Below are 57,671 nucleotides of genomic sequence, written 5' to 3' on the forward strand. Positions count from 1 at the left end.
ACTATGTACTTTCTTATGTTGATTTGGATAAGAAACAAATTTTATGGTCTAAGCATCAAAAATTCGATGGAAAACTTTATCAGACCGGCCCAGTTAGCGTAACGACACCAAATATGCTAAAACCTTTGGGTCTTTAAAATAGAAATAAATAAAAAACCCTGTTTAATAACAGGGTTTTTTATTTAAAAGAATGTTATCCCTTTGTAAATTTAGTTGAATATTCAACCAATAAAAACTTATTCATCAGCCACTTATATTTGGCAGGCGTATCATAGTCCCACATTTATCTCCTTTATTTATGGGGTTATGCATGAAAATGCTTAAAACACTTCTAGCAACTGCAATCGTTGCAACTTCAGCTTCTGCTATGGCTTCTGCAACTGTTTCTCCTGTTGCTGCAATGAAAGAACAAGCAAAAACTGTTGCTGCTCAAACTGCTCAACAAGCAACCGCGCCTGCACAAGCAAAAGTAGCGACTGCGACTGTTAAAGCACAAGACTCTGCTGCCAAAGCTACTGCTGAGAAACAAGCGGCTGTCGCTAAAGTAGAAGCAACTCAACAACAAGCTGCTCAAACTAAAGAAGCAGCGAACGCTAAAGTGGTAGCAACAAAAACTGTAGCGGATACTAAAGTAGAAGCTGTCAAAACTGATGCAGCTGTAAAAACTGCTGAAGTAAAAGAAGCCACTGTAGCCAAAGCTGAAGAAGTAAAAGCTGCAGCAGCTCAACCAGTAGAAGCAGTAAAAGCAGCACCTGCTGAAGCAGCTGTAAAAGCCGAGAAAAAAGGCTGGTTCTCTTGGTTTAAAAAATCTGCTTAAAATATTTTAAATCCATCAAAAAAAAAGATGTCCGAGTGACATCTTTTTTTATTTTTAGCGCTCTCTGTTTTAAAGTCAAAAATCTAAAGACCGTATAAATCTCTTATTCGACCTTTTGGGCTAACATAGTCGCAAAATGCTGCTTGATCCGGTTGCCCTGTTCATCTACACGGTGTAATTCACCTACATTTTCATTATATTTCACCAGATTCCAACCTTCATAATAGGTACTGAGCTGCCCCGGCTTAAAACTAAACGGAAAGTCTGGCTGTACCGGAATATCATCGGTATCCATCGCACAGACAATCAGGTTATAACCGCCCGGCACTGTCGCCTGCTGCATCTGTGCAATAAGAGGTGGAATGGTATCGGCCTGCAGGAACATCATCACTACCGTACAGCAGATAAAGTCATATTGGCCCTGAATACTGGGGTCAAGATTTAAATCCCGTTGCTGAACCTGAATATTCTCGATTTTTTCGGCCTGAATGATCTGTCTCAAGGTTTGCAGACTATTTTCATTCACATCCCAGGCACCAACTTCAAAACCGTTCTGACTCAAATACAGCGAATTGCGGCCTGAACCACAACCGACATCCAGCGCACGACCACCCTTTAAATACGGCATAGCTGCCAAAATTTCTGAATGGGTCGGGCTTAGCTGATATTTCTTAGTGAAGTAATCCTCAGGTTTGCAGTAAAAACGTAGCTGACATTCTGCATCTTCATTGGCAGAAATAATCTTATGCCATACCTGTGGCTCAATGAACGGTGGTTGCTGCTCTGGCGTAAATACATGTTCAGACTGTATATGACCTGACTGATCCAGCATGGCAAAATGCAGCTCACCTTTAAGAACGGTCAGCTTTGCCCAAGTGCCTGCTTTGGTATTGTGTGGCTGCTTGAACCCTTGTGGGATAGCTTGCTGCGTCCAGACCGGAAATTCTTTATAACATTTCAATTGTTGCATAAAAGATTGTGCTCCCTCTTCTCGCTTTCCGTCTGCAAGCATGCTTCTGGATATTCATTTTTCTCAAGCATAGCGGGTTCTATTACAGATGAGAACTGGTACATCTTTGATGTAAGCAATGCAGCAGGACTAATCGATCTAGCAAGAAAACATCATACAATTTAGGGCATAAGAAGCCATAAGATCTTTATGCTTAGAGTTTGTTCTCTGCTTCTTTAAGTGCCTGCTGATCGACTTGAGTCATTTGCTGGTTGAGCTGCACTATTTCCTGATACAGCTTATTGAATTGCTTTAAGGGTGCATCTTCATAGAACATAAAGGTCTGGTTTTTCTTTTCCCATTTATTGTTTTTCAGCACCAGAAATAGCTGGTCTGCTTTGACCAAACTCTGTTTTTCAATTTCAAAAATTGCATGGGCATTATCCTGCTGCTGATTGGCTTTCAGATTATCTGCCAGTTGCTGACGATAGCGATTTTTAATATCCAGCTGTTTCACCTGCTCTAACTGCTGGGTTGCCCGCTGTTGAATTGTCTGCTCATAGCCATCGACAATTTCATGCACGCGCTTCAGCATGGCTTCGGTTTCTTTATAGCCTTGGGCCTGATCTTTGGCTAAGCGGTCAATGTCCAGAAAACGATCCCAGTTCGCTGCTTTGAGGTCACGTAAATACTGATTACGAGCCTCGGCACGATCACGCATCTGACCCAGAATAAACTGGGCCATTACGGCATAATCCCCGTCCAGACGATCATCTTCCAGATCAATCTGAATCGGTTTAGACCAATCCTGTGCCTGTTGCAAAATAGATCCAGTTTTTTCTTCCAGTACCGTTTCATATTCCTGCAAATCGGCCTGCTGTTTCTGCTCTACAGAATTTTGATAAAATAACCAGATCAAAATTGCCAGTACCACTCCAGCGATAATCATAAAAACACGGGGCATCTACACGCTCCAGGTCTGTCATCCAGATCTTGTTGATTTTTTACACTATGCTTATTTTTCCAGCATAATTCAAGACATAGAGCTTTTCACATTTGTGAACGTGCTTCCTCAATACTGAAAAAATGAATCCAGTAAAAAGCCTGAAGAAAGGAAATAAGTTTTCAGACTTCCTTTCTTCATGACGTGATCTGGCTATACCGAAACTGACTGACCTGATCAGCCTGACCCATCGGATTGTGTGCTAGCGCGAACCAAAAGGCAGACTAAGCTCAAGTCGATTTGGATCAAACTGTTCCAGGACGATCTGTACATTGGTGGCATTCCGGTCAATACCGAAAGGTTGCAGAATTACATAGATTCCATTTCTTGGATCTGAGGACTGCAAGCCTTGTGCTACTGCCAGTACATATTCCCGGAATACAGTAGGCAGACTGTCCAGATCTGGATTAGGCGCTGCCGCTCCCATGTCAATATTTGTAACGACATCACCATCGACACTATAAGCCTGGATATCGCGTTCAATTTTCATCAGGCGCATCTGCAAAGCCTTACGCTGGCTGGCACCTTCCTGATAAGGCGTAATTTCCGTTACAGCACGCATTTCAGGCTCTGCCATGACAGTTAAGGTGGGAAGTATGGTTGCTTCAGAATGAGCAGGAGCTGCATGACTCAATACAGGGAGAGTAAAAGCAGTACAGGTCAGCATCAGGCCCAAGCTTTGAATGGATTTTAGGAGATTCATCTTATTACCCCTCGGTTGGAAAAGGGAAAGCGTCAGATTAAATCTTACAAGTAATACAGCTTCTTATTGTTAAGTTTGATAAACGGTCAATCGAATCCATTACACCCTCATAAAGCCAACCAGCAAATCAGAAACAAAGCTCCTAAAAAATATAAATGAATCAGAAGTTAAATTTAAAAAAGCAAAAATCCCCGATTTGCGGGGATTGATTTGTATTACTGACTCGTCCTTTTAAGGAGATCTTGGAAATTGCGCTACAGGAGATGGATTATTGTAGTTTTCTAATAAGCCCAGATTTACCTTGTCTAGATTGATCTGTAATTGAAGGCCACGCCCTGGCTGCATGCTGCTGCTACGATCGATCCCGACATTCTCCAGCAGTGTATACAGTCCCTGGGTTGGATCACTGGATTGTAAGCCTTGGGCAATGGTCATCACATACTGTTGCAGTGCAGGTGACAGTAAACTCAAATCTGGAGCTTGGGTCGGCTTGATATCGAGGTTTGCCAGCACATTTGGATTGACCATGAAATTTTCTGCATCTTTGGTTCCCCGGATTACCTGATGCTGCAAGGCAAGACGATTGGCTTCATTCTCAATAAATGGGACATAGCCAGTCTCATTACTCATTTCAGGTTCAGCCATAATGGTCATCGTCGGCAAGGTAAGCACCGGTTTCTGTTCTTCCGCATGCACTGCTATGCTCAATGTACCTAACAGAATCCCAAATAAAGATGTTTTTAGACTATTCATGGGCTTTCCCCTACTTCAAATTTCACAACCTGAATGCCTTCACCGGTTGCTAAAGTCTGTATTTAATTTAATTATCTATTAGATTACCTTGATTATTTAGAGAACTCATTCTTGCTCAGATGAATGGCAAAATAAGTTAATTCTTAGGCTGAATCAAAAATCACAGGCGAAAAAAAACCTCAAACAATGTTTGAGGTTTTTTCGAATATGGTGGCGAGACCCAGGATCGAACTGGGGACACACGGATTTTCAATCCGTTGCTCTACCAACTGAGCTATCACGCCGATGCGGTGTATTAAGCCGTATCTAGACACATTAGTCAATCGAAATTATGAAAAAAAAGATTGAGTGTCTGAATTTTGGCCTAAAAAAAATCCCTGATGGGATCAGGGATTGAAAACTTTAAAATCGTTTTGAATATGGTGGCGAGACCCAGGATCGAACTGGGGACACACGGATTTTCAATCCGTTGCTCTACCAACTGAGCTATCACGCCGATGTCGCGTATTAAACAGTTTCAGCTCTTAATCGTCAAGTACATAACGTATAAAAATCATCAAATGTTTACTTTTCCATCGATTTGCATGTTTATACAGCAATATTTTTCAATATTCTCAGCAAATACCTGACTAATAAAACAAATTGAATCCGGTATTTACAAAAAAAGCAGCCCGAAGGCTGCTTGAAATTTATCTGTATTTAAATTTTTTCAAGATTTGCCAGACAGCGGTGAATGGCTCCACATCCCGGTACGAATGCTTTTACTCCTTTTTCCTCTTCCATGCGGCATGCCTCACTCACCAGCCTTTCTGCAACCCCGCGTCCACGGTTGGCCGGATGCACCACAATATTTTCCAGGGTTCGGCTTTCGCCTTGTCCCGTGCACCAGATGGCACCGATGATTTTGGTGTTAAATTCTGCGGTATAAAGTAAGGTATACTGTGCAAGGTTTTGCTCTAGATGTTCAATGGCATCTGCCCCATCACTAAATTCAGGGCTAGTGTCATACAGTCGCTCAAGCTGGCTGCGCACTTCGTCGTTTTCTAGAGAAGTATAAGCATGTACGGTAATAGGCATTGATAAACCCTCCTGAGCAATCTAATATGCGGTGACGTCGTCACGGCGAAAATATTTTCTACATCAATCATTTTGACGTATTTGAGGAACGTGTCTATGACAGATCGTATCAGTGAAGTGGTAAGAAATACCAACGAAACCAAAATTCGAGTTCGTTTGAACCTCGATGGTACTGGTCAAGGCACTTTAAACACTGGTATTCCATTTTTAGATCATATGATTGATCAAATCAAGCGACATGGTCTGTTCGATATTGATATTCATTGTGATGGAGATCTGGAAATTGATGACCATCATACCGTAGAAGACTGTGGTATTACCTTAGGTCAAGCGTTCGCTCAGGCTTTGGGTGATAAAAAGGGCCTACGTCGTTATGGACACTTCTATGCGCCGCTTGATGAATCTTTAAGCCGTGTGGTGGTGGATCTGTCTGGCCGTCCAGGTCTGTTCATGGACATTCCATTTACCCGCGCCATGATTGGCCGTTTTGATGTAGACCTGTTCTCTGAGTTTTTCCAGGGCTTTGTCAACCACTCACTGATAACTGTGCACATTGATAACCTGAAAGGTAAAAACAGTCACCACCAGATCGAAAGTGTATTTAAGGCGTTTGCCCGTGCACTGCGTATGGCATGTGAAGTTGATCCACGTGCTGCGAATACTGTTGCTTCAACCAAAGGTACCTTGTAATGACCCGTATTGCCCTTCTTGACTATGGCATGGGAAACCTACACTCAGCAGCCAAAGCACTTGAACACGTCGGTGCAACGGTAGATGTAACCAATGATCCAAAACTGATCGCCCAAGCCGATAAAATCGTTTTTCCGGGTGTGGGTGCAATGCGTGACTGTATGCAAGGCATGCATGAAGCCGGAATTGATGAAGTCGTGCGTAATGCCGTGTTCAACAAACCGGTATTGGCGATCTGTGTCGGTATGCAGGCCTTGATGCAACGCTCTGAAGAAAATGGCGGTGCTGATGCACTGGGTATTTTTGCAGGTGAAGTCAAACACTTCCCGGAAATGGCGGGTTTAAAAGTGCCGCATATGGGCTGGAACCAGGTACATCAGGCCGATCCAAGCCATCCGATGTGGAAAGACATTGCTCAGGATGCCCGTTTCTATTTCGTGCACAGTTACTATGTGGAACCCCAAGATCCAAGCATCGTGGCAGCAACCTGTAACTATGGTATTGATTTCTGTACTGCCCTGCATCAAGACAACCTGTTTGCGACCCAGTTCCATCCGGAAAAGAGCCATACTGCAGGCCTTCAATTGCTAAAAAACTTTGTGGATTGGAATATCTAATCCAATACATTCAAAAAGCTCGCATCATGCGGGCTTTTTTTATCGGCTACAGCTTAAAATTTTATTTTTGAAAAATAATTCACATCCAAACTTCCTTCTCTAAGGTATGCTCTATTCAACCTGAATATTCATCAATGGAAGATGCTTTAATCATGGATACCCAACTTAATGATATTCTGCCGAGTAAAGAGGCAATAGCGACTTTTCCACCTTTTCAAAATATCGCGCCTGAAAATATTGTGGTGATTAACAGTATTCAGCAATGTGAAGCTCTACGCGAAGAACTTGAGCAGATCGCGGTCTTTGGTCTGGACACTGAGTCCAAACCGACCTTCAAGGTCGGTGAAGTGTCCACTGGTCCGCATCTGATTCAGCTGTCCACTCTGGAAAAGGCCTACCTGTTTCAAATGAATACTGCCATTTGGGATTTTCTGAAACCGATTTTTGCCAATCGTGACCAGATTAAAGTTGGTTTTGGCCTGAAAAATGATGCGCATCTCTTCCGTAAAAGAGGCATTGAGCTGAACAGTGTGATTGAACTGTCAAAGTGCTTTGGTGCATTCGGCATTAAAAATCCTCTTGGACTAAAAAATGCGATGGCTTTGCTATTTCAGGTGAATTTTCCTAAATCGAAACGGGTTACGACATCGAACTGGGCGAAAAAACATCTCAGTCAGGCACAGATTGAATATGCGGCTGCAGATGCCTATGCACCTTTACTGGTCTTTGAAGAATTGCTGCACCGTGGCTTGGGTCCCAAGGAAGTTCCCAATACTTCACTAAAATTGAAAATTCGCCCGCATTCAAAAATTTGAACGAACAAAAGATAAGTTTTCTAGCGAAATATCATTTTGATATCAGACTCCCTCAGGAGTATTGGAATAAATAAAAAAATTGAAGAATAAAATCCTGTCATTCCAGCATATCTTCAGACAGGTTTTCTTTTTTCATACCGTTTAAGAGTTAGAAATTTCGACTTTATTTGCTAAGATGAACTCACTGTAATTCATTCTAAAGATTGAGCAAGGAGCGAAAGCATGCTGATCATCCCTGCAATTGACCTGAAAGATGGCAAATGTGTCCGTTTAAAACAAGGTCGTATGGAAGACGATACCGTATTTTCTGACGATCCGGTGGCAACAGCACAGCATTGGGTAAATGAAGGCGCTCGCCGCTTGCATTTAGTAGATTTAAATGGTGCTTTCGCAGGTACACCTATTCATAAGCCAGTGGTAGAAGCCATTGCCAAATCACAGCCAGAATTGCCTATCCAGATTGGTGGCGGGATCCGCTCACTGGAAACTATCGAGCATTATCTGGAAGCAGGTGTATCTTTTGTGATTATTGGTACAAAAGCAGTGCAAAATCCTGAATTTGTAGAAGAAGCATGCAAAAAATTTGCAGGCCATATTATTGTGGGTATCGATGCCATGAACGGCATGGTGGCAACGGATGGCTGGGCGAATGTGACTGATGTAAAAGCGACTGATCTGGCAAAACGTTTTGCGGATGCAGGCGTGTCTAGTATTGTTTATACCGATATTGCTCGTGATGGCATGATGCAGGGTGTCAACATCGAACAAACCGTACATCTGGCACAATATTCAGGTCTGCCTGTGATTGCTTCAGGTGGCGTAACCAATATGGATGATGTACGTAACCTGAAAGATCAGCCTGGCATTTTAGGTGCGATTACCGGTCGTGCGATCTATGAAGGCACTTTAAATCTGCGTGAAGCACAATTATTGCTGGATGAACAAGAAGCGCTATAATAGCATCTGCTGAAAAAGAGGTCTGTGGACCTCTTTTTTTATTGTTCAATTTTTTGATCCTCTCTCCCATGTCGACATCTGTTTCCCAAACACCCTCTACCTGGAGGACGAAAGTTCCTCAACTTGCTCTGATCCTGATTACCATCATCTGGGGTGGCAGTTTTATTACCGTACAATATGGCCTGAATTTCAGTAGTCCGGTGATCTTTGTCGGGTTACGCTTTGCAGCGGCGGCAATTGCCGTAACTGTGCTGTCCCTGAAGCACTTGAAAGGCATGACACTTAAAGAAGTGGCAGCGGGCGCCATCATTGGGGCTGTGATTGCGATCGGTTATGGAACACAAACGGTGGGTCTGCAAACGATTAGTAGCAGTGAATCGGCCTTTCTGACTGCGCTGTATGTTCCCTTAGTGCCTCTACTGCTGTGGCTGCTATTTCGTAAGAAACCGCATTTCATGACCTGGGTCGGTGCCCTGTTTGCCTTTCTCGGTCTGATCTTTTTAACCGGTAATGGCTTTGGTGCCATCCAGCTGAATTTTGGTCAGGCGCTGACTTTACTTGGTTCAATTGCCATTGCGCTTGAGATTATTTTTATCAGTCATTTTGCTCCGAAGGTGAATACCCGGCGTGTCACCGTGCTACAACTCATTTTTGCCTCGCTATTTTGTTTTCTGATAGCACCGATACTGGGTGAATCTCAGCTACCTGACTTTCACTGGCATCTGGCAGGTATTTTGGTCGGTCTCGGTATTGCCAGTGCCTGTATTCAGTTGGTAATGAACTGGGCACAGGAAATGGTAGATCCTTCTCAAGCTGCGATCATTTATGCGGGTGAACCGATCTGGGCAAGTTTATTTGGACGTATGGCGGGAGAACGTTTGCCTGCGCTGGCACTTCTAGGCGGATTGATGGTGGTACTTGGGGTGATTGCCAGTGAGTGGAAACCAAAGTTTTTCAGAAAAGAAAAAATAGAAGAGTTGAAGGAAGATCTTTCCTAAGCTTATGAACTCCCCCTCTTAGAAAAGGGGGAGTTTTTTATCTAGAGAAATATAGCTAATCTTATTTGGTATACATCGGTCGATTGTCATTCAGACGCATAATGCCGCGAATCGCGCGATAGACAATCCAGATCCAGGAAACAAAAACCACAACCAGACAGAAAGTGGATGCGCCAAAAGCGACGCCCGCAAACAGGTCCGGATCTTCATGGGTAAAGAACAGGAATAGGAATGGCACAAAGGCTACAATATTCCAGAACAGATACCACCAGAAACTGCGGATTTGCCAGGTAAAGTGGCTTTCAAAAATCGAACCTCGTACATCCGAGCGCTTCACATAGTTAATAATCAGTGCAATCACTGCCAGCAAGCCACCACTAAAAATGGCCACGATATATAAGATATAAAGAATCAGGGTTAGCGTGCGATTTGAGTCTTTATCAATTGAATAGTTCATCTACGCTCCTGTGGTTATTTCTAGATATTCAGGCTGTTGAAGGGAGAAATCAGCCATATAATCAAAATGATGTTAAAAGCTATAGTACAAAAATAAATTTGCCGGAAGGGTTGTTTTTGTGTTTTATGCCGTAATTTTTGCTGTGCCAGCCAGGCTGCCGGCCATCCTCCCAGAAAAGCCACCAGATGCAGGGTGTTTTCCGGAATACGGCGATTGCCCAGTTGTGCCGCTTCCTTATCCTGGGCATACAGCCAGTAACTAAGGACATTCATCAGGCTCACCAGCAACAGGATCATTCCACTCAACAAGCCGGCTAAACTTAGTCCCGCTAATACCAGAATATAGGCCACAGAAGCAACCTGCATCGGCTGTAGTCTTTCTGGCTGACTTCGGCCTGATGTTTTAGTTTTTGTTTTTGCAGTTTTGGTTTGCGATGCTTTCAGGTACATAACCTGCTGGGCACGATAGCGTCCCTGCTCATCCAGAATCACCAGATAATCCAGCGCACAACCAACAATTGGCCGTGGACCGGGACGGGCAAAATCCTTGATATGCAAAAACACGCGATCTTTGGCCGGATCATTAGGCTGAATAAAGCCATAGCCTTTGTCATCAAACCATTCCACTAAACGTCCCTGATCGCGCATTTTGCCTGTTCCTGTTTATTCTAAATTTAAGCTGTCACGAATTTTAAACGTTCAATCAGCATGTTACGCATCTCTTCCGGATTTTTTTGCAGAATATCTTCACCGGTGCGGCCTTCAGCAGCATTTTTCTGTGCCACCTGTAAACGCATCATCCAGAAACGGCCCGCAGCCATCGCCAGGTAAAGCTCCAGACATGATTTTTCATCTGCAGTTAAAGGACGAACAGTTTCATAGGCTTTTAAAAAGGCATTGGCCTTTTCTTCATTTAAGGTGACTTCCGGATAATTGGTACAGAAGTCATTTAAAGTAATCGCAATATCAAACAGGAATTCATCTTTATTCAGCTCATAAAAGTCCAGAATTCCTTTCAGCTGATCACCCTCAAACAGGGTATTGTCACGAAACAGATCCGAATGGATAAAGCCACGTGGACGATCCGGATATACTGCGGTTAAAGCTTCATACAAGCCCAGAAGTTTACCCAGTAAGACTTTATCTGCTGCGTTCAGACTCGGTTTAATTTCCTGTGCTACGTTATACCAGTAGGCATGGTCACGGACAAAGGCACGCTCAAGTTTAAAATCTTTCAGTGCGACATGCATTTTGGCCTGAGCAATGGCAATCGCTTCCGCCTGCGCAACGGTAGATGGCATCGGATGCTCGCCCATCATGCGTGGTGCAATTTGTGCCGGCTTATTTTTTAGCGTATGAATGGCTTTGCCTGAGTGGGATAAAGGCACCGGTACGGCCAGACCTGCCTGACCCAGATGCTGCAAGACCGGCACCAGTTCTCCAGCGGCCTGTTCATCCATATCTTCAAAAACAGTCAGCACATATTGCTGGTTTTCGCAGACCAGAAAATAGTTCGTATTCTGGATACCTCCTTGAATGGGAATCAGATCAATCACCTCAAGTCCATAAGGTGCTGCAAAATCCTGAACTTCCTTTAAAGTCAAAGTGGTATAAACCGACATAGAAAACCTGCGAAAAAACTTACATATTTTTGCTAGAATACCGTTTCCATCTACCAAGGTGTAGCGCTTGCGTGGGTGAGTTTCATAATCGGCTGTAATAATTGGAAAAATTTATGCTAGCTAAACGTATTATTCCTTGTCTGGACGTCGACAACGGTCGCGTAGTCAAGGGTGTTCAGTTCCTTGATATTCGTGATGCGGGTGACCCGGTAGAAGTGGCACGCCGTTATAATGAACAAGGTGCCGATGAAATTACTTTCCTTGATATTACCGCTACACATCATGGACGCGACACCACTTACCGTACCGTTGAGCGTATGGCTGAATCTGTATTCGTACCGCTTACTGTAGGCGGTGGCGTGCGTAAAGTGGAAGATATTCGTCTACTGTTAAATGCAGGTGCAGATAAAGTCAGTATTAACTCGGCAGCAGTCTTCAATCCTGAGTTTGTACAGGAAGCCTCACAGCGTTTTGGCGCGCAATGTATCGTGGTAGCGATTGATGCCAAAAAAACTGGCGAGAATAAATGGGAAATCTTTACCCACGGCGGACGCAAACCGACCGGCATTGATGCCCTGGAATGGGCAGAGAAAATGGCCAGCTATGGCGCAGGCGAACTGTTAATTACCTCTATGGATGCCGATGGCACCAAAGCAGGTTATGACATTCCACTCATGCGTGCCATTAATGACCGTGTGACTGTACCGACGATTGCTTCAGGTGGCGTAGGCAACTTGCAGCATCTGGCTGACGGGATTATCCATGGTGGTGCCGATGCAGTACTTGCCGCCTCTATTTTCCACTTTGGCCAACATACCATTCCTGAAGCCAAGGCTTATCTAGCTGCTCAAGGCATTGAAATGCGTCTTTAAACGACAGCCTTCAAATGAAAAAGAGCGTGAATATCACGCTCTTTTTTTATGCATTATTCTTAGAAATCATTTAAATTCTGGACAAAAAAAAGGAGTCTTGCGACTCCCTATAAAAACCAAGAAGAACTACAGCACTTGGTATCTTTGACATTTACAATATAACTCAATCTGTATGCAGGTTGATAAGACTTTCAATCATCAACAGACGCAAATATAGGTGAAATCCTGAGCACAATATTGACAATATATGCAGAATTTATTGACAAATCACGACAGGGCTAACCAAAGTGAGAAATAGTTAACATTTTATGTGGCAGATTACTCGAAATTTAAGTTATTTAATCACGATCTTTAGCCCATTTAGCCGGGAAATAACGCTGGGTTAAGTGGGTTAAGCGCGTAGAGATCTGTTCCGGCAACGCAATACCAAGAGGATTTTTTTCCTGTAAATCTGCTGAAGAAATCACCCGAGTTCCCATCAAATAATCAAACCAGGGCTTGGTCACGCACCAGTTGGCATCCTGGTTACTGTTCATATGGTGATCATAATGCCAGGGAATTTTTTTTCTGGCCCATTCTGGTTGCAGATGTGCCCGCCGATGCATATAAAAATAATTGCCTGCACTATATAGCGTGGCCAGAAACATGCCCTTGGACAAGGGATAAAAAGCCAGCCCGAATACGCTTGCTGCGACGGCCAGTGAACCGATTTCATTGCGGATTCGCCAGTTTTTCAAACCTTCCACATAGGCATAATCAGAAAATCTGGTCTTGCGAACTTCACGATGATGTTCCCAATGTGAACGCATGCTGTCCGGCACTGGGCTATAACGTGTCTGCCCTGCCCGATGCGTACCATGCAGTACATATTTATGCGCAAACCATTCAAAGCCATTGGCTACGACGAGTCCTGCCAGAAAACCTTTCCACATGATCTTTTACCTCTTGGTCTATTTTTCAATATAGGCTAAGTAAAAGACTAGATATTGACCAAAATATTCAATATGATTGACAAAATACGACAAAATAAAAGAATTAAAAAATGCTGGTTCTAAAAAACTACGTAGGCTCGATATACGGTGGTTTAGGACATTTACTTTTGGACTATTATCAGCTGAAACAGCTCGAAGTCCCTGAGAAATTATTGGCCATTCAAAATCTGGAACGCTTTGATTTTACTCTGTGGCGTGATCTGCTGACGACACTTGATCAACAGCTGCAGCGCCCGGCTTTGGGCCTGGAAATTGCGCAACTGGTCGAGACTAAACATCTCGGGATTATCGGTTATCTGGCACTTTCCAGTGACACGCTGGGTGAAGCCTTCATGCGCTATCATGACTACCATCGCCTGATCTATGATGGTAGCCCGCTACAAATCCAGGGGCAAGGAGATCATCTTTCGATTGCCTGGGGTGAGGTTCCTTTTAAGATGAGTACGCAACTGACCGATGAAATCGCGATTGCACTCATGATCGAATTTATTAAATCGAATATTCTGGATAATAATCATCTGCATCTGCATGAAGTGCATTTTCAGCATCCAACACCCAAAAATATAGCATTGTATGAACAGTATTTCCGCTGCAAGGTTCGTTTCGGTCAAGCCAAGACTCAAGTCCTGATGCCGGTCAGCGAGCTGTCTACGCCTTTAAAACAGGGTGATCAGACCCTACAAAAGCTTCTGAAACAACAAGCTGAAGCTTTACTGGAAAAATTCCCCAATTCCACCCAGGTTGACCAGCAGTTACAGCAGGCGATTCTGGTGGGCCTGCAAAAAAACCAGTTCCAGATCGAGCATATAGCCAAACAGATGAATTTTTCCGTGCGTCAGTTACAACGCCATTTGCAGAAACAGGGCAAAACCTATCAGCAACGTATGCAGGAAATCCGCTGCATGATGGCCATGCAATACCTGAAAGATCCTCATCTGAGTCTGCAGGAAATCAGCATGCTGCTTGGCTATTCTGAGCAGAGCGCATTTCAGCGTGCCTTCAAGCAATGGACAGCTCAGACCCCACAACAATGGCGCTCAGAATATCTGGAAACTCAAGTGCAGGAAAAATTTCTGGACTATCCTGCTACCGCAGAGATTAATGTCCCATATCAGATTTAAAAATTTGAATAAAATAAAAAAGCTCCTCATCCAAGGAGCTTTTTTCTAGCCGGAATAGTGTTTTTAAGAAATTTCTATAAAAATGGATTTTCAATTTCATCCGCATCATTGCGTTCAATTTTTTCTGGCAGATCCGGTGTTTCTTCGAGCTGCTGCACAATATCATTTAACAGTGCCTGCAAGACTTTGGCTGCCTTGAGACCAGCCTGGTCTTTGGTAATTTGCAGATTGCCATACAGACTGACACAGTCCAGATCATTCTCAACTGTCAGATCATGAATCGCATGGGATTCGGTTCCATTTTCAAATGCTTTAAACATTAATTCCTACTCTGTTTTATTATTTTTACTCACCTGTCTTCAGCATGCTACCTGAAGCCTGCTTTTTACAGCAAGCTCCTTTTCACTATTTCAGCAGCTGCAGGATGTATTGCAACAAGGCCTCAATCAGCTGTTTAACAATCGTGTCCTGGGTATCATGATCGATCCCGTTCTTATTAACTGATGAGCTGGTATTGCTTGTACTGGCTGAACTTGAGGCTAACGGCTTGAACTCACGCTGCAGTTTTTCCAGATCTTCTTTCGGCACGTCTTCAGCACACTGGCTTTCTGCATCCCAATTCGAATAAGCAATTTTCTGGTTGGCCTTCACAGCATTTGCAGTCAGTGGCAGATGATAGGTATTGCGTTTCTGTTCTTCAGTTAACTGAGGAAACAGGTTAATGCCAAGCTGCTCTTCCAAATAGCAGACACTGACAATGCGAACCTTGAGCGAGTTATCATTAGGAGCATAGTAGGCACCAATGGCACCAGTTTTCGGCATGTAGATCGCTTTATACACGGCAGTTGGTACAATTACACCCTTGCCAATAGTTTTCAGCTTTTTGGCAGCAAAGACTGGCCCGGTCACTACATACACGTCCTGCTTCTGCTTGGTCACAATGGCACGGGTCGCTTCTTCCAGCTCACGCCAAACCTGCTGATTGTTCTTTGGTGCCTGCGGGACCATATTGGCCAGCGAGAAACTGTCAGACTGTGAAGCTTTATTTGGCATATCTGCATTTGGCGCCATATGGCCACGGTCATAGCCTGAACCACGATAGTCAGCCAAAGTCGCACGATGAGCAGCATTTAGTCGTGTTTCTTCATGGAAGTTGTCTTCACGTGGAATTTTCTGGCTCAGACGCTTCGGTGTTAATGCCTCCGCCACCCACAGTGGCGTTTTGGATACACCGGAATATCCCACATTAAAGCCATTAAAACACAGTGAATAACTGTCTTTTTTCAGGCTGTCTTTCATCAGGTAAGGCGGGATGTCCCGGTAAAACTGTTCCAGACAGCTCGAATTCGATGTAGAAGGCAGAGAAATCCACTGACTGATTTTTTCCTGGCCAAACGCAATCGCAAAACTCCCGGAAGCAACCATTGCCAGGATCACTTTCACGCTATTTTCATTAAAAAACTGAAAAACTGAATTCTTTGACTTACGCTGCTTCTTTGCCATGCTACACGTGCTTTTAAGATCAAAATCGGGGGTTTTGCGAGCTTAACAAGCCGTGTATATGAAGTATATCTTACCCTCTTTATTTGCCTAATAATTACACAATCTACCCCTATATTCTTAAATCTTGTAACAAAGTGTCGTTTTTTTAGTGAGCTTTCAGCGCGGTTTTTTAACCTTTAAGTAGCTTTGATTGTGACCTCTTCTTGAGTGTGCAAAGCTATTTGACTACTCAAATTACGTACAATTATTAGCAATGGAGTTAATTTATGAATTCCAAACTATCTAAGTTATTAGGTCTCGGAATATTTACAAGTGTGATCAGTGCCGGCGCATTCGCTGAGCCTCCTGTACAAGCGGGTGAAACACTTGAAAGCTTGTCTAAAGCTAAAATTAGTACCACTGTAAATGGTCAGCAAGCCTCACTGGAAAGCCTGGTGAACTCTGGACAGATTCGTCTGGTAAACCAGCCAATGTCTGCACCTGCTCAGCCAGGCCAGCAGCCACAACAATCAATGCCAAATCAGCCAATGCCAACACCAGGCATGCCTGATGCACCTGTTGCACAACCAGAAATGCCGGATACCAATCCAGCTCCAGCCAATCTTGAGTCTGAGCCAGCAGCCCCTGCTACAGAACAGGAAATGACTATGGGTGAAGCTGTAGAGCAACCAGCTCTTGAAGAACAGCAAGCTGCTGCACCTGAAGCGGCTGCGATGACTGAACAAACTGAAATTGCAGTAGAAGCTGAAGCCGATCCTGCAGTAGATGCACCTTTAAATGCCGCCCCTGAAATGCCCGCTGAGACAGCTGAGACAGAAGCAACAGAACAATAATTTGTTATAAAGCTTTCTAAATTCTCTCCCCTAAAAAACCAGAGCCTAGCTCTGGTTTTTTTATTTTTACATCTCGATCTGACTACCCAGTTCAACCACCCGGTTGGTCGGAATCTGGTAGAAGTCGCTGACTGGACTGGTATTACGTTGCATGGAAACAAACAGTTTTTCCCGCCAAGGTGCCATTCCCTCTCCTACCGTATGCATAATCCGTTCCCGGGAGATAAAGAAACTGATCTGCATCAGGTCATATTCAAAACCCCATTCTGCATACGCATGCTGCAATGCTTCCGGAATATTGGGCTGATCCTTAAATCCGTAATACATCGTGACTCGATAAAAATGCTCACTGAGTTTTTCCAGTTTGATGCGTTCTTCATCACCGACAAAAGGAATATCCCGGGTAATGACTGTTACCAGAATATTGCGCTCATGTAGCACCTTGTTGTGTTTGATATTGTGCAACATCGCATGCGGCACAATGGTCGGAGTTCCGGTCAGGAAAATCGCTTCACCCGGCACAAACTTGGTGCCTCCACCGATTGAAATACTCTTAATAAACAGGTCAATTGGTAGCGCATCTTTTTCCAGACGGTTCAGAACCAGTGCACGACCATCTTTCCAGGTCATCAGAATCGTAAATAATGCCGCCCCGAGCAGAATCGGCACCCAGCCACCTGATGCAATTTTTAAAGACGTTGAGGCTACAAAAACCAGATCCAGCATCAGGAATGGTGTGGCAAATAACACCACTTTCCAGATTGGCCAGCGCCAGAAACCATAAGCCAGAATGCTGATTAAAATGGTTCCACAGAGCATGGTCATGGTGACTGCGACCCCATAAGCACTTGCCAGCCGGGCGCTATTTTCAAAGAGCAAAATCAGAATCACTACGGAAATAAACAGCATCCAGTTAATGAATGGCAGATAGATCTGACCACGTTCTTCGGCTGATGTGTGCTTTACGCTCAGACGCGGTAAATAGCGCAGTTGAATGGCCTGATTCACCATGGAGAACACCCCGGTAATCACCGCCTGTGAGGCGATCACAGCAGCTGCTGTCGCCAGACCAATCATTGGATATAAGCCCCATTCCGGAAGCAGCATATAGAAAGGATTTTCCAGTGCTTCAGGACGGCGCAGCAATAATGCCCCCTGTCCGGCATAATTCAGTAACAAACATGGCAATACGATAATGAACCAGGCTAGACGAATCGGCAGACGACCAAAATGCCCCATATCGGCATAAATGGCTTCACCACCAGTCATGGTCAAAATCACGGCCCCCATGGTTAAAAAGGCCACAAAAGGCTGATCGACCACAAAATGATAGGCCCAGTATGGATTCACCATGGCCAGTACTGTCGGGGTCTGGATGATACTCCACAAACCAAAACCACCAATTGACAGGAACCAGAGTAAAGTCAGTGGACCAAAAAATTTACCCATGGTTCCGGTACCATGACGTTGTACCAGAAAGAGTCCTGCAATAATCCCGATCGATAAAGGTTCTAACCATTGATTAAACACAGGTGTGGCAATACTCAGCCCTTCAATCGCAGATAACACAGAAATTGCCGGGGTAATAATTCCGTCACCAAAAAACAGCGATGCCCCAATAAAGCCAAGCGCAATCAGGTAAATTTTCTTGTCATCAGAAATACGTGTGGTTCGCAAGTTGAGGGCCAGCAAGGACATGATTCCGCCCTCACCGTTGTTATCGGCACGCATGATGATGGTGACGTATTTAAAGCTCACTGTCAGCATGATGCACCAGAAGATCAAGGACAAAATACCTAACACCGAAGCTTCACTAATGGCAAGGTGCGACGTCAGAAAACATTGGCGTAGTGCATACAATGGACTGGTTCCAATATCTCCAAAAACAACCCCAAGCGCAGCCAGCGTAATTACCGGGAGAGCTGCTTTCTGTGCAGTGCTTTGCATATATCGTCTTCGTTTTTAACAAGCATTTTTGCGAATCATAGCACTGCGCTCAAAGTTTTTCCGCAAATCAATTGTTTCAAGCTTGGCAGACTGGCTTTTTTTCTATATCATCCACGGCCATGGTGAGGTGTCCGAGTGGCTGAAGGAGCACGCCTGGAAAGTGTGTATACGTTTATAGCGTATCGAGGGTTCGAATCCCTCTCTCACCGCCAAATTCGACTTTTACGGTAGTTCACCGTAGTGCAAAAGGCTTGATCCTAAAGGGGTTGAGCCTTTTTTGTTGCCTAAATTATGAGGTGATGTATTAAAAATAAAAGAATAACCATACAAGTTACATAAATGATGCCGGATGGCTGTTGAATGACACTGAGGAATATTCGAGCATGATCTTATCTTGGTAAAAAATGATGGATCGCTATGAAAGATGATGAAAAGCCCCTAAATTTTGATGATGATAACGAGCCTCTGGATTTCGAAGATGAAGAGTTCACTGACGATAAAAAAGAGGACGAAATGTACAACCCGATTACTAAGGATGGATCAAGTGTAGATCCTGCAGATGATGGCACACGTCATCTTCGTCCTGAAGATGGTGATCCGCTAGAAGTCGAGCCTTAAGCCCTAGCCCAATTTTATATTGGGCTTTTTTTATAGTCTAAAACCCTAAAAGTGAGCATCTTGGATAGATGAATTGAAAAAGGATAATTCATTTTACTGGTTATTTTTGAGATGAGTATTGCTTGCCTTTTCTTTTGATAGATTTAAAGATGTGAAGATATAGGCTGGGATATATTGAAATAAATTCTCTGGATAAAACCATGATATATCCATTTTTATTACTTTCTTAACTTTATGTTCTTCTTTTAGTTTATTTATATGATGGAGACTAAAACTGGCATAAAAATAGCTTAATTTAATTGTCATCATCGCTATGTTATGGTGGAATCAAAACAGGATAAAAGGAGAATAAAAACCAAAAGATAGAAAACGTTATTGCTTGAGTCTTCCTTATTTGGGTTAGAAAAAAGTGGAAACACTGCTATTCGGAGAGTGGACATGAATAACAGCGCAAACTACATGAAACAGATCAAAAATGCCAAACGCGGCGGTTATACCCCAACCATTGCCAAAGACGTCAACAAACATAAGATTCAAAAAGCCCTAAAACTAATTGAACAGTGGAGAAGTCTCGCTCAAGAACTCAAACCTCAAATGCAGTTTGATATGGCCTTTACTTTAGAGGAATGCGCACAAGACCTGGATCGGATACTCAAAAGCAGATAATTCCCTTTTAACTCACTCATAATAGATTTTAAATATCAACCCCTTATCCTTGCCCATATCACTGATATGGGCAATTTCATGATTTAAATGTAGATGCCTGAGTGAAGATGCTTCAATGATCAGCAATAAAAAATTGGTTATAAGATTGAACGGTTATTTTTTGGCTTGCGCCCTTAAGAAAAATCTGTAAAATGCACTCCACAACGCCGGCATAGCTCAGTTGGTAGAGCAACTGACTTGTAATCAGTAGGTCCACAGTTCGAATCCGTGTGCCGGCACCATTTTCTTAGCCTCGCTTTTTAGTGAGGCTTTGATGTTTCTGGGCTTGGTATTTTTATATAGCTGTGCTTTTGCCTTGAATACTCAGATCGCCTGCGCTGTCACCTGTACATATCGCACGATCCCATCCTGATATAACTTCTGGCAAAGCTTTGCCGTCATCCGGATTTTAAACTGATCCAGTCTTTTGCCTTTTTGTTTCAATTTCTTTGAATTTAAATTCTGATTTACATAATCAGCAAAACCTGAAAATACCGCTTCGGACAGATCTTCAATCTGAATATTCTTAAATTCAAAATTTTCCAGACAATGATAAAGCTCATTTTCCGACATCAGGTTTTTTAAATCGACATCGGCGGATTTCAGCAGAAACTGATATTTACGCTTTTGCAGCGCATTCAAGCTGTCCCATTTTTCCGACAAGATCAGATGATGAAAGCCAATCCGTGCATTGGCGTTCAATACACTGCGTACCTGGTCTAGAAGTTCGGGAACGGCACTATGATAGGCAGCATCCAGACACAGCACCACATCAAAGCGCTGGGAAAAATGCATGTCTTTTAAACGCAGGAAAGAAGCCGGATAGATGGCATTGAGATCAGGTAAATGCTGTTGAATATTCGCCACACAAGCTGGCTGAAGTTCCACACCGGCCAGATATTGCACCTGATAGTATTGCTGCCAGTGCAACAGACTGGCACCTTGGCCACAGCCCAGATCCAGCAATTTATCCTTTGAATTTAAACCGACCGTTTCTGCCAAATGGTCGGCCAAAGTTTGACAGGCAGCTACATAATCCTGCTGCCCTGCCCACCAATAACCCAGATTGCTCCAGGGCAACTGTGACTGATCTCCCAGCAACGATGCATCAATTGCATATTTATGTTGAGGAAGACGCTGACGAAGTGCCTGAAACCATTGCATCAATCAATAACCGAGTTGGGGTGCTACCTCGATCTTAGGTTTAAGTCCTTCAAATGGCAACGGTGCCCCCATAATTGCGGCAATTTTCATAGCAGAAGTCACAGCAGATTCTAGAATTGGCAAACCATCCGATGACCATGAACCGCAATAGAACACTTTACGGTTCATTTCCAGATGGCGATGCTGTAATTCTTTATTGAGAGCGATAGTATTGGCATCCACTACCGCACGGGTCAAGGTCACTGAGGAAATCACTTTTTTCGGATCGATCTCAGTCACAGGACGCCAGGTCTGGAATACCGGTGATTTACCCACCAGACTCGGTTCAACCGCATTCAGCCAAACCGTAAATTGCTGACGGGTAAACTTGCGATCCATCATATAGCTGAGTACAGCCCAGTCCTTACGCTTTGGAGGCATCACGCTGCTATCACGGTGAATGACCAATTCGCCCTGTTCGAATTTGAATTTCTTTAACAGCTCGATATCGCGTCCAAACTGCTCATGATCCAGGAATTCATCAATATGATTGGTTGGTGTCGCCACCACGACGCGATCAAAGGTTTTCGACAGACCAGCTGCATTTTCTACCAGTACTTTGTCGCTCTGCTCTTTTACCGAAACGATCGGCGCACCACTTTCAATGTGAATGCCTTCAATCAGCTTGTCTACCAAAGCCGGAGTACCGCCCTGCATACGTAATAAGGCATCACCATCCGTTAGCTGACGCAGGAAAATCAATAAAGGTTTGGCTGGCCATTCACCAATGGTTTTTGGATTACAGGTACAGATGGTATACAGCACCGGCATCACCGCACCATGCCAGAACACTTCTTCAATCTCATTGCGATTGATAAATTCTGCCAGGCTGATGTCCTGATTTTTGGATTTAAAGAATTTTGCCAAGGCTGTTTTGAGTTGCAGCAAACCTTTAACCAGACGCCAGCCATATTGCTGGATGCCTTTGCGGTTATTGATAATCGGAATATTGCCAATCTTGCTACGTGATGTGGTTAGCCAGGTTTCTACCCGGTCTTCAAACAGCCAGCTACAGGCCATATAAGTACGTACCGGGTAAGTTTTAATGCCCAGATGAGTCGCCAGACTTAAGGTATTTTTCCACAGATAAGGATTCATCACACGTAAAGGTGCGTCAATGAGGCCTCCTTCAAATTCGAGACTATGACTGTCCATGCCGCGACCCTGAAGCGCTTCAAAAATAGTAATGCGATGTCCTGCGTCCTGAAGAATTCTGGCAGTAGCCAGTCCAGCCATGCCACTACCAATTACTGCGATATCCAATCTGATCATCCGTCATTGAAAAACTAAAAGAAATTATGAACCATGCTTTCGGCAAATAGGTTATTAAAATCTTCCAGAATACTTTTTTTTCGTAAGTCTGAGTTAACGTAACTTTACAAATAAATTACATTTTTTGAATAGCAAAAAACGTCTTTATATAGAGCGAATTAAACCGCCATTATATTTAAATATTTAAAAATAAATCTTTAAAAAACAAATGATTTAATTAACCGATTTTTTAATCATCGGTTTACAAAGGCTGCGAAATACCCTATAATATGCAGCACAAGAAAGAGATAAATTCATAGAGATAAACAAAATGAATTTATCCCAGAAACTCGTAAAAACGACAAGAAATTCCAGCGCATTAGAAAAAAAAGCCTCTGCTTGTGCAGAGGCTTCTTTGTTTTAAGACCGATTGTATTATTCGGCCTGTACCGCGATTTCACCAAATTTACCCTGATTAAAATATTGAAATGCCTGAATAATTTCTTCCTTAGTATTCATCACAAATGGGCCATAACCTTGAATCGGTTCATTCAGCGGTTCACCGGTCAAAAGCAGAAATTTAGTATCCTGATCGGCTTGTAGCTGAATTTCAGGATCATCATCACGCGCAAACATGACAATAGAGCTATCCAGTACTTTTTGACTGCCATTTACCACCAGCTCACCCGCCAGTACAACCAGCAAAGCATTATGTCCGAGAGGTACATCTAAGGTTGTTTCATACTCTGTTTTTAGCTCGCCGTCCCAGACATTTACCGGACTAAAGGTATGCGCAGGGCCATAATGACCTCCGAATTCTCCGGCAATCACCCGAATATGTCCTGCACCTTCATCCATTTCAATCCGTGGAATCTCAGCTGCAGTAATGGCCTGATAACGTGGCGCGGTCATTTTGTCTTTGGCTGGCAAGTTGACCCAGAGTTGAACCATTTCAAACAGACCGCCCTTTTGGGCAAAGTCTGGAGAATGAAATTCTTCATGCACCACTCCGGCACCTGCTGTCATCCACTGTACATCACCAGTCTGAATCGTACCGCCACCGCCACTGGAGTCCTGGTGGGTCACTGCCCCCTGATAAGCCAAGGTTACAGTTTCAAAACCACGATGCGGATGTGAACCTACACCATGCTGCTCAGTGGTTGGCGCAAAGTGATACGGCGCTGCATAATCCAGCAATAAAAATGGGCTAATGGCCTGCCCCAAACGGTCATAGGAAAACAGGTTTTTGACCGGGAAGCCATCACCGACCCAATGCATGTTTTGATTATGGTAAACACCAATGACTTTTTTCATCTTTTACTCCTATATGCAATAGGATGAACATGCAGCTATTTTAAGCTTTATCAGCAGTCATCAGTACCGTACTTCTAGAATGCAGTATTTCAAATATAAGACGATTCGACTCTTAGATTTCTGTGTAGCTACTTATAACTTTAGCGTTGCTCATAAGACGTTAATTTAAGTAGTCATGAGCAGTAGACAATAAAAAACCCAGCGCTGAGGGCTGGGTTTTTTTAAACTCGATAAAGTGTTACCGAATTAGATTTTACCGACCAGGTCAATTGAAGGAGCAAGAGTCGCTTCACCTTCTTTCCATTTTGCAGGACATACTTCACCTGGATGAGCATGTACATATTGAGCCGCTTTTACTTTACGAAGCAGTTCTTGCGCGTCACGACCGATACCACCCGCGTTGATTTCAACGATCTGGATTTTACCGTCTGGATCGATCACGAAAGTACCACGATCCGCCAGACCATCAGCTTCAATCAGTACTTCAAAGTTTTTCGCCAAAGTCCAGGTTGGATCGCCAATCATTGGATACTGGATTTTACCAATCACGTCAGACGTGTCATGCCAAGCTTTGTGCGTGAAGTGTGTGTCGGTAGATACTGAGTAGATTTCTACGCCCAGTTTCTGGAATTCAGCATACTGATCAGCAAGATCGCCTAATTCTGTTGGACAAACAAATGTGAAGTCAGCAGGATAGAAGAATACTACAGACCATTTGCCTTTCATGTCCTGCTCAGACACTTCAATAAATTGGCCATTATGGTAAGCAGTTGCGTTGAATGGCTTAACTTCAGTATTGATTAAACTCATAAGTCTATTCCTATCTATTCGTGAAAGTGTGTGTTCATTTGATGTAGTTAAGAATACGCAAAAACTACCAATAGGTAAAACCGTAACTTTTCATAAAAACTATCGGTTTTTTAGATTTATAATTCCTTTTATTTTTATCTTTCTGATTTGTTTAATCGATTTTGGTGGATTCACTTTCTTGAAAATGCTGTATAGATTGCCAAGCCGATTTTGCTAAGGCTGCTGCATAGTGTTTGGGAGAGGCGTGGACTCGACTAGATAACCAGCTCCGGCAATAACTTTCAGTGGGTCCAATAATCAGTGACATCAGCAGTTCCAAGGGAACAGCTTGTAATTGACTGATATCTGCCTGCTGAGCCAGCCATTGCTTTAATTCCTGATTGCGCTGCTGATTCGACTGCTGTAACTCCTTTTTGAAGTCACTGCTTTGAACTGTATGATGCGCAGCATAAAGAAAGCGGGCAAAATCAGGATACGCTACGACCCAATCGATATAACTCTGAATCACCGCCTGTATGCCTTGTTCAATACCCTGAACTTGTGACAAAGCCTGCAAACGCTGCTCCGACTGATCTGTGAGCGCTGCAATATACAGTGCTGCAATGATCCCCTCCTTGTTTTTAAAATGATGGTAGATCGCCCCGATACTGGTATCGGCCTGATCACGGATCATTTCAATCGTAGTCGCAGCAATGCCTGTACGCAGAAACTCTGTCAATGCGCATTCTAGAATCTGACGTTTGAGTAAAGCCCTTCTTCCCTTAAAAATCCTTTCCAGCAATTCTATGTTTTGCATCTTTAATATTTAAATCCTCTCTATTTTTAAAAGCAGGCTGGCAGCCTGATGTCTGGTTTTTGTCAGATGCGCCAATACAGAATAATATTCTGTATGAGAATATTATTCTGATTAAAAATAATATACAGGAAGTTATAGATGAGCCAAGCCCTAAAAATCTGGAACAGCTTAGAAAATAAGCCAGTCGGTAAATATCTTTTTTCTAAATTACTTTGTCTAAAAGCACCTTATTTCGGCAGTATTTCTCCACTGTTTGAAGATTTAAAGCCTGGATATTGCGCAGTGAGCATCAAGAAACATCGTGCCGTGCTGAATCATTTAGGCACTGTACACGCGATTGCCATGTGCAATATGGCTGAACTGGCAGGCGGCACCATGACCGATGCAACCGTTCCAAAGACCCATCGCTGGATTCCCAAGGGTATGCAGGTCGAATATGTCAAAAAAGCCACCACTGACCTAGTTGCAATTGCGACACCTGCTGAGCCTAACTTTATATGGAATGAAGGCAGCGATTATCTGGTCAATGTAGAAATTAAAGATACTACAGAAGAAGTTGTGTTTCGGGCGGTGATCACCATGTGGGTGTCCGTGAAAAAATAGAAGAACCCAGATATGAAAAACCCGCCAAATGGCGGGTTTTGATGATGGTTTACCTTTCTAATGTCGGGATTAAAACGGAAGATCATCATCCAGATCGGCTGCAGGTGCTGCTACTGGAGCAGGTGCAGACTTCGGCGCATAACCACCCTGGTTATTTTGGTTATTGTTGCCATAACCACTGCCCTGATTATTGTTAAAACCGCCTTGCTGAGGCGCTGAGCCATAACCACCTTGAGGATTATTGCCATAACCGCCACCCTGGTTATTGTTATTAAAACGTGGCTGGTTAAAACCATTATCGCCCTGCTCGCCTTGTGGACGACCAGAATCCAGCATTTGCATTTGCTCACCACGGATTTCCGTTGTGTAGCGTTCTTGACCGCTTTGATCTGTCCATTGACGGGTACGTAATGAACCTTCGATATAAACTTTAGAACCTTTGCGCAGATATTGCTGTGCAATTTCACCTAAACGGTTATGCAGCACAATACGATGCCATTCGGTTTGCTCTTTACGTTCGCCCGTATTTTTATCAGTCCATGAATCGCTGGTTGCGATAGAGAATTGAGTGAGAGAACCACCATTTGGGAAAGTTTTGGTCTCAGGATCTCGACCTAAAGTACCAACTAAAATGACCTTATTAACACCACGCATCAGACGTACACTTCCTATTTATTTCTATATTTTACTTTATAAGAGTTATGTTTAAATGGCTACCTCTTTACCTAACAAGTGCGTTAATTGTTGTCGCGAAACATCATCAACCTGCTGTTTATCGACCTTGACAAAGGCGACTTGCTGTTCAGACATGACCACAACCTCTTCAATACCACGAATCGCCAAAAGTTGAGAAGTCCATTCATCTGTTTGTTTACTCTCTGGCAGACGAAGCACGAGCGATGAAAGATAGCGTGGTTGAGCCAACCCAAAACTCATGAGCAGCCAAATTATAGCAATTGCCGATAAAATACTCCAACCGAGCGAAGTGTTGTTGAGTAACAACAATTGTCCACCGATAATCCCGCCAAAAAACGCGCCCAGAAACTGACTACTGGCATTCACGCCCATCGCAGTGGCTTTAGATTGAATCGGGGCTGCTTTGGACAACCATGAGGGCAATAAGGCTTCCATGACGTTAAAGGCAATAAAGAATAAACCTAATCCACCGATCAGCACATATTTGGATTCAAAGCCAAAAATCATGATCAACAGACCCAGAATAATCCCGCCAATCGCTGTCAGGAAAATACTGCGCATCTTGCGATATTTCTCTGCCAGTACAATGCTCGGGAAGGCAAAAAACAGACTGACGACCAGCAGCGGCAGATAGACCCAACCATGGCTCGATAATGGCAGTTCAGCAACTTCAATCAGTTGCGATGGCACATAAATAAACATGGCTGTGAGCAGCAAATGCAGGGTAAATACTGAAATATGCAGACGGTTCAGATCCCCCATTTTCAGGACCTGTTTTAGCTGCTCCAGATAGCCCTGCTGAAAATTTTTATGATGACGGGTAACTTTAGGGACCATCAACAACATCGCAATCGCAGCCAAGCCCATTACGGTGGTCACCCAGAACAGACCGGAAATGCCGACCAGTCCTGTCACCCATGGCCCCATGGTAAAGGCCACCACAAAGGACAGGCCGATACTCATGCCCATCACCGCCATGGCTTTCATGCGGTTTTCTTCGCGGGTCACATCGGCCAGTAAGGCCATTACCACTGCTGAAACTGCTCCACCACCCGCAATCGCACGACCGATGATCACGCCATAAATGGTGTCAGACATTGCAGCAATCGCACCACCTAGAGCGAATAGCAACAAGCCCAAAACCACCAGTGGCTTACGGCTATAGCGGTCTGCAATCAGGCTAAACGGAATCTGTAAAATGGCCTGTGTCAGGCCATAAATACCCACCGCCAGACCAATCAGTGCCGGCGTAGCATATTCATATGACTGCCCTGCTACCGAGAATACAGGGATGATCATAAACAACCCCAGCATGCGCAGTGCGAAAATACTGCTCAGGGCAAAGGTCGAGCGACGTTCTAAGGCATTCATCATAAAGTCTGGCGATCGAGTTAGTTAATCTTGATGCGTAGATTATAGGCCATTCCGCTCAAAGGAATGCATGAATTTTATTTGAAATAAAGATGAGGACTATCTGAAAATTGACATCCTCCCCCAGCTAAAGCAAGGGGATTCCTACTGCTAGACGCTCATGCCCGAGCGCAAGAATATTCAGTGCGGAATTTACATCCCGATCCCATGAGCTACCACACTCACCACACTGCCACTCTCTTATTCCTAAACCTGCTCTACCTTTCGGACTACTGGAGCGTGAGCCACAGCACGAACAAGTTTGGGTGGTATAGGCTTCATTGACTTCTTCATACCATACCCCTGCGTTCTCGCATTTATACTTGAGCATGGTTCTTAGTGTTGTCCAACTGGCATCTAACACAGACTTGGCTAGTTTGGTTTGCGCTAATGCTTTGGCATTCACATTGCCAACGAAGATTGCTGCATGTTCTTTTACTAGTTTATGGCTGAATTGATGCAGCATGTTTTGTCTTACATTTTTAATCTTGGCGTGAATTGCTTTCACTCGTTTTTTATTTTTTGCACGTTGAGCAATACCAAGTTTTTGTTCATATTTCCGATAGATTTGAGGGGCTTTAAGTTTTACACCATCTGAACAAGTGACTAAATCTTTTAAACCTAAATCTATGCCAATTGAGGTTTTAGCGGTGGTTTTCTCTGTTTTAGCATTGTCAACTACAAGACATACATACCAACGGCCTCGGCTATCTTCAACGAATGAGCCTGTTTTAACCCTGTATTGACTTAAACCGTAACTATCCCATAACTTGAATTGGTGTTTACCATATTGAACACAGCCATCAGCATATTTGATTGCAACCTTTTTAAACGGTATCCAACCTAGTGAACGTCTAGCTGATTTTTTATTACTGACACGCCATTTTAGTTTTGCTTTTTTGAACTGCTTGCGTCTTGTGACCAATTCTTCTGTCACTGCCTGAATAGTTTGACTGTGCAAGTTGCATTCTTTCGATGTGCCTTTCGTGTATTTTGCAATATCGTATGCTGAAAAGAATTGTTGTTTTTTTTGAAGATGTTTAAAACACAAATCATTGACATAATTCCAAACAAAATTTACTTCGGATGCTAACTGATTTAGCACCTTGCAATGTTTGTCTTTTATGCGTAATTTGAGTGTCTTCATCCAATTATTTTAACAGTATTTTTCTTAATAGTGACTATAGTACAAGTATTTAAAACGACATTTCGTGTCGTTCATGTGGTTTACTCCAGTCGCTTATATCCTCGTGCTGAACCACGAGGTTTTACGCTCCAATGGATAAAAAAGCGTAGCCGGAGCTACGCTTCTGTTCAGCGATCACAGGACTATTTGCCTGCTTTTAATAACTGACGCTTGGTATATTGGATTGAAGCAATGACTGCCCAGATAATGAAAGCCACACCGATTAGACCAGTTACCACTTCAGGGATATGTACACCGGTACTGCTTGCCAGCATGATAAATGCCAGAGCACCAATCGCATAGTGTGCGCCATGTTCCAGATAGATATAAGCATCCAGCGTGCCTTTATCGACCAGATAAATGGTCATCGAACGCACAAACATCGCACCGATAGCCAGGCCTAACATGATGATTACCACGTCAGATGTAATCGCAAAGGCCCCAATTACCCCGTCGAAACTGAAAGATGCATCGAGTACTTCTAGGTAAAGGAAACCACCAAAGCCGGCTTTTACCACGCCAGTTGGCACACCTTCAGCATCATGACGAACGGCGTTACCCTCTTCGTCTACTTCCGGTTCCCCGCCCAGCATATGGCTTAGGACCTGTACCCCGATATAAATCACGATCCCCCAGATCCCAGCCAGAATAACATCCAGACGTTTCGCTTCTTCAACCTGGAAATCCATGATTAATAAGGCAATCAGGGTAATAAAGACTGACATCGCCGGAACGTTCGCCAGATGCGCCAGACGGCGTTCCAGCATGCGTAACCAGTGGGTGTCTTTTTCTTCATCCAGGAAGAAGTTTAGGAATACCAGCATCAGGAAGGCACCACCAAAGGCAGAAATTTCGGCATGATGTGCCATCAGTTTGGCCGAATATTCTTTTGGTGCATTTAAGGCGAGCTGCACCACTTCCATAAAGCCCATATCCGCAGTCACGGCCACAATGACCACAGGGAAAATCAGGCGCATCCCGAAAACTGCAACCAGAATCCCGACTGTCAGGAAAATCATTTTCCAGAAATGATCCCAACCGCGCAGGACGGATGCATTGACAACCGCGTTATCAAACGACAACGACACTTCCATAATCGCCAGAATAGCGGTAATGGTCAGTGCTGTGAACATGGTTTGCAGGCCCGCTTCCGGACCATGGGTAAATCCCCAATAAGCAGACAAACCAAGGCACACGATCGAAAATACGATTGAGAAACCAAAATGTTTCAACATATATATCGACCTTAGATAAATTTCATTAAATGCATTTCTTTAAACGTAGAGAAATACTAAGACTAAAAGTTGTCCCAATTATGAAACTTTTGCCGCATAAACCAAAGCACTTCCTGAACCATTTTTAGGTATTTTCTGCTTTTCAGATTTGCTGATCTTTTAAACAGATTCATCTTTGCTATAGTGCTGGAGGTTTTGACTTCAACTGCTAAGGATTTCAGTATGAGTTTCTCTCAAGATGTATGGCAACGTAATCTCGGACTTTATCAAAAGACATTAGCGCTGCCTTTTAACCAGCAACTGGCGCAGGGAACATTAAGCCGTGAAGCCTTTAGTCATTATGTGATTCAGGATGCGCATTATCTGCTGGCCTATGGCCGTGCACTAGCAGTCTGTGCAGCCAAAGCTTTTGAAGCAGATGACGTGATCCAGTTTAGTGAAGCAGCTAAAACTGCCATTGTGGTCGAACGTAGTTTGCATGATGGCTTTATGCAGGATTTTGGCATCAGCAAAACCCAATTTGAAAATACACCTTTGACTCTAGCCTGCCATCATTACACCTCTTATTTACAGGCAACGGCCTGGGCAGAAAGTTATCCGGTGGTTCTGGCTGCCCTCTTGCCATGTTTCTGGATCTATGCAGAAGTGGGTAAGGATATTGTCGATAAGGCTGCACCAAATAATCCGTATCAGGCCTGGATTGATACCTATGCCGGGGAAGATTTTCATACAGCGGTACGCAATGTAATTGCTACTGTAGATCGGGTGGCAGCGCGGGTCGATGCCGATACTCTAGAAAAAATGCATCAGGCCTATACCCATGCAGCACGTCTGGAATGGCTGTTCTGGGACAGTGCTTATGAACAACGCCAATGGCCGGGTCTGGATAATTAATTTTAGTTTCTATTGACTGAGTCCTGTTTAATACAGGGCTTTTTTATTTTTAATCCGAACCATAAATGATGGAAAGTGAAGCTAATTTTATTGCAGTTATAAATCATGAAATTTCATCCATTAGATGTTTGGAAAAGAGCAAATCTAATCTACGTTTTCCCCCAGTTGCTTTAGTACTGATCTTTTGACCAATATCCGACACAACTTGACGTTTAAAATACTTTTATTTGCACTTGAACATTTTTCATTCGGTATCATATAAAGGTTTTTGATGAATTTTCTAGGATCATTGCATGAGCCAAAGTCACATCCGTATTCGAGGTGCACGTACCCATAACCTGAAAAATGTGAACCTTGATATTCCACGCGACAAGTTTGTGGTGATTACGGGACTGTCTGGTTCAGGTAAGTCCTCATTGGCATTCGATACGTTATATGCGGAAGGTCAACGCCGTTATGTAGAATCTTTGTCTGCCTATGCGCGTCAATTCCTTTCGCAAATGGAAAAGCCGGAAGTTGATTCGATTGAGGGCTTAAGCCCGGCCATTGCTATCGAACAGAAGTCGACCAGTCATAACCCGCGTTCGACTGTAGGTACCATTACCGAAATCTATGACTATTTACGTCTGCTCTATGCACGTGTAGGCACACCTTACTGTCCGGAACACGATCTGCCTATGGTGGCACAGACCGTAACTGAAATGGTCGATGCAGTTAAAGAACTGGAAGAAGGCACTGCGCTGTTATTGTTAGCGCCTGTCGTGCGTGAACGTAAGGGTGAGTACACAGCGTTATTTGAGCAACTGCAAAGCCAAGGCTTTGTACGTGCGCGTGTTGATGGCGAGATCATGGAAATTGATCCACCACCCGAGCTGGACAAAAAGAAAAAACATACCATTGAAGTGGTAGTTGACCGCTTTAAGGTACGTAATGATCTCGGTAACCGGATTGCAGAAAGTTTTGAAACTGCGCTGCGTCTCGGTGGAGATATTGCGATCCTGTCCTGGATGAAAGGCGAAAATGATGATCGCGTATTTTCTGCCAAACACTCCTGTCCGGAATGTGACCGCGCTGTGGCAGAACTGGAGCCACGCCTGTTTTCATTTAACAATCCCTTTGGCGCCTGCCCGGTCTGTGATGGTTTGGGTACCCGTAGCCATTTCAGTGCGGACAAACTGATTCCCAATCAGGAAGTCAGCATCAGCCAAGGTGCGATTCGTGGCTGGGATCGTCAGCGTCCGTATTATTATGGCATGCTGCAAAAAGTAGCCGAGCATTTTGGTTTTTCTCTAGAAACGCCTTGGAATGAACTGGATGCCAATACCAAGAAGAAATTCCTTTATGGTACCGGTAAAGAAAAAATTGACCTGAGCTATATTGATGAACGTGGTCGCCGTCATAACCGGGTGATGCCATTTGAAGGTATCTTGCCGCATCTGGAACGCCGTTACCGCGAAACCGAAAGTAATTATGTCCGTGATGATCTGGCGCAGTATCTCTCTAATGCTGCCTGTGATGCTTGTGATGGTTCACGTCTGAATGAAATCTCGCGTAATGTGAAAATTCTGGACAAGACCATTGCCGACGTTACCCGCATGTCGATTGGCGAGGCCGAGAGCTATTATCAGGACATTAATCTGGAAGGTGCTCGCGGTGAAATTGCGGACAAGATTTTCAAGGAAATCCGTGAGCGTCTGCACTTCCTGGTATCTGTCGGTCTGAACTATTTGAGCTTATCCCGCTCTGCTGAAACCCTGTCTGGTGGTGAAGCACAGCGTATCCGTCTGGCCTCACAAATTGGTGCCGGCCTCATGGGTGTAATGTATGTGCTGGATGAACCTTCGATTGGTCTGCATCAGCGTGATAATGATCGCCTGTTACAAACCCTGATTCGTCTGCGTGACCTCGGCAATACCGTTTTAGTGGTCGAGCATGATGAAGATGCGATTCGTGCAGCAGACCATATTATTGATATTGGTCCGGGTGCCGGTGTGCATGGTGGCCATGTGATTGCAGAAGGAACTTATCAGGAACTCGCTGAAAATAAAGATTCCCTGACCGGTAAATATCTGTCTGGCAAACTGAAAATTGAAGTGCCGAAAAAACGGGTTCAGCCACCAAAACCGGAAGAACAGATCAAATTGATGGGTGCTGCCGGGCATAACCTGAAGAAAGTCGATCTGACCATTCCATTGGGAATCATGACTTGTGTCACCGGTGTTTCAGGTTCTGGTAAATCTACGTTGATTAACCGGACTCTGTTGCCACTAGCAGCGACTCAGCTGAATGGTGCAACCACGCTGACTGCCGAGAAGTTTGATTCGATTGATGGTCTGCAATTTCTGGATAAAGTCGTTGATATTGACCAAAGCCCGATTGGTCGTACACCACGTTCGAACCCAGCAACTTATACTGGTTTGTTTACTCCAATTCGTGAACTGTTTTCACAGACTCCGGAAGCCAAAGCGCGGGGTTATACCGCTGGCCGTTTCTCATTTAACGTGAAAGGTGGACGCTGTGAGGCCTGTGAAGGTGATGGCATGATCAAGGTGGCGATGCACTTCCTGCCGGATATGTATGTGCCGTGTGATGCCTGTCATGGCAAGCGTTATAACCGTGAAACGCTGGAAGTGAACTACAAAGGCAAGAATATTTCTGATGTATTGCAGATGACCGTTGAAGATGCCATGTATTTCTTTGATGCGATTCCAGTGATTCATCGTCGTCTGGAAACCTTGCATCAGGTTGGTCTGGGCTATATCCGTCTGGGCCAGTCAGCGACCACCCTTTCTGGTGGTGAAGCGCAGCGTGTGAAACTGGCACGTGAGCTAGCCAAACGGGATACCGGCAAAACCCTATATGTACTGGATGAACCAACCACTGGTCTGCATTTCCATGATATTGCCAAGTTGCTGGACATTCTGCATGAGCTACGCAATAAAGGGAATACCATTGTGGTGATTGAACATAACCTGGATGTGATCAAGACTGCAGACTGGGTAGTAGACCTTGGCCCTGAAGGTGGTGCGGGTGGCGGTATGATTATCGCGGAAGGTACTCCGGAAGATGTTGTGAAAGTTAAGGCTTCACATACAGGGAAATTCTTAAAGCCGTTATTGAAGTAATTTATCCCCCCAACCCTCCTTTGAAAAAGGAGGGAGTGCCCCATTGCTGTCCCACAATTTTTCACAAGAGGAAGCTCAAATGAGCTTCCTCTTGTTTTATGGGTATTTTATCGGGTGAAAATAAAGCTTTTAAAGTTCTTCTTTCAAACAAATTCACTTGAATTATTCTGAGTAAACGTTGAACTGTCCAACCTGTTTTTCCTAAATGTTGAGCGAAACTCACCAATAAATAGGCGATCATCGCAATCCAGATTTGTGTCTGAATTGCGTTCCTGCTGCGGCCTAGAAACGCTTTTAATTTGAGATTCTGCTTAATCGCCTTAAAGAACAGCTCAACTTTCCAACGATCTTTATAAATCGCCGCAATGGTGGAGGCGGCTAAATGAAAGTTATTGCTGAGAAAGCTAAAGTGCTTGCCACTTTGCTGATCTCTATATTCAATTCTTCTTAACACTGGGGCTTTTCTTTTTAGGGCATGTGCGCTATTCAGCTGAATGGTTTCATCTTTTAGAATACCTTTGGATTCAAGCACTGGATGTTGCTGGATCACCTGATACACAGATTTAGGCCTAAAACGTGTGACAAATCCAATGTTTTGAGCAGTCAGATTTGCATACCATTGGTAATCGACATAGCCTTTATCAAAAACTACAATGCTGCCAGCAGGAAACTGGAATTTGCGGCCTTGTACCATGTCATTTTCTTTGCCATTTTCAACTGCAACAAACTCAGGAATATCATTGCTGTGATTCAATCCTATACTGAGTTTCATGCTGGCTTTTGAGTCGTGAACTTTGGCCCATTCACATAAGGAAAGCGACAGGTCAATATGACTGGCATCCAAGGAATACAAGGGATTCTTAAAGCGAAATTTATGAGCGACTTTTGAGTGGTCATAGTATTTAAGCAACTTGTAAAATAGCTGTTGATACAAGGCAGCAGGCTGCTGCTCATTGATTCGTGCCAGCGTGCTTCGGGGAATAGACTTTGCTCCGAGATGACTTAGCTTTTCCTGTTGGCACTCCAAATTGGATTGAATATCTCTCAGACTTTGCCTACAAGAGAATTGAGACATCAATATGGCAATAAACTGATCCCACCGGGAAGCTGCTCTAAATTTCTGTCCAACATGGTGTACTTTAGCAAGTTGTTCAAAATCCTGTCGCACAACAGGTTTAATTAGCTCATGAAATACGGTATTCTGATGTGACAAAACCTGAATCCTGGTCGTTAAAGTGTTTGTTTGCACTCATATTTTAACTGTTAGGACTCAGGTTTTTTTATTTAAAGCAAACTATGGGACAGCAGTGGGGAGTGCCCCTCTTTTAAAAAGAGGGGGCTTTTATTTTTGACTATGCGATTGAGCGAATATTTTCAGCCAATTGTGCCAGCGCTTGATCATCCGCCCTTCGAGCATCATGCGATGAAATATAGCCCTCATAAGCATCAAAATACTTATCGACCGAAGAATTAATTGGCTGCCAGTTTTCATGGGTATTTTTAGTCTGATGCATTGGAAATAGCTTGGCATGCACATGATCGACACCAAATCCCTCAAACACCATTCCTGTTCGGCCAACGTCATCAAAATAACGATCCAATTTTAGGGCGACCTGCTTGGTATATAGGATCAGATTTGTCAGCACCTGGTCACTCAGTTCAAAGGCATAGCTGGAATAATGCTGTTTTGGAATCACTACACTCGCGCCCAATGTATTGGGAAATATAGTAAGAAACGCCATAAAATCATCATTTTCATCGATTAAATGACATGGCAATTCCCCTTTTACCATTTGACAGAAAATACAATTTTTACTCATTTTAAGAACCCCTAAATTTTTATATTTTTTAAAAACTTCAATGAAATTTACTTTATTTTTTAACAATATAAACGATAAAAATTATGACTCTTCAGATTGTTTAGTTTAAAAAATTCAGTTAAGTGGTTTAAACCTCAGCCACCACATTACGTCCTTTGGCTTTGGCCTTAAATAACGCCTCATCGGCCTGTTCCAGTAACGCAATCCACGACTCTGCGCCAATCGCCACCCCAATACTCACCGATACATGAATATCTTCATCAGCTGAGGTCAGAATAGAATGCTCAGCGACTTCAGTCCGGATTTTATTCGCTAGCATGAAAGCATGCTGCATCTCGATATTTTCAATCAGGACCAGAAATTCGTCTCCGCCATAGCGAACCAGCAGATCCGAAGCACGGACATTGGCTTTTAAGCGTTCTGCAACCAGCTGAATGACCTGATCACCAATAATATGCCCATATTGATCATTGACCTGTTTAAAATGATCAATATCAATAATCATCAGGCAGGTTCGCTTAAACTGGGTTGGATGCGTTTCCATAAAACGGATATATTCATCGAGCGCAAAACGGTTAGCCAGTCCGGTCAGGGAATCGGAATGGGCAATATTTTTCAGTCGAAATTCTAATGCTTCACGCTCTTGCAGTATATGCTGCAGTTTTTGAATTGCTGTAAATAAGGATTCAGTAGGACGGTCTATTTTTAGTTTTGATTGTGCTTGCTTCCGTTCAGACCCAGTGGACAAATCAAATAAAATTTTACGTGCGCGAATTAAAGGAATAAAGATGCGTTTACGCGCAAAAATCATGGTCAAAATTGCCGTAATCAGGGAAATTCCAGATAAGGCCACCGTCCAGATCAAATGATTCAGACTGTGGCGCATTTCCTTAATAGCCACATCTTTGGTGTATTGCAGTAAATAGTTCTGCAAATCAATCACTGTTGTAAATTTATCTACAATAGCTTCAGTCAGCTGGGTTCCGGTTAAATAGTAAGGACGCTGCTGCCGACTATCTTCAATCAGTCGCTCCACAATCGGTAAACCTTGCTAGATAAATTCAGTTCCGACCCGCTGATGTAAACGAATAAACTCATCAGTTTTGCCCTGAACAGGCTGTAGCGTATCAATGATATCCCAGAGATAACGTACCTGATGCTGGACCTGTAAGGAACGGGTAATGTTTTGCTCCGGAATCTGGGTTCCAAATGTCACATGAGCCATAACATTTGACGCTACCCGACCCGATTGATCCCTAAGATCAGATAAAAACAGGATTTCACTCATGTAATTATCCAAACGTGCAGATGGAGTAGCAGAAGCAATCACTACTCCTTTCAGAATTTCACGGCTGCTCTCCCAGGCACTAAACATGGCGAGAATGGCCTGATCCATTTCCTGTGCAGTACGTTCCGGGCGAGGTATTTGAGTATAGAGATCGACCTGCTTACGCCCATATTGCAGACTAGGCTTTAACTCAGATAAAAGTTGCTGGCTTAGGTGATTAAAACCGACCTGATCGAGTGCCTGAGCCGTGATCTGCATCTGTTGATCGACTTCCTGACAGTAATCACTTAACTCCTGCTGATGTTTGGCAAATTCCTCAACCGAGCTGGACATTACTTTGTTGGCGGGTGCCCGTTCCCGGGAGATTTTATTGGCGAGATCGGTGACCTGTTGTAAGGCATCAAGCTGCTGATAGGTTTGTTTTGATTTTAAATAATGTTGACTACTATCAATAATTAAGGGAATACAAATACACAATAAACATAAAATAATGATCGACATCGACCAGTACAGATGTTTGCTGATTTTCTCAGAGCGCAAAGTATTCATCTTGATTTTTAGTCCTTCACATAGATCAAGGACTCCCCATTTAATAGTAGATAGATTATACAAATAAACGTCTGCTCATCATCAATATTTCTTCCCAATTACGTTGATTTTCAGAAGGTTTTTCTTATGTTCTTAAAGGTTTTAGCTCTTTATATTTTCAGGATTTTCTATCTGTTATCACTAAAACATAAATAGGAATGAAAATTTCATAATTTAAAATATAAGAAAATTAAAAAACTCGCTTTCTGAACTATTTACACGTGCAACAATTAGGTGCATAATGCACCGCATTAGGGCGAGTTAAATTATTCCTCAGCAGATTTTTTGATTTACCCGCAAATTTTGGCGAAAAAACCTCAATTCTTTATAGAAATTGAGGTTTTTTTTTGCAATTTTATAGAACAAGGCTATTTTTAAATTGAATTAATGCACCATTAAGGTGCGTTTAAGAAACATCTATGATTGCTTTCTATACTTGTTTTTTCATCTTCTTTTATGAAGTAATCCGTAAACTGAGATTTCCAGAAAATTTAGGTAAAAAAAAGCCCAACCTTGGGGAAAGCTGGGCCGATAAAAACAAAAATATGTGGAGAATCAGGCTAAATCACTATGAAAGTGTGAACTCTAACTTGATTTTCATATTATGTAAAATTCCCCCAAAAATGTAAAGTCGATTGCTTCAGTCAAGATTATAAAACATGCCCATCTAGCTTAAAAAACAGACATTCATTCTGAAGCTCGAGCTGATTATGCTCTAAAATTAAGCAATCCAGTCAAGACATGTTGCGCCAGACATCTTGCACTTCTTGACACATTTATGAATTAGCTCACCGATTATTAATTGTTTTAATAGATTATTAAATTAAAATTGATCGTACTAAGTGATTTAAATAATCACACAATTTCTCCTTAATTTTTAGTCAAAATCTATATTTAAATTCTAGCTTTTTGTTATACAAGAGTTTTTATCTAAAATGGCTTCCGAGCCTGATACTTAAATTTTACACAAAATTAATACAATGATTTAGCTTAAAAAAATAGCGATTTCGAATTGGATTGACTTAATAAATTGTCACAATACAATACGTTCCTGTTGTACATCTTTTGTAACAAAATGGTAAATATCATGAAAAAACTCGGTTTAGCCACTGCTTTATTATTAGCCATGACCGGTGCTCAAGCATATCAATTTGAAGTTCAAGGTCAGTCAGAGTACATCGACAACACTGCGAATGACAAAGACTTCACTGGCGCTGTTCAAGGTACTTACTACTTCAAAGATGTAGACGCTTCTAAAGGTCCTTTAGCTGAAGCAGCTTTCATCAACCAGGCATCTAATGTTTCTGCTGCTTATACATACGGCGAAAACGGACAAGAATTTGGTGATCGTACTGTACACCATACTTTTGGTGCAAAAGGTGAAGCTTACATCCCAACTAAAGTTGTTCCTGCTTATGCAAGCGCTTCTTATAGCCATACTATCACTGATAGCAAAGCTGGCCAAAATGATGACAATGGCGACCGTTATGCATTAGAAGTAGGTGTACTTCCTATTCCTAACTTCCTGGTAGCTGTAGGTTACACAAGCGTTGCAGACCAAACTTCTTATGACGCTTTCAACATGTTCAACAATGGCGTTGCTAAAGCTGCTATTGAGTCTCAAACAATCGCTGAAGACCAAGATGCAATCACTGCTCGTACTAAATATGTAGGCGCAATTGACGGCACTAACATGTCACTTGGCTTCGAAAGCGGCTTGGTTTATGGTGAAGATACTGCTTACAACCTGGGTACTACTTTGTACATCAACCCTAAATTAAGCGTTGGTGCATCTTATATGGAATCTAGCTACGCTAACTCTCCAGACAAAGCTTGGGGTGCGAACGTAAACTACTTCATCACTCCTGCTGTTGCAGTTGGCGCATCGTATGTAAATGCAAATGCTGAAGGCCAAGCACTTGATACACAAACTATTGGTGTAAATGCCAAATTCCGTTTCTAATTTCTGATTAGATTCTGGATCAAAAAAGGACGCATATTGCGTCCTTTTTTATTGTTTTATGACTTTCGTTTACTCAGGCGTACGTACCAGACTTAAGAAGTGCAAATGACGTTCATATTGGTCAATGATGTCCTGGATCAAATCTTCCTGAGTCCATTCCATCACATCATAATTTTGCCCCCCCTCCCTTAAAAAGACTTCTGCCTGATAAGACTGCGGAGAATCTGCATCTGGCATAAAGCTTGGTGCTAAAGTCTGGGTAGCAATGACCTGATAAATAAAGTTCATTTCATTCTGATGATCGACACGTAACTCGATTCCATCTTCCAGTTTAAAGATTTTCACCTGGATGTGACGACGTTTCAGTTCAGCCTGAAAACTGTTAAAAGCTTTACTGACCATCGTATCAATATAATCACGTACTTCATCATGCGTATGCGGATAATGCATAATTAAACCGAGTCGCTGTTGCCAGCTACGCGGATTCTGAATGGCCCGTGGGGTAATGCGTGCAGCTTGTAGCGCATGCATTTTCGTTACATCCAGATGCAGGGCCTTAATCAGTCCCCAGCAAATCAGCAGCATAATAAATGTAAACGGCAAGGCACTCATAATCGTAGCCGACTGCAGGGCCTCTAGGCCACCCGCCAGTAACAGAATGATGGCCAATAAAGCCATTAACACGGTCCAGAACAGACGCTGCCAGGTCGGTGAATTCTCGGTTTTGGCAGTGAGATAATCCGTGACTAATGATCCAGAATCTGCAGAAGTGACAAAGAACAGGATGACCAATACCGTAGCAATAATACTGGTGACTGAATTAAATGGCAGATTACCTAAAAATTCGAACAGCGCTACAGAAGAATCACGTTGTACTGCCTCAAGCAGGTTGGTATTGGCCTCATGCATGATGCTGAATAATGCTGCATTGCCCATAAAGCCCATCCAGATCAGGGTAAATCCGGTAGGAATCAGTAGAACCCCAACAATGAACTCACGGATACTGCGGCCTTCGGATACTCGGGCAATAAACATCCCGACAAATGGCGACCAGGAAATCCACCAGGCCCAATACATAATGGTCCAGCCACCAATCCAGCCACTAGGCTGATAGGCATACAGATTAAAGGTCATACTGAACAGGTTTGCAACATACTGGCCAGAGTTTTGAATGGTGGTCTGCAGAAGATAGATGCTTGGACCGGTAACAAAAACAAAGATGAGTAGCAGTAAGGCAAGCAGCAGATTCAGTTCAGCCAGGCGTTTGATGCCCTTATCCAAACCAAAAAATACCGACATCGATGCCATTACAGTAACGGCAATAATCAAAATAACCTGAGTACTGGGTGTCTGCTCAACTCCAAACAGATAATTCAGTCCGGAGTTAATCTGGGTCACCCCAAAACCTAAAGTTGTCGCGACCCCAAATACTGTCCCTAAGGTGGCAAAAGTATCTACCCCGTCTCCGATCGGGCCATGAATCCGGTTACCGATTAATGGATATAAGGCGGAGCGAACTTTTAAAGGCAGGTTATGTCGATACGCAAAATAAGCCAATGACAGACCCACAATGGTGTAAATCGCCCAGGCATGCAGACCCCAGTGGAAGAAGGTCACGCGAATAGCTTGCTGTGCGGCCAGTACAGTTTCCGGTTCACCAGCAGGTGGCGTAACATAGTGCATAACCGGTTCGGCAACCCCGAAAAACATCAGACCGATCCCCATGCCTGCGGTAAACAGCATGGCAAACCAGGATGCCTGGCTGTATTTTGGCTGACTATGGTCAGGCCCGAGTTTAATTTTCCCCATATCGGACAGGGCAATATAAATCAGGACAATCAGAAAGATCGCCACGGAGAGGACATAAAACCAGCTAAATGAAGTGGTAATCCACGCATTCATTTGCTTGGTCAACAGGTCGAATGAATCAGGTGCCAGTATCACCAGTCCCAAAAAAATGGCGATAATCACCACTGTACTAATAAAGACATTCGGATTGATATTGGCAAACCAGGATGAAGGTTTGGAAGGCATAGATCCCCCATTTTTTAATAGATTGAATGCCGGGAGGCTTGAATCATTATTGATAAGTAAAAACATTCTGACCGAGAGAATTACGGTCAAAGATACGTTTTGGACCTTAAGATTTTAAAATATACAGGAAAATAAAGCCGTTAAGTTACTGTAACCAAGCTATACAGCTCTGTACGTTCTATTCCTCAGGCTTTCTATGCTTATGTTGTATATAAGTCTGTTTAGGAAGATGGGAAATATACTGTAAGGCAATCAGACGCGAGACAATCAGGGCCAGATACATCACCCCGACAAACATCTGGATAATGGCCAGCATCCGTGCGACCGGGCTGACCGGCATCACATCAGATAATCCTGTAGCAGACTGCACACTAAAGCTCAGAAAGAGCAGATCCAGCCATGGCTGATAAGCTTTTAAATCTGGGTCTGAAAAGCTGTAAGGCACCCATAACTGGCAAATGCTATAGAGAAAAGCAAAGCCCCAAGCCAGCAACGTAAAAACCGCTCCCGCTGCAAACAGCTCATCTTTGGTCAGATAACGATCATGAAACATATAACGTAACAGGCCATACGCTGCACTGAAATAGGCGCTGGCTTCAAACAGGTGGGCGACGATCATGATCCAGGTATAGCGCAGCCCCAACACAATTAATGACGAAAAGAAAATAGCCCCTGCGACAAAGATGAGTCCCAGAATGGTAAACATCGGAGTCTGACGAATTACCTTGGCAATCACCAGCAAGACCATCACCCCCAGCATCCATGTACCCGCGCGATAAGACACACTGTCATAACTCAGCATCGATAGGATCAGAATCAGTAATTGTAGGCATAGTAGCCACGCAGAAGGCAGATACTTAAAATGGGTCCAGAATCGTAGCAGGGAGTGCTTCATGAGATTTGTCTTGATGTCCTGTCGAGCATCATTATTGTTATCGCTGGCTTAACATAGCATGATCTGGCTAATGGATAGAAACAGGATTGTATAAAAATCATTGAAATCTCAGTTAAAAGTGAGAGTGTTCTACTTAAGATTGACTATCCAAAAGTCCTCCTCTCCATTTGATAACTCAGGTATTTTATCGCTATAAAAAAAGCCCCCATCAGGAGGCTTTTTTAGGACATCAGATCTTAGTGATCAGATGCACCTGAGATTCCAATACCTGTTTGTGAACGAACAAACTGTGCATCAAAGGCTTTGCGTTCTGCTTGTGCTTTCACTGAGCGGTCTGTGATGGAGAAGAACCAGCAGCAGAAGAAAGACAGTGGCATTGCAAATAATGCAGGACCATTAAATGGAACGACTGGTGTATCTGAAATCGCGAAAGTATCTACCCAAACGGCTTTAGACAGTACGATCAGTACTACCGCAGTCACCAGACCAACCACGCCACCAATGACAGCACCACGTGTAGTCAGGCCTTTCCAGAACATAGACAGTACCAGTACCGGGAAGTTGGCACATGCGGCTACCGAGAATGCCAGACCCACCATGAAGGCAACGTTTTGCTTCTCGAACAGGATTCCCAGAATCATCGCAAAGATAGCAAGACCAAGGGTCGCAATTTTAGACATGCGCAGTTCAGATTCAGGCGTAGTACGGCCTTTCTTGAATACGTTTGCATACAAGTCATGTGAAATTGCTGAAGCACCTGACAAGGTCAAACCTGCAACAACTGCAAGAATGGTTGCGAATGCCACTGCAGAAATGAAGCCCATGAACAGGTCACCACCCACAGCATCTGCCAGGTGAACCGCAGCCATGTTGTTACCGCCCACCAGCTCTAGCTTGCCTGTGATTGCCATTTTCGCAATGTCCAGGAACTGCGGGTTATTCGCTACGTATAGAATCGCACCAAAACCGATAATGAAGGTTAACAGGTAGAAGTAACCAATAAAGCCTGTCGCAACAACCACTGATTTACGTGCTTCTTTGGCATCTTTTACCGTAAAGAAGCGCATCAGGATATGTGGCAGACCTGCTGTACCAAACATCAGCGCCAGACCGAGAGAAATCGCATCGACTGGATTCGAAGCCAGGTTACCTGGGCCCATGATCTTGGTTGCATCTGCAAGACTCAGGTCATGTACTTTAGAGTAAACCTGAATCGATTGTTCAAACATATTGGTGAAGCTAAAACCTACGCCTTTCATGACCATGAAAGCCATAAATGTCGCACCAGACAACAGCATCACGGCTTTAATAATCTGTACCCAAGTCGTTGCCAGCATGCCACCGAAGATTACGTAAGCCATCATCAGCAGGCCAACAATTACCACAGCAATGTTGTAGTTCAGACCGAAAAGTAATTTGATCAACTGACCTGCACCCACCATCTGTGCGATCAGGTAGAACGCCACCACAACCAGTGAACTTAATGCAGCCAGAGTACGCACCGGTTTTTCTTCCAGACGGAACGACACTACATCGGACAGGTTGAATTTACCCAGGTTACGCAAACGTTCTGCCACCAGGAATAAAACGATTGGCCAACCCACCATGAAGCCTAGTGAGTACAGCAATCCGTCAAAACCTGACAGGAACACCATCGCGGAAATACCGAGGAAAGATGCTGCAGACATGAAGTCACCAGCAATGGCCAGACCGTTCTGGAAACCAGAAATGCCGCCGCCGGCAGTATAGAAATCATTGGTATTTGTGGTTTGTTTGGCAGCCCATTTGGTAATAAATAAGGTTGCTCCAACGAAAATCACAAACATGATAATCGCGTGCCAGTTGGTCGCTTGCTGCTCCGCAGCACCCAGATCTGGTCCAGCAAATGCCATTGCCGAGCTGAGCAAGGTCAGCGCTGCAGCAGCAAGCGCTTGATATGAAATCCCTTTCATCTTAGTGTTGCCCCTTTTCTTTTGTAATCGCTTCCACTTCCTGAATTGCTTCTCTGTTCAGCTGATCAAGTTTGTTATTGGCAATGTAGGAATACACCCAGCACAATATAAAAGACAAAATAATGATACCGATACCTAGAGGTACACCCCAGGTCGTTATACCGCCAGAAATTGAAGACAATAGAAATTCTTTGTTGTAGCCAACAAGCAACATGAAACCGACATAGACAAATAGCATGATGCCGGTTAAGGTCCAGCTCAGCGTACTTTTTCTACGTACCATTTCTTTGAATTTGGGATTCTGTAGAATTCTTTCTACTTGTGCCTCATCCATAGTTACACTCCTGTAGCCCCACCATGGGCTTACTATTTTTTAATTCGAATTATCACTGTTGCAAAATAACAACATTTAGAATGACTTGTAATTTAGACTTTGGTCGTTAAAAAATGATCAATTTAAACTGCTGAGTGCATGATGCGGTATCATAGCGTCATGCACAGTACACATCAGGCTATATGAACAGTTGGCTCATCATAGGGGTGCTCGCCCTCTATATCACTTTACTCTTTACTTGCGCTTTCTATGGGGAAAAACATGCCAGCCGGCTCAGTACCCGTGGCCGCATGCTATTGTTTAGTTTAACTTTAGGCGTCTACTGTTCTTCCTGGACATTTTATGGCGCGACTGGCGCTGCGGTTCGTGAAGGGATTATTTTCCTGCCGATCTATCTTGGTCCCCTGCTTTTTGTCGCGATTGGTTACGATATCTGGCGCCGTCTGGGACGGGTACGCCAGCATCATGCGATTTCTTCGATCGCGGATTTCGTCGCTGCACGTTATGGTAAAAGTGGGCCTCTGGCTTCACTGGTGACCATTCTGGCGGTGATTGCCATCATTCCCTATCTGGCCTTGCAGTTACGTGCTATTGCCTTGAGTGCGGCGGTCATTCTGGAACCTTCAGCCGGGATTGCCAGTACCACCAATAGCGTACTGTTCCTGACTGGCGTCCTGGCAATTTTAGCGATGATTTTCGGTACCCGGCAGATTGCCAATACCGAACAGCATGGCGGTCTGATGCTGGCTGTCGCCTTTGAATCCTTCGTCAAGCTATTTGCCTTGCTGGCCGTAGCCTGTTTCTTTATTTTTGAAGCACCAGAAAATCTGCCTCAGATCAGTAGCGATATTCAGTCTACTTTCCATGATGTACAGCTGTTTGGCGTACCGGAAAGCTTCTGGGTTCAGACTCTGCTGGCTGCATTGGCGATTATCTGTTTGCCACGTCAGTTCCATGTCGCCGTAGTTGAATTACGGGATGAAAAACATATCCGTGGTGCACGTCGCTGGTTTGCCATTTATCTGATTCTGACCACACTGGCAATTATCCCGATCGCCAGCTGGGCACTGCATGCGGCACCGCAATATCTGGCGATTCCTGATGTTGCAGTGCTGTCTTTACCGCTTAGCTATAATCAGGACTGGCTAACTTTACTGGCCTTCTTAGGGGGCTTCTCGGCTTCTACCGGTATGCTGCTGGTATCTTCAGTCGCTTTATCCATCATGCTAAGTAATGACCTGATCATGCCGGCGCTCTGGCGTTTAAACCTGATCTCACGGCATGACAAACGTTTACCACTGGTACTGAAATTTACCCGCCGGATCTGTATTCTGGCCGTGATGTTGATGGGCTTCCTGTTCTTCAACTTCTTTAATGATATTGACCAGCTTTCTGTTTTTGGCTTGTTGGCCTTTAGTGCTGTGGCACAGTTTGCCCCTGCCCTGATTGGTGGCTTGTACTGGCGTGGTGGAAGTAAGCAAGGTGTGTATGCGGGTCTGTTGACCGGTTTTGCACTGTGGTCGTATACCCTGCTATTACCAACAATTTTGCGCAGCCTGCCAGAAGCCTATCAGCAGTTTAGCCAGAGTTTTCTGGAACAGGGTCCTTTGGGCTGGAACTGGTTACGTCCTGAAGCCCTGATCGGTTTCGAATCTTTTGATCCTCTGACGCATGGTGTGGTCTGGGCACTAGGTCTGAATACATTCCTATATATCTGGGTTTCCCGGATGTTCCGTCCAAGTGTGGCTGAACAGATTCAGGCAGAAAGTTTCTTCTACTATGAAACCAAGCCGCTTCCTTCTCAAAGCCCATCCACTGATGTCAGCTACTCACATCAGGATGTGGCTCGTTTAAAAGTTGGTGACCTGATTACGCTGGCTAAGCGCATTACCGGTGAAGGCCCGACCATGCAGGCCTTCCAGCAGTTCTGTGCTCAAAATAGTGTGGAACTGAATGAAAATAGCAGTGCCAATGGCATGTGGTGGCGTTTTACCGAGCAGTATCTGGCCGGTACCATTGGTGCAGCATCGGCACGTACCTTGCTGACTACAGCGATGGTCAATAATGGCCTGGCCCTTGGTCAGGTGGCGAATATTCTGGATCAGGCCTCACAATGGCAGCGTTTTAACCAGAACCTGATCATGACCATGATCGACCATATGACCCAAGGGGTGAGTGTGGTCGATGAAAACATGTGTCTTGTTGCTTGGAACAACCAGTATCTGAAACTGTTCGATTATCCAAAAGATATTGTTTATGTCGGTTGCCCAATCGCTGATCTGATTCGTTATAACGCTGAACGCGGTGAATGCGGTCCAGGTTCGGTTGAAGAACATGTACGTAAACGGATTCACTGGATGCAGGTTGGTAGTGCGCATGAATTTGAACGGATCCGTAAAGACGGCCGCGTGATTCAGATGCGGGGTAACCCAATTGAAGGCGGTGGTTTCGTGACGACCTTTGCCGATATTACTGCCTTCCGTGAAAATGAAGCATTACTGGAAGCCCGGGTTCAGGATCGTACTCAGCAGCTCGCTGATGCCCTGTCTGAACAGCAACTGGCGCGTGAACAAGCCGACAAAGCCAATATGTCCAAGAGCCGCTTTATTGCTGCAGCCAGTCATGACCTGTTACAGCCAATGCATGCTGCACGTCTGTTTAGTACGGCGCTGGAGCAAAGCGTACAAAGCGAAGAAGATCGCAAGACCTTGCAGCAACTGGACCGTGCCCTGCATGGTGCAGAAAGTATGCTCTCTGCCCTGCTGGATATTGCCCGACTGGAAGGCGGTACCATTCAGCCGAAACGTCAGGCTTATCCACTGCATGACTTATTAAGTGATCTGGAACTGCAATTTAAGTCGATCGCGGCACAGCGTGGCATCAAACTGCGGGTGCATGATGCCCAGTTCTGGATTGACACCGATCCACAATGGATTCGCCGGATTATCCAGAACTTTGTTAGCAATGCTTTGCGTTATACCGCCAAAGGTAAGGTCGTGGTGGGAGTACTGCGTTCTAGCAACCGGCCAAATCATATCCGGATCGGGGTTTGGGATACCGGTCCCGGTATTGCTGAAGAACAACGCATCAAGCTGTTCCAGGAATTCGAGCGTTGCGGCCATACTTCGCCTTGGGGTGAACAGGGTCTGGGGCTTGGTCTCGCCATCGTGCAGCGTATGACCGGTCTACTGGATTATCCAGTTCATGTTTCTTCCGAGCTGGGCAAAGGTTCCTGCTTCATGATTGAAGTGCCACTGACCGCAGCACCGAAAGTCGTTGCCGCCCCTGTTCAGGCTGTGCCATTGAAGTCCAAGGCCTTTAAAATTCTATGTCTGGACAATGATGAAACCATTCTGGAAGGCATGTCGACCTTATTGACCAAATGGGGTTATCAGGTCTTTAAAGCCACCGAACCAGAACAGGCCGCCGAAATGATCCAGCAGGAAAATATTCAAGTCTGGCTGGTCGATCAGCATTTAAATCAGGACAAGATCGGTCTGGACTTTATTCTGGAACATCGCAGTAGTGATATTCCGGTGGCATTAATTACCGCAGATTCTGATCCGGAACTGCCACAGCGCCTGAAGGATTTAAATATTGTCCTGCTGAAAAAACCGTTGAAGCCTGCTTCACTCCGTTCCTGGTTATCCGGTCTGAAAATCTCAGGTAGCTAGAACTTTTTATTTTCATCTCAATGCCCATTTTAATGATTTAAAGTGGGCATTTTTTATACTGAACAAATACCTTTCTTTACCTGACTGGCAAAAAAATCAGGCCAATGTGCTAAAAGCACCAAATTTCACATAATTCCTGCTGATAAATTGCTCAAAATTATCATTTCAGCATTCTCTATGGCAAAAGCCACCAATTCTATTAATATACATGTGTACACCTAGTTACAAATATTTAAATATTTGTTTTAAATTAATTTTTAATCCTATTTTGTAGCAGATAGAACTTTGGTCGTATTTTTAATACAACCAGCCTAGTTCTAAAAATAGACAATATAAGAAACGATCAGTTTCCATCTGACAATGCCTAAATCCTTTTGGCAGCTGGTCTATTTGCACTGCTAGATAGGAGTTATAAAAATGAAACTCGATGAATCAATTGCTCAGCTTCCCGCACAGACTCAGCAATTCCATCGCCAATATAGTGCTAATGCCTTATTACCCAGCATCGACTGGGCACAAATGTTTAAATACAGCAAACTCGACGATACCCAGATTCAGGCACTTGAAACCTTGTATCAGCATGCGGTTCCTTTAGCCCTGCAAGTTTTTGATGAACTGCATTTTGATGTCTTTGAACCTTATGCCTATAAACCGCAAGGTTTAGGCTTATTTGAACGTCTGGCTGAACAGGAAAACAAGCTGATTGAATCTCTGGAAGCGGAAGCCGAAGATTTGCCAGCAAAAACCCGCCATCAGATCTGGAGTATGCTGCTGCGTGGTGGCGCTGTTCTGGTCTTTAAAGCGTGGCTCGGCAAAGTGAAAAATGAAGAAGATTGCCTAGACACGACCCAGTTTGATGAACTCTCTGACTTGCTCTTTATCAAAACCTGTCCGCATGAACTGGCAGAGCACCTGCAGGTCGATCCGAATAGTACAGACGAGCATGTGTTCCTGATGTATGAGGATGAAGTTTATCTGGACCGTTTTAACAGTCTGGAAACTGCTGCCCTGTTTGTAGATTTGGGGGTTTATGATGCAACTTTCCTGAGTCTGCGTGATGACCGTGTGGCGGAATATCTGATCTCCAAAGGCTATGTCACCCAAGAACAGATAGATGAATTGCAATCTGCACTGAACCCCATGTTCTGTACCGATGTCACCCAAAAACAGGATTATATTGCTTAATCTGCAATATTCTCAAAATAAAAAAGACCTCATGTGAGGTCTTTTTTATTTTGTAAGCTGCCTCACTTACATTTTCTTTTCTTCAATATTCAAGGCATTGATGGCAAGCACCGCCTGGGTACGGTTTTGTACACCCAGCTTACGGAAGATTGCTGTCACGTGCGCTTTAATGGTGGCTTCTGAAACATCCAGTTCATAAGCAATCTGTTTGTTCAGCAAGCCTTCAGCTACCATCATCAAGACACGGAACTGTTGCGGTGTTAATGACTGAATCCGTTCTGCCAATGCAGTTTCGTCTGCAGCACGCGGATCAAAGTTCATGTTGGCTGGCAGATTGGGTGGTAACCAGATTTCACCTTCAAGGACTTCACGAATCGCTTCACCAATATGGCTTGGATGTGCAGATTTTGGAATATAGCCCATTGCACCATGTGCAATCGCACGCTGGATAATGCTGGCTTCTTCGTGAGCAGAAACGACAATAATTGGAATCGAAGGATATTGGGCGCGAACGTGGACCAGAGCAGAAAAGCCCGATGCACCTGGCAGGTTTAAATCCAGAAGGACAAGATCAGGCTCAGGACCATTTTCTAGACGTTCATAAAATTCATTGACTGCTGCAGTTTCATGAATCTGCGCTTGTGGCAGACTATAACGAACAGCTTGGATCAGAGCATGACGAAACAGTGGATGATCATCAACGATTAAAATATTCATAGGACGTGAGAGAGATCTTGTGCACAGTAGCTCCTATTCTAACCACACAAGCCAGTTTATGGATATGCAAGATCACCAATTTTTTAAATAATGTGGAGTTTTTCTTTAATTTTTTTAAATTTTGGCTTATTTCAATAATTCTTTAATTCTCATCACTTTTTTATATATGATTTATTCCTATTCTGCATAGCTTATCTTTATTCAATATAAATATAATTATCAGCCATTTATCCAGCTCTATCCGTTTCAGAAGCACATTTTCCGCTTATATAGAAAAATCAGATAACTTTTCAGCATTTCGTTATTTTACACCTACTGCGGCAATCGGGATTAATAGGGTCATTCCGAGCTTAACCATTTTTAGGTACTTCACATGTCCCATTTTTCCGAGCAAAAACCTTTAAACATCGTGGCTGTTTCTGGCGGCCTGAATCACCCATCTAAAACCGAAGCACTGGTTCAAGCCATTCTGGATGAACTGGGTGAAGCGACGCCAATCAATGTACATTTCATTAAGTTCAGCGAAATCGGCCAGCTTTTAGGTGGTGCAATTTACCGTAACCAGTTACCGCAACGCGTACAGGATGATCTGGCAGCCGTTGAAGCAGCAGATGCCCTGATTGTCGGTACGCCTGTTTACCGCGCTTCATTTACGGGTCTGTTTAAGCACTTTTTTGACTTCGTAGAACAAACGGCGCTGGTAGATGTACCGGTTCTTTTAGCAGCTTCTGGTGGCAGTGACCGTCATGCGCTGGTTCTTGAACACCAATTACGTCCATTGTTCAGCTTCTTCCAGGCACAAACTCTGCCAATCGGGGTGTATGCCACAGATCGTGACTTTACGCCTGAATACACCATTCATAGCGAATTACTCCGTGCCCGTATTACCTTGGCAGTGGCTCGTGCCCTACCGATCCTTGAATGGGCGCCAGCAAAGGGGCAGCGTGCTGAGGTCATTAAAGAAAAATCTCAGCAAGCCAACCAGAACCTAGGCATCAATAAGCAAATCGAACAGGAAGAAGTTTTACCTTCCGCTGCAGTGCCAAGTCTGGATGCCGCAGAATCCCGTTTGCACAGCAAGAAAGCGCCAAAGACTCAAGTGGCTTAATAGCCGCTTCATTCAGAGGGTAAGAATAATGTCACAAGATAAAAATATTGTATTTGCTTACTGGGTTCCAAATGTCAGCGGCGGTCTAGTGGTCAGCGACATCGAACAGCGTACTGACTGGAGCTATGACTATAATGTCCGTCTGGCGCAAACTGCTGAGAAAGCAGGTTTTGATTATGCCCTGACCCAGATCCGTTTTACTGCGGGCTATAACGCTGAAAACCAGCATGAATCAGTCAGCTTCAGTCATGGTATCCTGGCGAAAACTGAACGTTTAAAAGTGATTGCCGCGATTCTGCCGGGTCCTTGGAAACCTGCATTGGCAGCGAAGCAGCTGGCCACCATTGACCATCTGACCAATGGCCGGATTGCGATTAACGTCGTAAGTGGCTGGTTCCGTGGCGAGTTTGATGCAATTGGTGAAGAATGGCCGGAACATGACGAACGTTATGCACGTTCAGAAGAATTTATTCGCAGCCTGAAAGGGGTCTGGACTCAAAACAATTTTAGTTTTGATGGCAAGTATTACCAGTTTAAAGACTATACCTTGAGTCCAAAACCAGTACAGAAACCACATATTGAAATCTTCCAGGGGGGAAGTTCCCGGGCAGCACGCGATATGGCATCTCGCGTGTCTGACTGGTACTTCACCAATGGCAATACACCGGAAGAGCTGAAAAAACAGATCGATGATATTCGTGAAAAAGCCAAAGCGAACAACCACTCTGTGAAAATTGGTGTGAATGCGTTTGTGATTGCACGTGATACCGAAGAGGAAGCGCAAGCAGTACTGCGAGAAATCGTAGCCAAGGCCAATGTTCAGGCGGTGAAATCTTTCGGTGAGGCAACGCGTGAAGCGGGCGCAGCCAGTAAGGAAGGTGAAGGTAACTGGGCCAAGTCTACGTTTGAAGATCTGGTGCAATATAACGATGGCTTCCGTACCAACCTGATCGGTACGCCACAGCAGATTGCGGAACGTATCATCGAACTGAAAAAAGTCGGTGTTGATCTGGTCCTTTCAGGCTTCCTGCACTTTATTGAAGAAGTGGAATACTTCGGTGAAAAAGTCTTACCACTCGTGCGTGAACTCGAAGCACAGCAAGCTGAACAGCAACAAGAAGAACAAGAAGCTGAGCTCGTTTAAACTATAATAATGCTCAGCATAACGATTCATTCCCTCAAGGCTCGGCTTGAGGGATTTTTTTTGTGCAACACAATGTTCTCGGCATAGAGATAGCCGCCTGCTTCATTCTTGACTAGAATAAAGCCAAACTCGATGAGATAGAAATTTAAATTATGTATACCGGTATCGTACAAGGCTTGGAAAAAGTCGTGGATATTTGCCAGGGTAATGGCTTCATTACTATTGTTGTGAGCAACGACAATCAGTTTTTTCAGGATGTCTTTATTGGCGCCAGTGTTGCGATCAACGGCGTCTGCCTCACCGTAACGACCATTGATCAGAAGCTAAACCAGATTCACTTTGATATCTCCGATGTAACCCTTGCCCTCACCACCTTAAAATCTCTTCAAGTGGGTGATGAAGTGAATGTCGAACGCTCTGCCAAAGTCGGTGCAGAAAATGGCGGGCATAATCTGTATGGACACATCGAAGGTACGGCGATCATTAAAAATCTGGAACATCGTGGTGAAACCTACCATATCGACATTCAGATCCCGGATGGCAATATCAAATACTTTTTCTTAAAAGGGTTTATTGGTCTGAACGGCTGCAGCCTGACCGTCAATCGCGTTGATCGTGCCAATAGTGAAATTTCGATTGATCTGATTCCCGAAACTTTGCGTCTGACCACCTGGAAAAATGCCAAAGTAGGTGATGAAGTCAATTATGAAATTGACCAGACCACGCGCACCTTGGTGGATACCCTAGAAAATATTCACCAGCGTTAAAATGAAAGAGCCGCTTATACCATAGGCGGCTTTTTTAACTGATCATTCTGCCCACGTCTACGTTTCTATACAGAATTTTCAGGCGGAATGAATAAAATAATTGGATTCCGATTCAGAACGTTATTCCCATGCAGTTGATCTGGTTCCGCCAAGACCTCCGTATTCATGACCATGCCGCACTCTGGCATGCGACCCAGCAAGGACCTTGTATTGCACTAGCAGTCCTCTCTCCCGGACAATGGCAATTACATCAGGATGCCCGGATCAAAACTGATTTTTATCTGCGCCGGCTGAAATTTTTAAAACAGCAGCTACAGCAACTGAATATCCCACTCATCATATTGAATATTCCTTTATGGGAAGATTTGGCGCCAGAAATATTGAATCTATGTCAAGCCCTGCAGATTGAAAGCTTACATGCCAATATCGAAGTTGGCGTCAATGAACTGGAACGTGATGCTCAGGTACAGCAATTGCTGCAACAGCAACAGATCAGGGTCGAGCTCTATCATGACCGCACCCTGTTTCCTCTCGGCAGTATACGAAACCAGTCCAATCAACCGTATCAGGTCTATAGTGCCTTTAAGAAAAAGTGCTATGAACGGCTAATTCTGGATGTACCCGTCTGCTATCCTGAGATTGAAACTCAAGATCCAATCCAATTACCTACTGAGCTCACGGATTTTGATCTGGAAAAATTCTCAGCGGATTATGTAGTAGAGCATGCTGCCCAACTTTGGTCTGCGAAAAATCGAACTGCCTTGGACCTGCTCGATGACTTTATCGAGGATAAAATGGCTCATTATAAAACTGACCGTGATCTGCCAGCAGTTGATGGCACCAGCCGTCTTTCCCCTTATCTGAATATCGGTATTCTCTCCATTCGCCAGTGTATGCAAGCTCTTTTTCAAGATGGCTATTTCCAGATTGAAGACTTGGGTCAGCAAACCTGGTTGGATGAACTCTTGTGGCGGGAATTCTATCTACAGACCCTGTTTGATTTTCCACGTGTCTCCAAACACCAACCATTTAAGCAAAATACTAATAATATCCAGTGGCGCAATGCCCCCGAAGATTTAGCTGCCTGGCAAAAAGGCCAGACCGGAATTCCAATTGTCGATGCTGGCATGCGGCAAATGCTGGCGACAGGCTGGATGCATAACCGGGTCAGGATGATTACTGCGATGTTCCTGTGTAAGAACTTGCTGATCGACTGGCGACTGGGTGAAAGCTGGTTTATGCAGCATCTGATTGATGGCGATCTGGCTGCGAATAACGGTGGCTGGCAATGGTGCGCATCAACCGGCATGGATGCCGTGCCCTATTTCCGGATTTTTAATCCGGTCAGCCAGTCCCTGAAGTTTGATCCCAATGGAGACTATATCCGCAAGTGGGTGCCTGAACTGGCGCATCTAGATGCCAAATCCATTCATGAACCTTATGCCAAAAATCCAGATCTGGAACTGGATTATCCAAAACCGATTGTCGATTTAAAAGTCTCTCGTGTACGAGCCATAGAAGCCTTTAAGCAGATTTAGAAGAAACTATCACTTCATCTAATATGAAAAGCCTCCAATATCGGAGGCTTTTTATTTTCATATTAAGAATAAAAACTTGGATCAGGCACTTTCCCGGTCAGTACCCATTCCCCAACTTCCTGATACTTATAATCCACCGGATCATGCAAGGTCTGGGTGCGAACATTACGCCAGAAACGATCCAGATTCAGTTTGGCCGTGGTCGCACGCGCGCCCATCACCTGGAAAATATTCTGGGTAATATAAAGAGATGTATTGGTGGCCGCGATTTTGGCTGTGGCAATCGCCACTGAAACTTCACCACGCTGCTCAGCAGTGAGATCATTGCCCAGATCCCACGCGGCCTGTAAGGTTTGAATCGCTTTATCAGCCAGCAAACGCACGCTTTCCAGCTGCACATAGAACTCGGCAAAATGCTTCTGGGTAAAGGGGTCATTCATTGCATCTTCTACCAGTGATTTTGACCAGGCTTTTTGAGTCTGTACGGTTTGTTTGGCCACTTCAAACGCACCTTCTGCTACCCCGAGGAACATGTGTACAAAGATCAACTGGGCAATCAAAGGACGTAAGCTTGAATACGGTGTACTCAGTGGACCGGGATTTAAAAGCAATTCATTTTCATGAATTCTGACCTGCTCAAAATGACTGGTGCCGCTATCGGTCTGGCGTTGACCCATATTATTCCAGTCACCGAGAAAACTTACGCCCTTACGTGCTGTTGGAATGACCCCAATCAGTAATTTTCCAGCGTCGTTATAGCCTGAGCACAGTAAAATGTCGGAATCAATGGAGCCAGAACAGAAACTTTTATTTCCATCAAAAATATATTCTTTTTCAGCAACTTTTGTTGCGGTAGTACGATGGTCCAGTGGATTTAAGGTATTGCCCCAGAACAGGTTTTCCCGAGCGGTCTGTTCAAACCAAGGACCATATTGTTCCGGTTGGGAAAATAATTGAACCGTTGCAATCAGCAAATGATGAAACCCATAAACATGTGCTAATGAACTATCAACTCGGGCAATAATTTGAATGGTTTTAAAAATTGTCTGCCAGTCTGCTTCCTGACCGCCGTACTGTTTCGGAATAGACAGGCCCAGTAAACCGCTCTGGCGAATCAGATCACGCTCGGCTTTAGGATTACCGCCCTGCTTGTCACGAACTGCGGCCGTTTGAGCAAAAGTTTCTGCCAATTGCTGGGCAATTTTCAGGGGAGATTGATCTAGATATTGTTGTCGTACATTCATTCTTTTAACCTAAGTTCAGCATGGTTTTAGCTTAGCAGATTGCAGCTTGGCACTATATTCGAAAGCATGCAGAGCTTATTCCTGAGACAAAAATACCGGCAAATAATGCCGGTATTTGAACGTCCTAAACTTATGCCTGATTACGCTGCACTTCAGCAATTAACTGATCGACTACTTGTGGTTCAGCCAGAGTCGAGGTATCGCCCAGACTGTCCAGTTCATTGGCAGCAATCTTTCTTAAGATCCGGCGCATGATTTTACCTGACCGGGTTTTAGGTAAAGCGGGTGCCCAGTGCAAGGCATCTGGCGTTGCCACTGGCCCTAAAATTTTACGTACCCAAGCTACCAGTTCACCGCGCAACTGTTCAGTACTTTCAGTCCCTGCCTGCAAGGTAACAAAGGCACAAATCCCCTGTCCTTTGATGTCATGCGGCATACCGACAACAGCAGCTTCGGCAACTGCTTCATGGGCCACCAGTGCACTTTCAATCTCTGCCGTACCCAGACGATGACCGGAAACATTGAGTACGTCATCGACACGACCAGTAATCCAGTAATAGCCATCTTCATCACGACGTGCGCCGTCACCAGTAAAGTACGTTCCCGGATAGGTCGAGAAATAAGCTTCAATAAAGCGGTCCGGGTCACCCCAGATGGTGCGCATCTGGCCTGGCCAGGAATCTTTAATCACCAGATTTCCTTCCGCCACCCCTTCAATTTCCTTGCCTTCTGCATCGACAATGGCTGGTTGTACGCCAAAGAATGGACGGGTCGCAGAACCTGGTTTCAGGTCGGTCGCGCCCGGTAAAGGCGTAATCATGAAGCCACCGGTTTCGGTTTGCCACCAGG

At 44.1% G+C, this 57,671-nt stretch carries 52 protein-coding genes, 4 tRNA genes and 1 pseudogene (2 of these 57 only partly in view); 24 read left to right on the forward strand and 33 right to left on the reverse strand.

Annotated elements, in window-relative coordinates:
- Both AC4MCD_RS13365 and AC4MCD_RS13370 read left to right on the forward strand, forming a co-directional pair.
- Nucleotides 1–137 carry the 3' end of a hypothetical protein gene (locus AC4MCD_RS13365; protein WP_166136827.1) on the forward strand. The gene continues 688 nt to the left of window position 1, outside the view, so only the last 137 of its 825 coding nucleotides appear in the window; the start codon falls outside the window, past its left edge; the stop codon is at nucleotides 135–137.
- 173 nt (nucleotides 138–310) lie between these two features.
- Nucleotides 311–817 (forward strand): hypothetical protein, encoded by a 507-nt coding sequence (locus AC4MCD_RS13370; RefSeq protein ID WP_419375169.1) that lies wholly within the window; start codon nucleotides 311–313, stop codon nucleotides 815–817.
- 103 nt (nucleotides 818–920) lie between these two features.
- Here AC4MCD_RS13370 and tehB read toward each other — a convergent pair whose 3' ends face one another.
- From tehB to AC4MCD_RS13405, 7 genes are all read right to left on the reverse strand, one after another.
- Nucleotides 921–1,787 carry an SAM-dependent methyltransferase TehB gene (gene tehB / locus AC4MCD_RS13375; protein WP_419365803.1) on the reverse strand — a complete coding sequence of 289 codons (867 nt, stop codon included), beginning with the start codon at nucleotides 1,785–1,787 and terminating at the stop codon, nucleotides 921–923.
- A gap of 193 nt (nucleotides 1,788–1,980) precedes the next feature.
- A complete protein-coding gene (locus AC4MCD_RS13380; protein WP_491876272.1) occupies nucleotides 1,981–2,730 on the reverse strand; it encodes a hypothetical protein in 750 nt (249 codons plus the stop codon).
- A gap of 241 nt (nucleotides 2,731–2,971) precedes the next feature.
- Nucleotides 2,972–3,472, reverse strand: a complete 501-nt coding sequence (locus AC4MCD_RS13385; RefSeq protein ID WP_491876273.1) for a hypothetical protein — start codon at nucleotides 3,470–3,472, stop codon at nucleotides 2,972–2,974.
- Nucleotides 3,473–3,703: 231 nt separating this feature from the next.
- Complete coding sequence (locus AC4MCD_RS13390) at nucleotides 3,704–4,225, reverse strand: hypothetical protein (protein WP_491876274.1); 522 nt, start codon at nucleotides 4,223–4,225, stop codon at nucleotides 3,704–3,706.
- Between the two features lie 208 nt (nucleotides 4,226–4,433).
- Nucleotides 4,434–4,509, reverse strand: a tRNA-Phe gene (locus AC4MCD_RS13395).
- Nucleotides 4,510–4,645: 136 nt separating this feature from the next.
- A tRNA-Phe gene (locus AC4MCD_RS13400) sits at nucleotides 4,646–4,721 on the reverse strand.
- Between the two features lie 203 nt (nucleotides 4,722–4,924).
- A complete protein-coding gene (locus tag AC4MCD_RS13405) occupies nucleotides 4,925–5,302 on the reverse strand; it encodes a GNAT family N-acetyltransferase (RefSeq protein ID WP_004781604.1) in 378 nt (125 codons plus the stop codon).
- 96 nt (nucleotides 5,303–5,398) lie between these two features.
- Here AC4MCD_RS13405 and hisB point away from each other — a divergent pair, with 96 nt between their 5' ends.
- From hisB to AC4MCD_RS13430, 5 genes are all read left to right on the forward strand, one after another.
- Nucleotides 5,399–5,992, forward strand: a complete 594-nt coding sequence (gene hisB / locus AC4MCD_RS13410; RefSeq protein ID WP_491876275.1) for an imidazoleglycerol-phosphate dehydratase HisB — start codon at nucleotides 5,399–5,401, stop codon at nucleotides 5,990–5,992.
- Nucleotides 5,992–6,609 (forward strand): imidazole glycerol phosphate synthase subunit HisH, encoded by a 618-nt coding sequence (gene hisH, locus AC4MCD_RS13415; protein WP_180104676.1) that lies wholly within the window; start codon nucleotides 5,992–5,994, stop codon nucleotides 6,607–6,609. The genes hisB and hisH overlap by 1 nt, the downstream gene beginning before the upstream one ends.
- Nucleotides 6,610–6,761: 152 nt before the next feature.
- The gene (locus AC4MCD_RS13420) at nucleotides 6,762–7,424 is read left to right on the forward strand and encodes a 3'-5' exonuclease (protein ID WP_419375164.1); all 663 of its coding nucleotides are present in this window, start codon (nucleotides 6,762–6,764) and stop codon (nucleotides 7,422–7,424) included.
- Between the two features lie 222 nt (nucleotides 7,425–7,646).
- Nucleotides 7,647–8,381, forward strand: a complete 735-nt coding sequence (gene hisA, locus AC4MCD_RS13425; protein WP_005232592.1) for a 1-(5-phosphoribosyl)-5-[(5-phosphoribosylamino)methylideneamino]imidazole-4-carboxamide isomerase — start codon at nucleotides 7,647–7,649, stop codon at nucleotides 8,379–8,381.
- Between the two features lie 68 nt (nucleotides 8,382–8,449).
- Nucleotides 8,450–9,379 carry a DMT family transporter gene (locus AC4MCD_RS13430; RefSeq protein WP_419365800.1) on the forward strand — a complete coding sequence of 310 codons (930 nt, stop codon included), beginning with the start codon at nucleotides 8,450–8,452 and terminating at the stop codon, nucleotides 9,377–9,379.
- Between the two features lie 61 nt (nucleotides 9,380–9,440).
- On the opposite strand, the gene AC4MCD_RS13435 is transcribed toward AC4MCD_RS13430, so the two are convergent.
- From AC4MCD_RS13435 to AC4MCD_RS13445, 3 genes are read right to left on the reverse strand one after another with little or no spacing between them, the layout of a single operon-like run.
- Nucleotides 9,441–9,836, reverse strand: a complete 396-nt coding sequence (locus tag AC4MCD_RS13435) for a DUF4870 family protein (RefSeq protein ID WP_004781593.1) — start codon at nucleotides 9,834–9,836, stop codon at nucleotides 9,441–9,443.
- Between the two features lie 20 nt (nucleotides 9,837–9,856).
- Complete coding sequence (locus AC4MCD_RS13440) at nucleotides 9,857–10,483, reverse strand: DUF1294 domain-containing protein (protein WP_419375163.1); 627 nt, start codon at nucleotides 10,481–10,483, stop codon at nucleotides 9,857–9,859.
- Nucleotides 10,484–10,509: 26 nt separating this feature from the next.
- On the reverse strand, nucleotides 10,510–11,457 hold the full coding sequence (locus AC4MCD_RS13445; RefSeq protein ID WP_419375162.1) for a homoserine kinase: 948 nt from the start codon (nucleotides 11,455–11,457) through the stop codon (nucleotides 10,510–10,512).
- Nucleotides 11,458–11,570: 113 nt separating this feature from the next.
- Here AC4MCD_RS13445 and hisF point away from each other — a divergent pair, with 113 nt between their 5' ends.
- Nucleotides 11,571–12,329, forward strand: a complete 759-nt coding sequence (gene hisF / locus AC4MCD_RS13450; protein ID WP_004781588.1) for an imidazole glycerol phosphate synthase subunit HisF — start codon at nucleotides 11,571–11,573, stop codon at nucleotides 12,327–12,329.
- A gap of 338 nt (nucleotides 12,330–12,667) precedes the next feature.
- On the opposite strand, the gene AC4MCD_RS13455 is transcribed toward hisF, so the two are convergent.
- Nucleotides 12,668–13,261, reverse strand: coding sequence for a hypothetical protein (locus AC4MCD_RS13455; protein WP_005232599.1), 594 nt, complete (start codon nucleotides 13,259–13,261; stop codon nucleotides 12,668–12,670).
- A 110-nt stretch (nucleotides 13,262–13,371) separates the two neighbouring features.
- Between AC4MCD_RS13455 and AC4MCD_RS13460 the strand changes: the two genes are divergently transcribed.
- On the forward strand, nucleotides 13,372–14,442 hold the full coding sequence (locus AC4MCD_RS13460) for an AraC family transcriptional regulator (RefSeq protein ID WP_419375161.1): 1,071 nt from the start codon (nucleotides 13,372–13,374) through the stop codon (nucleotides 14,440–14,442).
- Between the two features lie 74 nt (nucleotides 14,443–14,516).
- Here the strand turns inward: AC4MCD_RS13460 and AC4MCD_RS13465 are convergent, their stop codons facing one another.
- A complete protein-coding gene (locus AC4MCD_RS13465) occupies nucleotides 14,517–14,762 on the reverse strand; it encodes a hypothetical protein (protein ID WP_004781584.1) in 246 nt (81 codons plus the stop codon).
- 85 nt (nucleotides 14,763–14,847) lie between these two features.
- The gene (locus AC4MCD_RS13470) at nucleotides 14,848–15,945 is read right to left on the reverse strand and encodes a DNA/RNA non-specific endonuclease (RefSeq protein WP_419365794.1); all 1,098 of its coding nucleotides are present in this window, start codon (nucleotides 15,943–15,945) and stop codon (nucleotides 14,848–14,850) included.
- Nucleotides 15,946–16,211: 266 nt separating this feature from the next.
- Here AC4MCD_RS13470 and AC4MCD_RS13475 point away from each other — a divergent pair, with 266 nt between their 5' ends.
- On the forward strand, nucleotides 16,212–16,778 hold the full coding sequence (locus tag AC4MCD_RS13475; RefSeq protein WP_419365793.1) for a hypothetical protein: 567 nt from the start codon (nucleotides 16,212–16,214) through the stop codon (nucleotides 16,776–16,778).
- A gap of 66 nt (nucleotides 16,779–16,844) precedes the next feature.
- Here AC4MCD_RS13475 and AC4MCD_RS13480 read toward each other — a convergent pair whose 3' ends face one another.
- The gene (locus AC4MCD_RS13480) at nucleotides 16,845–18,725 is read right to left on the reverse strand and encodes a potassium transporter Kup (RefSeq protein WP_005232606.1); all 1,881 of its coding nucleotides are present in this window, start codon (nucleotides 18,723–18,725) and stop codon (nucleotides 16,845–16,847) included.
- A 121-nt stretch (nucleotides 18,726–18,846) separates the two neighbouring features.
- On the opposite strand from AC4MCD_RS13480, the gene AC4MCD_RS13485 reads away from it, so the two are divergent.
- From AC4MCD_RS13485 to AC4MCD_RS13500, 4 genes are all read left to right on the forward strand, one after another.
- Nucleotides 18,847–18,937: transfer RNA gene (locus AC4MCD_RS13485), tRNA-Ser, on the forward strand.
- A gap of 205 nt (nucleotides 18,938–19,142) precedes the next feature.
- The gene (locus tag AC4MCD_RS13490) at nucleotides 19,143–19,343 is read left to right on the forward strand and encodes a hypothetical protein (protein WP_004781578.1); all 201 of its coding nucleotides are present in this window, start codon (nucleotides 19,143–19,145) and stop codon (nucleotides 19,341–19,343) included.
- Nucleotides 19,344–19,781: 438 nt separating this feature from the next.
- Nucleotides 19,782–20,009, forward strand: a complete 228-nt coding sequence (locus tag AC4MCD_RS13495) for a hypothetical protein (RefSeq protein ID WP_004781576.1) — start codon at nucleotides 19,782–19,784, stop codon at nucleotides 20,007–20,009.
- A 205-nt stretch (nucleotides 20,010–20,214) separates the two neighbouring features.
- A tRNA-Thr gene (locus AC4MCD_RS13500) sits at nucleotides 20,215–20,290 on the forward strand.
- 82 nt (nucleotides 20,291–20,372) lie between these two features.
- On the opposite strand, the gene AC4MCD_RS13505 is transcribed toward AC4MCD_RS13500, so the two are convergent.
- From AC4MCD_RS13505 to AC4MCD_RS13525, 5 genes are all read right to left on the reverse strand, one after another.
- A complete protein-coding gene (locus AC4MCD_RS13505; protein ID WP_419375159.1) occupies nucleotides 20,373–21,212 on the reverse strand; it encodes an SAM-dependent methyltransferase in 840 nt (279 codons plus the stop codon).
- 3 nt (nucleotides 21,213–21,215) lie between these two features.
- Nucleotides 21,216–22,523, reverse strand: coding sequence for an FAD-dependent oxidoreductase (locus tag AC4MCD_RS13510; protein ID WP_419365791.1), 1,308 nt, complete (start codon nucleotides 22,521–22,523; stop codon nucleotides 21,216–21,218).
- Between the two features lie 414 nt (nucleotides 22,524–22,937).
- A complete protein-coding gene (locus tag AC4MCD_RS13515) occupies nucleotides 22,938–23,816 on the reverse strand; it encodes a pirin family protein (protein ID WP_419375158.1) in 879 nt (292 codons plus the stop codon).
- 246 nt (nucleotides 23,817–24,062) lie between these two features.
- Nucleotides 24,063–24,626, reverse strand: coding sequence for an alkyl hydroperoxide reductase subunit C (gene ahpC / locus AC4MCD_RS13520; RefSeq protein ID WP_005232609.1), 564 nt, complete (start codon nucleotides 24,624–24,626; stop codon nucleotides 24,063–24,065).
- A 151-nt stretch (nucleotides 24,627–24,777) separates the two neighbouring features.
- The gene (locus AC4MCD_RS13525; protein ID WP_419375157.1) at nucleotides 24,778–25,422 is read right to left on the reverse strand and encodes a TetR/AcrR family transcriptional regulator; all 645 of its coding nucleotides are present in this window, start codon (nucleotides 25,420–25,422) and stop codon (nucleotides 24,778–24,780) included.
- A 138-nt stretch (nucleotides 25,423–25,560) separates the two neighbouring features.
- Between AC4MCD_RS13525 and AC4MCD_RS13530 the strand changes: the two genes are divergently transcribed.
- Nucleotides 25,561–26,025 (forward strand): hotdog fold domain-containing protein, encoded by a 465-nt coding sequence (locus tag AC4MCD_RS13530; RefSeq protein WP_419375156.1) that lies wholly within the window; start codon nucleotides 25,561–25,563, stop codon nucleotides 26,023–26,025.
- 69 nt (nucleotides 26,026–26,094) lie between these two features.
- On the opposite strand, the gene ssb is transcribed toward AC4MCD_RS13530, so the two are convergent.
- The 4 genes from ssb to AC4MCD_RS13550 form a co-directional block, all read right to left on the reverse strand.
- Complete coding sequence (ssb, locus tag AC4MCD_RS13535; protein ID WP_034170220.1) at nucleotides 26,095–26,679, reverse strand: single-stranded DNA-binding protein; 585 nt, start codon at nucleotides 26,677–26,679, stop codon at nucleotides 26,095–26,097.
- A 51-nt stretch (nucleotides 26,680–26,730) separates the two neighbouring features.
- On the reverse strand, nucleotides 26,731–28,095 hold the full coding sequence (locus AC4MCD_RS13540; protein WP_034170221.1) for an MFS transporter: 1,365 nt from the start codon (nucleotides 28,093–28,095) through the stop codon (nucleotides 26,731–26,733).
- Nucleotides 28,096–28,219: 124 nt separating this feature from the next.
- Nucleotides 28,220–29,278, reverse strand: coding sequence for an RNA-guided endonuclease InsQ/TnpB family protein (locus AC4MCD_RS13545; protein WP_491876276.1), 1,059 nt, complete (start codon nucleotides 29,276–29,278; stop codon nucleotides 28,220–28,222).
- A 182-nt stretch (nucleotides 29,279–29,460) separates the two neighbouring features.
- A complete protein-coding gene (locus tag AC4MCD_RS13550) occupies nucleotides 29,461–30,552 on the reverse strand; it encodes a DUF475 domain-containing protein (protein ID WP_491876277.1) in 1,092 nt (363 codons plus the stop codon).
- A 222-nt stretch (nucleotides 30,553–30,774) separates the two neighbouring features.
- On the opposite strand from AC4MCD_RS13550, the gene tenA reads away from it, so the two are divergent.
- Nucleotides 30,775–31,446 (forward strand): thiaminase II, encoded by a 672-nt coding sequence (gene tenA / locus AC4MCD_RS13555; RefSeq protein WP_419365786.1) that lies wholly within the window; start codon nucleotides 30,775–30,777, stop codon nucleotides 31,444–31,446.
- Between the two features lie 293 nt (nucleotides 31,447–31,739).
- Nucleotides 31,740–34,571, forward strand: a complete 2,832-nt coding sequence (gene uvrA, locus AC4MCD_RS13560; protein WP_302700140.1) for an excinuclease ABC subunit UvrA — start codon at nucleotides 31,740–31,742, stop codon at nucleotides 34,569–34,571.
- Between the two features lie 61 nt (nucleotides 34,572–34,632).
- On the opposite strand, the gene AC4MCD_RS13565 is transcribed toward uvrA, so the two are convergent.
- The 3 genes and pseudogenes from AC4MCD_RS13565 to AC4MCD_RS13575 all read right to left on the reverse strand — a co-directional run bounded on the left by AC4MCD_RS13565 (nucleotide 34,633) and on the right by AC4MCD_RS13575 (nucleotide 38,228).
- Nucleotides 34,633–35,784 (reverse strand): IS4-like element ISAbe18 family transposase, encoded by a 1,152-nt coding sequence (locus tag AC4MCD_RS13565; RefSeq protein ID WP_194088144.1) that lies wholly within the window; start codon nucleotides 35,782–35,784, stop codon nucleotides 34,633–34,635.
- A gap of 139 nt (nucleotides 35,785–35,923) precedes the next feature.
- Nucleotides 35,924–36,391: an HIT family protein gene (locus tag AC4MCD_RS13570; protein WP_419365487.1), complete on the reverse strand. Its 468-nt coding sequence runs from the start codon at nucleotides 36,389–36,391 to the stop codon at nucleotides 35,924–35,926.
- A 127-nt stretch (nucleotides 36,392–36,518) separates the two neighbouring features.
- Nucleotides 36,519–38,228, reverse strand: a pseudogene (locus tag AC4MCD_RS13575) (GGDEF domain-containing protein).
- 1,126 nt (nucleotides 38,229–39,354) lie between these two features.
- Here AC4MCD_RS13575 and omp33-36 point away from each other — a divergent pair.
- Nucleotides 39,355–40,230 (forward strand): porin Omp33-36, encoded by an 876-nt coding sequence (gene omp33-36 / locus AC4MCD_RS13580; protein ID WP_491876278.1) that lies wholly within the window; start codon nucleotides 39,355–39,357, stop codon nucleotides 40,228–40,230.
- A gap of 69 nt (nucleotides 40,231–40,299) precedes the next feature.
- On the opposite strand, the gene AC4MCD_RS13585 is transcribed toward omp33-36, so the two are convergent.
- From AC4MCD_RS13585 to AC4MCD_RS13600, 4 genes are all read right to left on the reverse strand, one after another.
- Nucleotides 40,300–42,264 (reverse strand): glycine betaine transporter, encoded by a 1,965-nt coding sequence (locus tag AC4MCD_RS13585; protein ID WP_491876279.1) that lies wholly within the window; start codon nucleotides 42,262–42,264, stop codon nucleotides 40,300–40,302.
- A 178-nt stretch (nucleotides 42,265–42,442) separates the two neighbouring features.
- Nucleotides 42,443–43,159: an ion channel gene (locus tag AC4MCD_RS13590; RefSeq protein ID WP_419374861.1), complete on the reverse strand. Its 717-nt coding sequence runs from the start codon at nucleotides 43,157–43,159 to the stop codon at nucleotides 42,443–42,445.
- 236 nt (nucleotides 43,160–43,395) lie between these two features.
- The gene (locus AC4MCD_RS13595) at nucleotides 43,396–45,111 is read right to left on the reverse strand and encodes a cation acetate symporter (protein WP_180011055.1); all 1,716 of its coding nucleotides are present in this window, start codon (nucleotides 45,109–45,111) and stop codon (nucleotides 43,396–43,398) included.
- 1 nt (nucleotide 45,112) lies between these two features.
- Entirely contained in the window at nucleotides 45,113–45,445 is a 333-nt protein-coding gene (locus tag AC4MCD_RS13600; protein WP_419374862.1) for a DUF485 domain-containing protein, read from the reverse strand.
- Nucleotides 45,446–45,627: 182 nt separating this feature from the next.
- Between AC4MCD_RS13600 and AC4MCD_RS13605 the strand changes: the two genes are divergently transcribed.
- A complete protein-coding gene (locus tag AC4MCD_RS13605) occupies nucleotides 45,628–49,119 on the forward strand; it encodes a PAS domain-containing hybrid sensor histidine kinase/response regulator (protein WP_159123807.1) in 3,492 nt (1,163 codons plus the stop codon).
- A 417-nt stretch (nucleotides 49,120–49,536) separates the two neighbouring features.
- Nucleotides 49,537–50,304 carry a hypothetical protein gene (locus AC4MCD_RS13610; RefSeq protein ID WP_491876280.1) on the forward strand — a complete coding sequence of 256 codons (768 nt, stop codon included), beginning with the start codon at nucleotides 49,537–49,539 and terminating at the stop codon, nucleotides 50,302–50,304.
- Between the two features lie 66 nt (nucleotides 50,305–50,370).
- On the opposite strand, the gene AC4MCD_RS13615 is transcribed toward AC4MCD_RS13610, so the two are convergent.
- Complete coding sequence (locus AC4MCD_RS13615; protein WP_004781530.1) at nucleotides 50,371–51,021, reverse strand: response regulator; 651 nt, start codon at nucleotides 51,019–51,021, stop codon at nucleotides 50,371–50,373.
- A 373-nt stretch (nucleotides 51,022–51,394) separates the two neighbouring features.
- On the opposite strand from AC4MCD_RS13615, the gene msuE reads away from it, so the two are divergent.
- From msuE to AC4MCD_RS13635, 4 genes are all read left to right on the forward strand, one after another.
- A complete protein-coding gene (msuE, locus tag AC4MCD_RS13620) occupies nucleotides 51,395–52,129 on the forward strand; it encodes an FMN reductase (protein ID WP_005232646.1) in 735 nt (244 codons plus the stop codon).
- A 28-nt stretch (nucleotides 52,130–52,157) separates the two neighbouring features.
- Nucleotides 52,158–53,273, forward strand: a complete 1,116-nt coding sequence (gene sfnG, locus AC4MCD_RS13625; protein ID WP_491876281.1) for a dimethylsulfone monooxygenase SfnG — start codon at nucleotides 52,158–52,160, stop codon at nucleotides 53,271–53,273.
- Between the two features lie 152 nt (nucleotides 53,274–53,425).
- On the forward strand, nucleotides 53,426–54,040 hold the full coding sequence (locus AC4MCD_RS13630) for a riboflavin synthase subunit alpha (protein ID WP_491876282.1): 615 nt from the start codon (nucleotides 53,426–53,428) through the stop codon (nucleotides 54,038–54,040).
- Nucleotides 54,041–54,168: 128 nt separating this feature from the next.
- The gene (locus tag AC4MCD_RS13635) at nucleotides 54,169–55,578 is read left to right on the forward strand and encodes a cryptochrome/photolyase family protein (protein WP_491876283.1); all 1,410 of its coding nucleotides are present in this window, start codon (nucleotides 54,169–54,171) and stop codon (nucleotides 55,576–55,578) included.
- Between the two features lie 62 nt (nucleotides 55,579–55,640).
- Here AC4MCD_RS13635 and AC4MCD_RS13640 read toward each other — a convergent pair whose 3' ends face one another.
- Both AC4MCD_RS13640 and acs read right to left on the reverse strand, forming a co-directional pair.
- Complete coding sequence (locus AC4MCD_RS13640; RefSeq protein WP_491876284.1) at nucleotides 55,641–56,822, reverse strand: acyl-CoA dehydrogenase family protein; 1,182 nt, start codon at nucleotides 56,820–56,822, stop codon at nucleotides 55,641–55,643.
- A 130-nt stretch (nucleotides 56,823–56,952) separates the two neighbouring features.
- On the reverse strand, nucleotides 56,953–57,671 hold the final stretch of the coding sequence (acs, locus tag AC4MCD_RS13645) for an acetate--CoA ligase (RefSeq protein WP_104426735.1). The gene runs 1,228 nt beyond the window's last position; only the last 719 of its 1,947 coding nucleotides appear in the window; its start codon lies beyond the right edge, outside the window; its stop codon occupies nucleotides 56,953–56,955.

The sequence above is a fragment of the Acinetobacter sp. CAU_H_78 genome (genome assembly GCF_058599365.1).

Excerpts from the sequence above, each read along its gene's own strand:
- AC4MCD_RS13380 (WP_491876272.1), bottom strand. The coding sequence starts at position 2,730 with ATGCCCCGTGTTTTTATGATTATCGCTGGAGTGGTACTGGCAATTTTG.
- hisA (WP_005232592.1), top strand. The coding sequence starts at position 7,647 with ATGCTGATCATCCCTGCAATTGACCTGAAAGATGGCAAATGTGTCCGT.
- AC4MCD_RS13585 (WP_491876279.1), bottom strand. The coding sequence starts at position 42,264 with ATGCCTTCCAAACCTTCATCCTGGTTTGCCAATATCAATCCGAATGTC.
- AC4MCD_RS13525 (WP_419375157.1), bottom strand. The coding sequence starts at position 25,422 with ATGCAAAACATAGAATTGCTGGAAAGGATTTTTAAGGGAAGAAGGGCT.
- AC4MCD_RS13405 (WP_004781604.1), bottom strand. The coding sequence starts at position 5,302 with ATGCCTATTACCGTACATGCTTATACTTCTCTAGAAAACGACGAAGTG.
- ssb (WP_034170220.1), bottom strand. The coding sequence starts at position 26,679 with ATGCGTGGTGTTAATAAGGTCATTTTAGTTGGTACTTTAGGTCGAGAT.
- AC4MCD_RS13490 (WP_004781578.1), top strand. The coding sequence starts at position 19,143 with ATGAAAGATGATGAAAAGCCCCTAAATTTTGATGATGATAACGAGCCT.
- sfnG (WP_491876281.1), top strand. The coding sequence starts at position 52,158 with ATGTCACAAGATAAAAATATTGTATTTGCTTACTGGGTTCCAAATGTC.
- AC4MCD_RS13515 (WP_419375158.1), bottom strand. The coding sequence starts at position 23,816 with ATGAAAAAAGTCATTGGTGTTTACCATAATCAAAACATGCATTGGGTC.
- msuE (WP_005232646.1), top strand. The coding sequence starts at position 51,395 with ATGTCCCATTTTTCCGAGCAAAAACCTTTAAACATCGTGGCTGTTTCT.
- AC4MCD_RS13530 (WP_419375156.1), top strand. The coding sequence starts at position 25,561 with ATGAGCCAAGCCCTAAAAATCTGGAACAGCTTAGAAAATAAGCCAGTC.
- AC4MCD_RS13475 (WP_419365793.1), top strand. The coding sequence starts at position 16,212 with ATGAATTCCAAACTATCTAAGTTATTAGGTCTCGGAATATTTACAAGT.
- AC4MCD_RS13600 (WP_419374862.1), bottom strand. The coding sequence starts at position 45,445 with ATGGATGAGGCACAAGTAGAAAGAATTCTACAGAATCCCAAATTCAAA.
- AC4MCD_RS13455 (WP_005232599.1), bottom strand. The coding sequence starts at position 13,261 with ATGTGGAAAGGTTTTCTGGCAGGACTCGTCGTAGCCAATGGCTTTGAA.
- hisF (WP_004781588.1), top strand. The coding sequence starts at position 11,571 with ATGCTAGCTAAACGTATTATTCCTTGTCTGGACGTCGACAACGGTCGC.
- AC4MCD_RS13640 (WP_491876284.1), bottom strand. The coding sequence starts at position 56,822 with ATGAATGTACGACAACAATATCTAGATCAATCTCCCCTGAAAATTGCC.
- uvrA (WP_302700140.1), top strand. The coding sequence starts at position 31,740 with ATGAGCCAAAGTCACATCCGTATTCGAGGTGCACGTACCCATAACCTG.
- ahpC (WP_005232609.1), bottom strand. The coding sequence starts at position 24,626 with ATGAGTTTAATCAATACTGAAGTTAAGCCATTCAACGCAACTGCTTAC.
- AC4MCD_RS13480 (WP_005232606.1), bottom strand. The coding sequence starts at position 18,725 with ATGCAAAGCACTGCACAGAAAGCAGCTCTCCCGGTAATTACGCTGGCT.
- AC4MCD_RS13615 (WP_004781530.1), bottom strand. The coding sequence starts at position 51,021 with ATGAATATTTTAATCGTTGATGATCATCCACTGTTTCGTCATGCTCTG.
- AC4MCD_RS13495 (WP_004781576.1), top strand. The coding sequence starts at position 19,782 with ATGAATAACAGCGCAAACTACATGAAACAGATCAAAAATGCCAAACGC.
- AC4MCD_RS13545 (WP_491876276.1), bottom strand. The coding sequence starts at position 29,278 with ATGAAGACACTCAAATTACGCATAAAAGACAAACATTGCAAGGTGCTA.
- AC4MCD_RS13440 (WP_419375163.1), bottom strand. The coding sequence starts at position 10,483 with ATGCGCGATCAGGGACGTTTAGTGGAATGGTTTGATGACAAAGGCTAT.
- AC4MCD_RS13540 (WP_034170221.1), bottom strand. The coding sequence starts at position 28,095 with ATGATGAATGCCTTAGAACGTCGCTCGACCTTTGCCCTGAGCAGTATT.
- AC4MCD_RS13430 (WP_419365800.1), top strand. The coding sequence starts at position 8,450 with ATGTCGACATCTGTTTCCCAAACACCCTCTACCTGGAGGACGAAAGTT.
- AC4MCD_RS13460 (WP_419375161.1), top strand. The coding sequence starts at position 13,372 with ATGCTGGTTCTAAAAAACTACGTAGGCTCGATATACGGTGGTTTAGGA.
- AC4MCD_RS13550 (WP_491876277.1), bottom strand. The coding sequence starts at position 30,552 with ATGTTGAAACATTTTGGTTTCTCAATCGTATTTTCGATCGTGTGCCTT.
- AC4MCD_RS13595 (WP_180011055.1), bottom strand. The coding sequence starts at position 45,111 with ATGAAAGGGATTTCATATCAAGCGCTTGCTGCTGCAGCGCTGACCTTG.
- AC4MCD_RS13635 (WP_491876283.1), top strand. The coding sequence starts at position 54,169 with ATGCAGTTGATCTGGTTCCGCCAAGACCTCCGTATTCATGACCATGCC.
- tehB (WP_419365803.1), bottom strand. The coding sequence starts at position 1,787 with ATGCAACAATTGAAATGTTATAAAGAATTTCCGGTCTGGACGCAGCAA.
- AC4MCD_RS13445 (WP_419375162.1), bottom strand. The coding sequence starts at position 11,457 with ATGTCGGTTTATACCACTTTGACTTTAAAGGAAGTTCAGGATTTTGCA.
- AC4MCD_RS13630 (WP_491876282.1), top strand. The coding sequence starts at position 53,426 with ATGTATACCGGTATCGTACAAGGCTTGGAAAAAGTCGTGGATATTTGC.
- AC4MCD_RS13370 (WP_419375169.1), top strand. The coding sequence starts at position 311 with ATGAAAATGCTTAAAACACTTCTAGCAACTGCAATCGTTGCAACTTCA.
- AC4MCD_RS13420 (WP_419375164.1), top strand. The coding sequence starts at position 6,762 with ATGGATACCCAACTTAATGATATTCTGCCGAGTAAAGAGGCAATAGCG.
- AC4MCD_RS13590 (WP_419374861.1), bottom strand. The coding sequence starts at position 43,159 with ATGAAGCACTCCCTGCTACGATTCTGGACCCATTTTAAGTATCTGCCT.
- tenA (WP_419365786.1), top strand. The coding sequence starts at position 30,775 with ATGAGTTTCTCTCAAGATGTATGGCAACGTAATCTCGGACTTTATCAA.
- AC4MCD_RS13510 (WP_419365791.1), bottom strand. The coding sequence starts at position 22,523 with ATGATCAGATTGGATATCGCAGTAATTGGTAGTGGCATGGCTGGACTG.
- hisB (WP_491876275.1), top strand. The coding sequence starts at position 5,399 with ATGACAGATCGTATCAGTGAAGTGGTAAGAAATACCAACGAAACCAAA.
- AC4MCD_RS13605 (WP_159123807.1), top strand. The coding sequence starts at position 45,628 with ATGAACAGTTGGCTCATCATAGGGGTGCTCGCCCTCTATATCACTTTA.
- hisH (WP_180104676.1), top strand. The coding sequence starts at position 5,992 with ATGACCCGTATTGCCCTTCTTGACTATGGCATGGGAAACCTACACTCA.
- AC4MCD_RS13570 (WP_419365487.1), bottom strand. The coding sequence starts at position 36,391 with ATGAGTAAAAATTGTATTTTCTGTCAAATGGTAAAAGGGGAATTGCCA.
- AC4MCD_RS13435 (WP_004781593.1), bottom strand. The coding sequence starts at position 9,836 with ATGAACTATTCAATTGATAAAGACTCAAATCGCACGCTAACCCTGATT.
- AC4MCD_RS13465 (WP_004781584.1), bottom strand. The coding sequence starts at position 14,762 with ATGTTTAAAGCATTTGAAAATGGAACCGAATCCCATGCGATTCATGAT.
- AC4MCD_RS13470 (WP_419365794.1), bottom strand. The coding sequence starts at position 15,945 with ATGGCAAAGAAGCAGCGTAAGTCAAAGAATTCAGTTTTTCAGTTTTTT.
- AC4MCD_RS13610 (WP_491876280.1), top strand. The coding sequence starts at position 49,537 with ATGAAACTCGATGAATCAATTGCTCAGCTTCCCGCACAGACTCAGCAA.
- AC4MCD_RS13390 (WP_491876274.1), bottom strand. The coding sequence starts at position 4,225 with ATGAATAGTCTAAAAACATCTTTATTTGGGATTCTGTTAGGTACATTG.
- AC4MCD_RS13505 (WP_419375159.1), bottom strand. The coding sequence starts at position 21,212 with ATGCAATGGTTTCAGGCACTTCGTCAGCGTCTTCCTCAACATAAATAT.
- AC4MCD_RS13385 (WP_491876273.1), bottom strand. The coding sequence starts at position 3,472 with ATGAATCTCCTAAAATCCATTCAAAGCTTGGGCCTGATGCTGACCTGT.
- omp33-36 (WP_491876278.1), top strand. The coding sequence starts at position 39,355 with ATGAAAAAACTCGGTTTAGCCACTGCTTTATTATTAGCCATGACCGGT.